Origin of the sequence: Streptomyces sp. NPDC002055 (assembly GCF_040296705.1) — a bacterium.
In the GTDB taxonomy this organism is placed as follows: Bacteria; Actinomycetota; Actinomycetes; order Streptomycetales; family Streptomycetaceae; genus Streptomyces.
Genome location: NZ_JBEOXS010000028.1, coordinates 1 through 56,132, shown reverse-complemented (window position 1 = coordinate 56,132; position 56,132 = coordinate 1). Strand labels below are relative to the sequence as shown.

Here is a 56,132-nt window from a genome sequence, read left to right as displayed (position 1 = left end):
CAGCTGGGAGACGAGGCCGCACTCGGCGCACAGTCCGACGCCGTAGGAGGCGTTCTCGACGTTGCAGCCGGTCACGGTGCGCCCGTCGTCGACGCGGGCCGCGGCGCCCACCGCGAAGCCCGAGTAGGGGGCGTAGGCCCGGGACATCGCGTCCCGGGCCTGCTCCCGCAGGGCCTCCCAGTCGGGGGAGTCGGTCACTTGCCCTGCCCCTTCCGGTAGGCCTTGCCGATCGCCTTGGGTGGCCTGAGGCGTTGTGCGGAGAACGACAGGACGAGCAGCGTCGCGACGTACGGGGTGGCGTCCACGATCTCCACCGGCACGGTGTCGGTGAACACGTACCAGACGAAGAGGCCCGCCGCGACGGCGCCGCCTCCTATGGCCTGCTTGAGGCGGCCGGTGCGCAGCCCCCACAGGGCGAGAGCGAGGAGCAGCACGGCGAGGAGCAGCAGCAGGGCGTGCACGGTCTGGCCGCCGCCGCGCAGCTGGAGGCTGTCGGTGAAGCCGAACAGGCCCGCGCCCAGGGCGACTCCGCCCGGCCGCCAGTTACCGAAGATCATCGTGGCGAGACCGATGTAGCCGCGGCCGCCGGTCTGGCCGTCCTGGTAGAAGTGCGTGCCGATGGCGATGAACGCGCCGCCGAGACCGGCCAGACCGCCGGAGACGAGCACCGCGGCGTACTTGTAGGTGTAGACGTTGACGCCGAGCGACTCCGCCGCGACCGGGCTCTCGCCGCAGGACCGCAGCCGCAGGCCGAACGAGGAGCGCCACAGCACGAAGAAGGTGCCGACGAAGAGTCCGACCGCGATCAGGGTCAGCCAGGAGACGTCGGTGACCAGGCCGCGCAGGATGCCGGCGGTGTCGGAGACCAGGAACCAGTCGTGCTTCTCGATGTCGCCGAGCCAGGAGGACAGGCCGGGGATCGAGAACGCCGAGAGGTTGTCCATCGGGGGCGACTGCTTGTCGTTGCCGCCCGCCGCCGCGGCCGCGCTGCCCTCGGCACCGAACCACAGCTTGGCCAGGTACTGGGTGAAGCCCAGCGCGAGGATGTTGACCGCGACACCGGAGATGATCTGGTCCACACCGAAGGTGACGGTCGCGACCGCGTGGATGAGACCGCCGATCAGTCCGAAGCCGATGCCGGCGACCGCCGCCCACCACGGTCCGTACTGCCAGCCGACCCAGCCGGCGCCGAACGAGCCGAGCATCATCATGCCTTCGAGGCCGATGTTGATGATGCCCGCACGCTCGGCCCACAGACCGCCGAGACCGGCGAGGCCGATCGGCACCGCGGCGGCGAGAGCACCGCTGTACTGGCCGGAGGAGGTGAGGTCCGCGGCGCCGGTGACGGCGCGGAGTACGGACAGCGCGATGAGCGCACCGGCGATGATCAGCAGGATCACCGGATAGGAGATCTGCCGGCGTCCGCCCTGCTTCTTGCCGGGCTGCCGGGACGGCGTCGTGGCCGTGGTCGCGCTCATGCGGACACCTCCGCCTCATCGGTCTTGCGGGCCTGGGCGGCGAGTTCGGCGCCCACCTTGCGCTGCTGGCTCTTGAGCCCGTACCGGCGCACGAGCTCGTAGGCGATGACGACGCACAGGACGATGACGCCCTGGACCACGCCGACGATCTCCTGGGCGTACCCCTCGAATTCGAGCTGGCTGCCGGTGCGCTCCAGGAAGCCCCAGAGCAGCGCGCCGAGCGCCATGCCGATCGGGTGGTTGCGGCCCAGCAGCGCGATGGCGATGCCGGTGAAGCCGATGCCGGCGGGGAAGTCGGTGCCGTAGTTGTACGAGACGCCGAGCAGGGTCGGCATGCCGACGAGGCCGGCGGCGGCGCCGGACAGCAGCATGCTGACGACGACCATGCGCTTGACGCTCACACCGCTCGCCTCGGCGGCGGACTCCGACTGTCCGACCGTGCGCAGGTCGAAGCCGAAGCGGGTGCGGCTGAGCAGGAACCAGTAGAGGGCTCCGGCGAGCGCCGCGACGACGATGAAGCCCTCGACCGGCTTGGGGGTCGTCGGGAAGGTGAAGAAGTGGCTGGACTCCGGGATGAAGGGGGTGTGGATGATGTTCCCCTCCTTCTCCGCGAGCCGTCCCTCGGCGAGGAAGTAACCGATGACCGACGCCGCGATGGCGTTGAGCATGATGGTGCTGATGACCTCGCTGACCCCGCGGGTCGTCTTCAGCACACCGGCGATACCGGCCCACACGGCGCCGACCAGCATCGCGACGATGATGATCAGCGGGATCTGGAGGAAGCCGGGGAGGGTGAGGGCGCCGCCGACGACCGCGGCGAAGAACGCCGCGATGCGGTACTGCCCGTCGACCCCGATGTTGAAGAGGTTCATCCGGAAGCCGATGGCCACGGCCAGCGCGGACAGGTAGTACGGGACCGCCTTGTTGATGATCCAGACCTGACTGTCGCTCTTCGAGCCGTAGTCGAGCATGATCCGGAAGGCGTTGAAGGGGTCGTCGCCCGCGGCGACGATCACCAGCGAGGTGACGATCAGCGCGGCGACGATGGCGAGGAGCGGCGCGGCGACCGCCAGGATCACCCGGTCCTTGTCGAACTTGATCATCGGTTGTCGCCTCCCTCGTCGTCCTGGTGGTCCTCGTGGTGCTCGAGGTGGCCGCGGGCTGCGCCGGTCATGGCCGAACCCAACTCCTCCGGGGTGATGGTGGCGGGGTCGGCGTCGGCGACCAGGCGGCCGCGGTACATCACCCGCAGGGTGTCGGAGAGCCCGATGAGCTCGTCCAGGTCGGCGGAGATCAGCAGTACCGCCAGGCCCTCGTGGCGCGCCTCGCGGATCTGGTCCCAGATCTGCGCCTGCGCGCCGACGTCCACACCGCGCGTCGGATGCGCGGCGATCAGCAGCTTCGGGGTGTGGCTCATCTCGCGGCCGACGATCAGCTTCTGCTGGTTGCCGCCGGAGAGCGAGGCCGCGGTGACCTCGATGCCGGGGGTCCGCACGTCGTACTCGGTGACGATCCGCTCGGTGTCCTTGCGGGCGGCCTTGATGTCGATCAGCGCGCCCTTGGCGTTGGGCGGCTCGGTGACATGGCCGAGGATGCGGTTCTCCCACAGCGGCGCTTCCAGGAGCAGGCCGTGGCGGTGGCGGTCCTCGGGGATGTAGCCGATGCCGTCCTCGCGGCGGCGGCGCGTGGGCAGGTGCGAGATGTCGGTGCCGTCGAGGGTGACGACGCCGCCGTCCGGGTCGCGCATGCCCATGATCGCTTCAACGAGCTCGGCCTGGCCGTTGCCCTCCACACCGGCGATGCCCAGGACTTCGCCCTTGTGGATGGTGAAGGTGATGCCGTCGAGCACCGCGCGGACCGCGCCGTCGGTGTCGGTGGCCGACAGGTGCAGCCCGTTCACGTCGAGCATCGGGACGTCGGTGACGGTCGACTCGCGGGTCTCGGGGGACGGGAGTTCGGTGCCCACCATGAGCTCGGCGAGCTGCTTCGGCGTCACATCGGCCGGGTGCACCGAGGCGACGGTGGTGCCGCGGCGGATGACCGTGATGTCGTCGGCGACCGACAGCACCTCGCCCAGCTTGTGCGAGATGAAGATGACCGTGAGGCCCTCGGCCTTGAGTTCGCGGAGGTTGTCGAAGAGCGCGTCGACCTCCTGCGGCACGAGCACGGCGGTCGGCTCGTCGAGGATGAGCGTACGGGCGCCGCGGTAGAGGACCTTGAGGATCTCCACGCGCTGGCGGTCGGCGACGCCGAGGTCCTCCATGAGGACGTCGGGACGGGCGTTCAGCCCGTACGCGTCGGAGATCTCCATGACCTTCGCCCGGGCCTTGGCCCCGATGCCGTGGAGCTTCTCGGCGCCCAGGACGATGTTCTCCAGGACGGTGAGGTTGTCGGCGAGCATGAAGTGCTGGTGCACCATGCCGATGCCGCGGGCGATGGCGTCGGCCGGACTGTGGAAGGTCACCGTCTCGCCGTCGAGGGTGATGGTGCCCTCGTCCGGCTTCTGCATGCCGTAGAGGATCTTCATCAGGGTCGACTTGCCGGCACCGTTCTCGCCGACGAGCGCGTGCACGGTGCCGCGCCGGACGGTGATGTCGATGTCGTGGTTGGCGACAACTCCCGGGAATCGCTTGGTGATTCCCCGGAGTTCTACGGCAGGGGCACTGTCTGCCTTGGGGCTGCTGGTGGACGCTTTGATGGCGCACTCTCCTCGGCGGAAAGGAGCGGTGTGTGGGAGGGCGGGAAGGCGACGCTATCGCGGGAGGCGGGGCGTCGGCGCTGCTGAGGGGCGCTACGCGCGTAGTTTCCCCACGAGGGCGCGGGCCCGGCGAGAGCAGTCACTCCCGCCGAGCCCGCGGGGTCGGCGGAGCCGACCGGAGGTCACTTCTTGGGCGAGTCCTCGACCTTGATGTCGCCGTCGATGATCTTCTTCTTCGCGGCGTCGATCTTCGGCTTGATGTCGTCGATGAACCCGCCGGAGGTGGCGAGCCGGACACCGTCCTTGTCGAGCGGGTAGGCGTGGGTGCCGGTCAGCGGCTTCCCGTCCTTGACGCTCTTGACCACGTCGTAGACGCCGACGTCGACGTTCTTGACGACCGAGGTCAGGATCGCGTCCTTGTACTTCGCCAGACCCGGCTGCTGGTACTGGTCGGAGTCGACACCGATCGCCCAGGCGCCCTTCTTGCCGGAGACCGCCTCGATCGAGCCCGCGCCGGACTGACCGGCCGCGGAGTAGACCACGTCGATGCCGCGGTCCAGCATCCCCTTGGCCTTCTCCTTGGCGGCGGCGGGGTCGTTGAAGCCCTTGTCGTTGTTGGCGTACAGGTACTCCGAGCTGATCTTGACCTTCTTGTCGGTCTCCCGGATGCCCTGCTCGAAGCCCGCCTGGAACTTCTGGATCAGCGCGTTGTTCACACCGCCGATGAAACCGACCTTGCCGGTCTTGGTCTTCAGCGCCGCGGCGACACCGGCGAGGTACGAACCCTCGTGCTCGGAGAAGACGATGCTGTCGACGTTCTTGCCCGGGGACACCGAGTCGACGACCGCGAAGGTGGTGTCGGGGAAGTCCTTGGCCACCTTGGAGATGGACTTGCCGTAGGTGAAACCGACGCCGACGACCGGGTTGTAGCCCGCCTCGGCGAGGGAGGTCAGCCGCTGCTCGCGGTCGGCCTCGGTCTCGTTGTTCTTGGCCGTCAGCATCTTGTGGCCGACGCCCAGCTCCTTCTTGGCCTTGTCGGCACCGCGCGCGGCGGCCTCGTTGAACGAGTGGTCGTCACGGCCGCCGACGTCGAAGGCGAGCCCGACGCCCTTGTTCTTGCCACCGGACTCGGTGGACGACTCCCCACAGGCGGTGGCGGTGAATGCGAGCGCGGCGGTGGCGACACTCGCAGCTGCGATCTTGATTACCCGGCGCAAGAGGACTTCCCCTTCGGCTGAAAGCGCCTCTTCCGGCGCTGGTTTCGCCGCATCGTAACGCGCGTAGATGCCCGATAAAACCCTCTCCGGAAGCCCGTTATCGGATCGAGGCGAACGGCGGTTGACCAGGTACTTACGGGGATCGACGGGGTGCTTACGGTCGGTGTCCGTCGAGCAACGCAGCGGCGGTGAAGAGCTCCACTCCCACCGTGATCGCGCCTTCGTCGACGTCGAAATCCCCGCAGTGCAGATCCCGCCGGGTGGTGTCCCCCAGCGGCCGGACGCCGAGCCTGGCCAGCGAGCCGGGCACCCGCTCCAGGTACCAGGAGAAGTCCTCGCCGCCGAGGCTCTGCTCGGTGTCCTCGATGGCGTACGGGCCGCGCCGGACGGTCATGGCGTCGCGCAGCAGCTCGGTGATGCCGGGTTCGTTGACCACCGGGGGAACCCCGCGGACGTAGTTGACCTGCGACTTCGCCCGGTGCAGCGTCGCGACCTCGTCGATCGCGGCGTGCACGACGTCGGGCGCGGAGCGCCAGGCGGCGAGGTCCAGGCAGCGGACGGTTCCGGACAGCTCGGCGTGCTGCGGAATGACGTTGCAGGCGTGGCCGGACTCGATGCGCCCCCAGGTGACGGCGAGACCGGACCGGGCGTCGACCCGGCGGGCCACCAGGGCGGGCACGTCGGTGGCGACCTTGGCGGCGGCCAGCACCAGGTCGGTGGTGAGGTGCGGGCGGGCGGTGTGACCGCCGGGGCCGTCGAGCGCGACCTCCAGCCGGTCGCAGGCGGAGGTGATCGGGCCGGGACGGATCCCGATCCGGCCGACGTCGACCTTGGGGTCGCAGTGCACCGCGAGGATCCGGCCCACGCCGTCCAGCACGCCGGAGTCGATGGCGTCGGCGGCGCCGCCGGGCAGCACCTCCTCGGCCGGCTGGAAGATCAGCCGGACCGGATGCGGCAGCAGACCGGCCCGGTCCAGCTCGGCGAGGACCAGCCCGGCGCCCAGCACGACGGTGGTGTGCACGTCGTGGCCGCAGGCGTGGGCCCGGTCGGGCACGGTCGAGCGGTACGGAACGGTCTTGGTGTCCGGGATGGGCAGGCCGTCGATGTCCGCCCGGAGCGCCAGCATCGGACGCGGCGGCTGCGGCCGCCCTCCCACGGCGGGGCGTCCGCCCTCCGTGGTGCCGATGTCGGTGCCGGTGGCGGTGCGGATGTCGGTGCCGGTGTCGGTGCCGATGTCGCAGATGAGCCCGGTGCCGACCGAGAGGACGCGGGGTTTCAGACCCGCCTTCTCCAGCCGCGCCTTGATCGCGGCGGTGGTGCGGAACTCCTGATTGCCCAGCTCGGGGTGCATGTGGAGGTCACGCCGGAAGGCGATGAGCTCGGTGCGCAGTGCGTCGGGGAGCACCCCGGGCAGTTCGGAGTCTGCGGGCAGGTCGGCATCGGTGTCGGCGGACATCAGTTGGTTCACCCTTTGAAGGGTACGTCCGTACACCGGGCAACTGCCCTTCGATCAACAAAAGTTCAGCCCGATAGGCGAAGGAAAACCGCCCGTGATCGGCATGAGCACGCACCTGGACGGGTATCAGTCGGGGCTGAGCATTCGGCGGTCCGGTTCGGAGCCGTACGGACCGTGCCCGGCCCCGCCGACCGCAGGCCGACCGCCCGCCGCCGTACCGCGCAGGGCGCCGAGCCGTGCCGCTCAGGGCGCCGAAGCGGGCAGCGAATCGAGTCGGTGCACGTCACGGGCGGTGCCGGTGACTCCGGAGAGGAACCCCTGGGCCCGGGGGGACGCGGTGTCCGTGAGCCAGGCCGGGTCGATGTCGAAGACGGCCACCTTCACCTCGGTTCCGGCCAGGGCCAGCGGCAGGGTGTGCACCACGGTCGACGGGAAGCTCAGGATCGTCCGGCCGATGGGCCCGCGCCGGGCGATCAGCTCCAGCGGCAGATCGGGCCGGACGATCTCCAGACCGGTCTCCTCGGAGAGCCGGCGCAGCTTCTCCGCGCTCTCCCGCCGGTGCGCGAAGTACCGGGTGGCCCCGTGGGCGCGGGCCAGGGCGCCGACCGCCTCGATGTAGCGGTCGAGATCGACCACCCCGGTCTCCGCCAGGGAGGTCCCGACCAGGTCGGATCCCCGGGTGAGCTGCGGCGGGCCGAAGCGGGCCCGGGTCCAGGCGAACGCGTTCCCGGTCACGGTGACGCCGTCCGGGGGCTCGACCGGCATCGAGCTGAACACCTCGACACGGTGGCCGCGCCGGGGCGTGAGCCGGCGCCGGGCCGCCGCGGCGACCGGCGCGAAGACGGCCTCGCGGGCCCCGCCGCGGCGCCCGCTGCGGTGCCAGCGCACCAGCCGTTCGCCGCGCGCCAGCTGGGCCACGAACTCCATGGTCGCGGTGCCGTCGTCCACCACGACGAGGTCCCGGGCGCGGGCGAGGGTGAGCAGCAGCTGTACGTACCGGGAGAACGGGTCGCCGATGACGATCCGCTCGGCCCGGCGCAGCGCGGGGGCCAGCGCGCCGATGGTCTGGAACGGCGCTCCGGCTCCGCCCCGGGCCTCCTCCCAGCGCACCGTGAGCCCCTCGTCCCGGGCGAGCTCGGCCATCCGGCGCAGCTGGCCGCGGGTCATGGGGTCGGTCGGGGAGAGCACGACGACGGTGATGCCGCCGCTGCCGGGCGGTGCGGAGGCCGGGCGCGCGAACGGGGCAGTGTCATCCGGGTTCGGGGTGTCCGGGTTCGGGGTCCCCGGGGTGGGCCGGCCGCCGTCCGGCACGGGATGTGCGGCGCCGTCGGGCGCGGCGGGTCCGGGTTCGGCGGCGGACCCCGGGGCTGGGACAGGTCCGGGTTCGGCGGCGGACCCTGGGACAGGTCCAGGTTCGGCGGCAGGCCCCGGGACTGCGACCGGCCCGGGCACAGAGGCCGCCCCGGAAGCAGGGGCAGGGCCCCGGCCGTCGGCCGCGGCCGGCCCCGGCGGGTGCTGCCCGGCCGCCCGGCGGCGGTCGGCGTACACCCACTCCAGCACGTTCAGGAGCTGGACCGGGCTCTCCACGAAGGCGAGGGTCTCCCCCGCCGCGGGCCGCCGCCCGGCCCGGGCTCCGGCCGCGGAACGCCGTCCGGCCGGCGTCCCCGCGACGGTTCCCGCCCGCGTCTCCGCGACGGTTCCCGCCGTCGTCTCCGCCGGGGTCCCCGCCGTCGTCCCCGTCATCGTTCCCGCCGGGGTCCCCGCGGCGGGAATGCCCTTGGGCGTCCCCGCGTCCGGGGCCCCCGGGGGCATCCGGCCATCCGCCGGCCGGCCATCCGCCGACGGGCGGTCCGCCGGGGAGCGGTCCGCCGGGGGGCGGTCCCCCCGGTCCGGGCCCCGGAAGCGGCCCCCCGTGGCCGGCGTGCGCCGGCCCGGGGCCGCTTCCGGGGGCGGGCCCAGCGGCCCGTCAGGTGTACTCACCGAGCTCCACCTCGTGTTCTTGCGCGCCGGCTTCTCGCGCGGCGGCGCGGTTCCGGCCGGTTCAGACGGCGACCGGCTCGCGGTCGGCGCCCTCGGCGATGACACCGGGCACCCGGCGCAGCTTCTTCATCGGGCCGAGCTCGCTCTCGTAGACCTTCTTGACGCCGTCGCCGAGCGACTCCTCGACGACCCGGATGTCCCGGACGAGGCGCTGCAGGCCCTGCGGCTCCACGGAGGCGGCCTGGTCGGAGCCCCACATGGCGCGGTCGAGGGTGATGTGGCGCTCGACGAAGGAGGCGCCGAGGGCGACGGCGGCGAGGGTGGTCTGCAGACCGGTCTCGTGGCCGGAGTAGCCGATCGGCACGTTCGGGTACTCCTCCTTCAGCGTGTTGATCACGTTGAGGTTGAGCTCCTCGGCCTTGGCCGGGTAGGTGCTGGTGGCGTGGCAGAGCAGGATGTTGTCGCTGCCCAGGACCTCGACCGCGTGCCGGATCTGCTTCGGGGTGGACATGCCGGTCGACAGGATGATCGTGCGGCCGGTGGCGCGCAGCGCGCGCAGCAGCTCGTCGTCGGTCAGCGAGGCCGAGGCGACCTTGTGCGCCGGGACGTCGAACTTCTCCAGGAAGGCGACGGCCTCGGTGTCCCACGGGGAGGCGAACCAGGCGATGCCGCGCTTCTTGCAGTGCTCGTCGATCTGCCGGTACTCGTCCTCGCCGAACTCCACGCGGTGCCGGTAGTCGATGTAGGTCATCCGGCCCCAGGGGGTGTCGCGCTCGATGTCCCACTGGTCGCGCGGGGTGCAGATCTCCGGGGTGCGCTTCTGGAACTTGACCGCGTCGCAGCCGGCGTCGGCGGCCGCGTCGATGAGCTTGAAGGCGTTCTCCAGGTCACCGTTGTGGTTGATGCCGATCTCGCCCGTGACGTACACGGGGTTGCCGGGGCCCGCGGTCTTGGTGCCGAGGGTGCGCAGACGGGGGGTGGTGCTCATGTGAGTCAGTTCCTTCTTCTAGAGGGAGGGGCCGAGGATCCACGAGGCGATCTCGCGGATCGCGCCGTTTCCTCCGGGGGTGGAGGTGACCGCGCGTGCGGCGCCGCGCACGATGTCGTGCGCACCGGCGACCGCGACGGGCCAGCCGACGAGGCCGAAACACGGCAGGTCGTTCACGTCGTTGCCGACGTAGAGCACCCGCTCCGGCGCGATGCCCTGCTCCTCACACCACTGCTTGAGTGCGAGGTCCTTCCGGTCGATGCCGTGGAGCACGGGGACCCGCAGCTTGCGGGCCCGTGCGGCGACGACCGGGTTCTGCTCCGTGGACAGGATCAGCAGGCCGAGACCGGAGCGGCGCAGTGCCGCGATCCCGAGCCCGTCGCCGCGGTGCACGGCGACCATTTCCCGTCCGTCGGAGTCGACGAGCACCCTGTCGTCGGTCTGGGTGCCGTCGAAGTCGAGTACCACCGCGTCGATGTCGTCGCGGGTGGGGAGTGCGCCGGGGCGCGGGGCGTCCATCAGGGGCGCGAGCGCGCGGGCGCGGGCCAGGTCGTGCGGGTCGTCGACCTCCAGCACGCGGGCCGGGTCGGTGCGCACCAGGGAGGTGCGGCCGAAGAAGCGGTGCCCCGCCTCGCGGAAGCCCTCGGCGTCCATGGCGTACGCGGCGCCGGTCTCCAGCAGGTCCTGCGGCCGGTCCTGGCGGCGCGGCCGGTAGGACTTGTCGTGGTTGACGCCGGTGGCGTCACCGGCGGCGGCCTCCGCCGGGCCGGCCGTCCCGTCGCCCTCGCGCCAGACGAAGCCGTGGAAGGCGGCGACGGTCAGTGCGCTGTCGGCGCCGTCCTCGGCGACCGCGGCGGCCACCCCGTCGATGTCCTCCCGGGCGAGGAAGGGGCTGGTGCACTGGACGAGCAGCACGGTCCCGACCGCGCGGCCGTGCAGGGCCTCGTGCGCGTCCATCGCGTGCAGCACGGCGGCCTCGCTGGTGGCGGTGTCGCCCGCGATGACGGCCGGGCGCTGCACCACGTCGGCGCCCGCGCCCCGGGCGGCCGCGGCGATGCCCGCGTCGTCGGTGGAGACCACGACGTCGGTGACGATCCGGCTCGCCAGGCACTCACGGACGGCCCGCACCACCAGGGGCACGCCCCCGACGGCCGCGAGGTTCTTCGCGGGCACGCCCTTCGACCCGCCTCGCGCGGGAATGACGGCCAGCACGGTGGGAGGCATCACGGCTCCTTCGGGGAGTTCGGCGGGCTGCGTCCCGGCAGCCCGGATCGGCGTCGGCGCGGGGCTGCCCGGCCGCGGCGCGGGGGTGGACCGCGGCGGCGCGGTGACCGTGGCGGACGAGGCGGCGGCGGGCGAGGCGTCGGCGGTCCGTGCGGAGCGCGTCACCGGCCCCGCGGCGGCACGCGACGGCACGGCCGCCCCGGGTATGGCGCTCACAGCTGCCCCCAGCGGCGGATCGCGGGCGCCACGCGCTGGACGCCCTGCCGGTAGGCGGTGCGGGCCGCGTCGCGGGCGAAGCCGCGGGTGGCGCGGCGCAGGGCGCTCTCCTCGCGCGGTTCGGCGCTCGCCCCGGGCAGCGGTTCACCCGTGGGGTCCAGGGCGTGCCGGGCGAGGATGCCGGGGAGGTAGCCGGGCGCCGTGGCGCCCGTGTAGTAGGGGCGGATCGGCGGGAGCCCGTCCGCGGCGACCAGTTCGGCCAGCCGGTTCCGGGCGGCGTCGAAGGCCGTCTCGTACGGGCCGTCGGCGGCGACGCCCTGCCGGCCGAGCCAGCCGGCGTCCGCCTCGGGGGTCCGCCCGGCGTCCAGTTCGTCCCAGGAGAGCAGGCAGCCGGACCCGAGGAAGTGGTGGTTGCCCAGCGCCTCGCGCACGCCCAGGTCGGTGAGGACGGCCGTCGGGATGTGCCGGTGCAGCGCCTCCAGCGCGGCGGTGGAGCTGACCGTGACCAGCAGGTCGGTGCGGTCCAGCACCTCCCCCATGTGTCCGTAGACCAGGCGGCAGTTGTCGGGGAGGCCGCCGGGCAGCCGGGCGGCGAGCTTCTGGTAGGGCAGTTCCTCGATGTGCGTGGTGTGCTCGCCGGGCTTGCTGCGCAGCTTGACCAGCACCTCCCGGCCGGGGTGCAGCCGGGCGTGGGCGGCGGCGCGGCGCAGCAGGTAGGTGCGGTCGGCGCGGTTCTCCGGGACGGAGGGCTGGGCGGCGAAGACCACCGTGAAGGGGTGGTCGCCGCGGTCCCGCTCGTCGTGGCGGGCGCCGCCGAGGAAGGGGAGCGCGGTCTCGACGACGCTGTCCGTACCGGCGTTCACCCCCCGGTAGACGGCGCGGAAGCGCTCGGCGTCGTGGCGGGAGTTGGCGAGCACGAGGTCGGCGCCGTGCCGCAGCAGCAGCCCGTCGGCCAGCTTCTCGTAGACGACGCCGACGTAGCCGGTGACGACCACGGGGCGCTTGCGGCGGATCCCGTCCGGGCCGGCCGCGGCGGTCGCCGTCGCGCGGGCCAGCCCGTGCAGCATCGCCTGGACGGCCCCGCCCACACAGGCGAGGACGACGACGTCGTACGCTGAATCCGCGACGGTCCGCAGGAATTCGACGCCGGTGACCTCGCGCAGCGAGTCGGCCCGTACGCCCACTTCGTCGAGCTGACGGGGGGTCGGGGTGGCGCGTCCGCGCAGGAGGTACCCGTCGAGGCGGATGTCCGATACGAGGCGGTTTGCGGTGAGTGCGCCCCATTTCCATCGAGTATCGGAATCGGCGAGCACGGCAACCCGCTGGCGGTGACTGGTTACTGGCACGTCGATGACGCTAGGAAGGCATTTCGAGTCGCGGCCCAACGCAGCCGCAACAAAGGGTTAACAGCACATCGCCGAATGGCGAATCGGCCCGTGACGGAAGCCGGTTAACCGATCCGCCATATTTCGTTCACCCGTGAGTTCACCGTAGGTCAAGACTACGGTCGGGGAGCCGCCTACCGTCACCCGGGTGGTTAAGCTCTCCGTCATCGTGCCGTTCTACAACGTGCAGACATACGCGCCCGACACCCTGAGAAGTCTCCGCGCGAACGCCCGGGAGGACTTCGAATTCATTCTCGTCGACGACTGTTCGTCGGACGGGACCCCGGAGATCCTCGACCGGGCCGCGCGGGACCTGCCGGGTGCCGTCGTGGTGCGGCACGAGCAGAACGGCGGTCTCGCCACCGCGCGCAACACCGGCCTCGACGCCGCGCGCGGTGAGTACCTGACGTTCCTCGACGGGGACGACTGGCTCGCGCCCGGGTACTACGAGCAGCTGCTCGCCGCCATGGAGGACCTGGGCTGCGACTTCGTCCGCACCGACCACGTCCAGTGCACGGCCAGGGCACGCAGCATCCACCGCGTCCCGCACGGACGGCGCGGCGTCGTCATGTCGCCGCGCGAGGCGATCCTGCCCGCCGACCGCAGCACCTCCGTCGACTACGCCTACGCCTGGGCCGGCATGTACCACCGGCGGCTCGCCGACGAGGGGCTGCTGCACTTCCGCGACGGGCTGCGCACCGCCGAGGACCGGCCGTGGATCTGGCGGCTGCACCGCGAGGCGCGGTCGTTCGCGGTCCTCGGCCTGCTCGGCGTCTTCTACCGCCGCGGGGTCGCCTCCTCCCTGACCCAGATCGGCGATGTCCGCCAGCTCGACTTCATTCGCGCATTCGACCAGGTGATCGATGAGACGGCGAAGGATCCGAACGCCGACGCATTGCTCCCGAAAGCCGTGCGCACGTATTGCGCCATCATTTCCCACCACCTCGCCGGTATCGAAAGGTTCGAGCCTGCGGTGGCGCGTAAATTGCGGGCGATGAGCGCCGCCGCATTGAAGCGCATGCCGCAGGACGTTCTGCAGGAGGCCATCGACTCCATGGACGTTCAGCGCGCTTCGCGGCTGCGGCGGGTACGCCGCCGGCCCGTCACCACGGAGGTGGCCGCCTGATGCCCGCCCTCGCACGGAGCCGCCGGAAGACGCAGATCTTCTTCGCCTCCACCCTCTACGGCGCCGCGACACTGGCCGCCGCCCTCGACGCGGACTGCTTCGGGCCCGCCGACCGCCGGCTGCTGCTGATCAGCAACAACGCCACGACGCCCGAGACGACGCCGTCCGTGGACACCATGCCCGGCTTCGAACGGCTCCGCGGCCGCTTCGACCGGGTGCTCTCCTGGAACGAGACGATCAGCCCGTTCCACCCCGGCGGCTGGTCCCCGCGCCAGGACGACGTCCCGCTCTGGGAGCGCCATCTGCGGCTGCTCTGGGGGCTCGGCGACGACGAGGTCGAACTCGCCGTCGAATCCATCCAGGTCAACCCGTCGCTGGCGCTGACCCAGCTCTTCCCGGGAGCCCCGGTCGACGTCTACGCCGACGGGCTGATGAGCTACGGCCCGACCCGCAACAAGCTCGACCCGCTGGTCGGCACCCGGATCCGGCGGCTGCTCCACCTGGATCTCGTGCCGGGCCTGCGCCCACTGCTGCTCACCGAGTTCGGCGTCGAGCCGGAGGTCGTCCCCACCGACGTCTTCACCGCCGTCCTCGCCGAACTGGCCGAGGACCAGGCCGGCGGCGAGGCCCTGCCGGAGCCGACGGCCCCCGCGCTGCTCCTCGGCCAGTACCTGTCGGCGCTGGACATCCTCACCCCCGAGGAGGAGGAGCAGCTGCATGTGACGATGCTGCGCGGCGCCGCCGAACTGGGCCACCACAACATCGTGTTCAAGCCGCACCCCACCGCTCCCGCGCGCTGGTCGCGCGTGCTGGAGAAGGAGGCCGGCGAGCTGGGCGTCCGGCTGACCGTGCTCGACACCCCGGTACTCGCCGAGGTGCTGTACCAGCGGATGCGGCCCGCGCTCGTCGTCGGCTGCTTCTCCACCGCGCTGCTCACCGCGAGCGCGTTCTACGGCCTCCCGGTGGCCCGCGCCGGCACCGACCTGCTGCTGGAGCGGCTCAGCCCGTACCAGAACAGCAACCGCGTCCCGGTCACCGTCGTCGACGCGCTGCTGCCGGAGATCACCGACGCGGCCGCCGTCACCGGCTGGACCTCCCCCTCCCGCGAGGAGGTCGCGGACCGCCTCACCGGGCTGGTCGCCGCGGTCGGCTACGCCATGCAGTCGCAGATCTACCCCGGCCTGCGGGCCGAGGCGGAGCGCTTCCTGGCCACCCGGCTCGACACCCGCACCTGGCGCTACTTCAAGCGCCGCCGGCTGACCTCGCTGGCGCTGCCCGGGGCGATCCCGTCCCAGCTCGCCTTCCTGCCGCGGAACGCCGCGGTCCGCAGGGTCGCGCGCCGGGCCCGCGCCGTGCAGCGGCGCCTGGTGAAGAAGAAAGCCGCGTTCGGATGACGGCTCCGGCCGGCACCACGCTCCCGAAGCCCTCACCGGGAGCGCCCGCGCCGCGGGAACGGCCCGCGGCGCGCACCATATCCGGCGGGCCCCGGGGCGCGCGGCTGCGCGCCCTCGACGGCCTGCGGCTGATAGCCGCCCTGATGGTCGCCTGCTACCACTTCGGCGGCCGGGACGGCGAGATCGGCGAGGCCTGGGGCAGCTCCCCCGCCGTCCAGTTCCCCACCGCCTCCCAGCTGTTCGCCTACGGCTGCCTGGGCGTCCAGATCTTCTTCGTCATCAGCGGCTTCGTGATCTGCATGAGCGGCTGGGGCCGGCCGCTGCGCGCCTTCTTCGCCTCCCGGGTCTCCCGCCTCTTCCCCGCCTACTGGGCGGCGATCATCCTGGTCACGGCGGTGTTCGCGCTGCCCTGGGTGACCTATGAGGCGGTGTCGCCGAGCGACGCCCTGACCAATCTGACGATGCTGCAGATGCCGCTGGGCGTCGACCGGGTGCTCGGCGTGTGCTGGACCCTCTGGGCGGAGCTGCGCTTCTACGCCCTGTTCGCGCTCTGCGTCATCCTGCCCGGCGCCAACCGGCAGCGCATCGTGCTGTTCTGCGCGGTGTGGACGCTGGCGGCGGCGGTGGGCGAGGCCGCGAACGAGCCGCTGCTCGACCTGGTGCTGATGCCCGAGTACGCGCCGTTCTTCATCGGCGGCATCGGCCTGTACCTGCTCCACCTCGACCGGCGTGACATGACCGCGTGGGGAATCGTTTCGGCAAGCTGGCTGATCGGCCAGCACTACGCCGTCGACCGCCTGTGGCACCCGGCGGACCCGGAGTTCTTCTCCTACCGCCCCTCGCTGGGCATCGTCGCCGTGGTCACCCTGGGCTTCGTCGCGGTCGGCGCGGTGGCCCTGGGGCACCTCCGCTGGGCGAACTGGCCCTGGCTGACCGTGGCCGGCGCGCTGACCTACCCGTTCTACCTGGTGCACGAGCACCTGGGCTGGGTGACGGTGCACGTACTGCACCGGACGCTCGGGCTGCCCGCGTACGCCACCCTGCCGCTGACCATCGCCGCGATGCTGGTGACGGCCTGGCTGCTGTACCGGTGGGTGGAGACTCCGCTCACCCCGCGGATCAAACGGGCACTGGCGCCGCCGCGACGGGGAGCGTGAACCACACGCCCTTGCCCTGGGCGCCGCCCAGCCCCATCGGCGCGCCGAGCGCCGTGCCCCAGCGGCCGTGGGTGAGGACGTCCACCAGGTGCAGCCCGCGCCCGCACTCCCCGTCGGCCGTAGCGGGGCGCCGGGTGACCGGCTCGGCCGTCCCGTCGTACACCGTGACCCGGACGTCGGCCGCCTCGATCGCCAGCCAGAGCAGCGAACCGAGGCCGCGGGCGTGCAGATAGGCGTTGGTCACCAGCTCGGACGTGCAGAGCATCGCCGTGTCGACGAGATGGTCCAGCCGCTCCGAGCGGAGCACCGTGGCCACGAAGTCCCGGGCGACCAGCGGGGAGGTGCACAGCGGCGGGCAGTAGAGGGTGTACGAGTGGGGTACGTCCGCGACGGCGGTGCGCATGGGCAAACGCCTCTCGTGAAGGTGCGACTGCGGCAAGCGGAACGCAGACGCTACCCCAAGTGAGCATGGCACGACAGAGAGTAAGGAAACATCTCACCCGGTCCGCCCCAGCGCACGGGAGCGATCACGGGGAGCACGCGGGGAGTCCGGCTCCCGGGGTGGGGTGGCGGCGGGCGGGCCGGGCGCGGCTCCCACCGAAGCGGCGCCGTTCGACCTGCACGCCGGAGCCTGCGCCGATCCCGCCCCGGAGCGGTCGGCGGCGGCGAAGGCGGTAACGCCCTCGGGTCGTGACGGCCGCCCGTAAACTCCGTTATACGTGCGACGAGTTCGGCCCCCTGAGCCGGGACCACCGCGTGGCGGAGCCGGGGGAGGAGATCGCCGCTCTGAACACGCCGTGACGAGAGGGGTAGGCATGTCGCAGACCGATGGTGCACGACTGTTCCGGGAATCCTGGATCGCAGGTGTCCGGCAGCACTTCCCCGGCGAGCCGAAGGCCGGGTACGTGACTCCGTGGGACGACACCCCGCAGTGGGAGCGAGAGGCGGCGGGCTCCGTCTACGAGCAGGTGCGCCAGTTCGTCGAGATCAGCGGGGGCACCACGGCCCGGCTGTCCCGCGAACAGAAGAGCCGCTTCGTCGCGACGTGCTGGACCGCCCAGATGTTCAAGCACTTCGACGACCCGAAGCCCGGCTACGTGGCGGACTGGCCGGACCTGCCGTCCTGGCAGCAGGAGACCGACGCGGACATCTTCGAAGCGATCGAGAAGGCGTTGAGCTGACCACGTGGCAAGCTGCTGACCACGCAGCAAGCCTTTGAGGCCTGAGGGCTCACTGCCGGCGCCGGCCCCGGGCCACGACCCCTCGGCGCCGGCCCCGCCCCGTCCGTCAGGCCCGCCCGTCAGGCCCCGTCCGCCACGCCCCGCCCGTCACGCCCCCGGCGGGGCCGCCTCCAGCCCCGTCCGTTCGATTCCCGCGAGGACGATCCGCAGGCCCGCCTCGAAGCGCTCCTCGTAGCCGGAGAAGAGGTCCGTCCCGGCCGCGGCGGCCAGCGGGAAGTCCGCGCCGATGCCCTCGGCGCGCTCGACCGGGTCGTAGCGCGGGTCACGCTCACCCGGCTCCGGATAGACCGCCTGCTCCTCGATCACGAAGCCGATGGTGAAGGCGTACGCCGTGAAGTACGCCTGCACCGCGTCGGCCGGGGTGAACCCGGCCTCGACCAGGGCCTGGAGATGCTCCTCGAGGTACGGGGCGTGGTCCCGGCCGGTGAAGCGGGTGCCGCTGAAGACCTTGGCGCCGTCGCGATACCCGAGCAGCCCGCGGCGCAATCCCCGGCAGGACTGCGCGAGGTGCTCCCGCCAGTCACGGACCGCGGGCCGGCCCTCCGGAGGGCCCACCATCCGCCGGAACATCTCGGTGGCCATCTCGTCGAGCAGTTCCTGCTTGTTCTTGAAGTGCCAGTACAGGGCCGGCGCCTGCACGTTCAGCTCGGTGGCGATACGGCGCAGCGTCAGGCCGTTGAGCCCCAGCTCGTTCAGCAGCCGCAGCGCGGTGTCCACCACCTGCGTCCGGTCCAGTCGCGTCGTCGCCATTCGGCCATTCTCCCAGTGAGCTCGCCCCGCCCTTGACAATTTAACACCGTTAAGTCAATCCTCTGGGGCATGGAACTTAACAACGTTAAGCACGCGGACGTCCTGATCGCCGGAGCCGGGCCGACCGGCCTCGCGCTCGCCTGTGACCTGGCGCGGCGGGGGATCCGGGCCCGGATCGTCGAGCGGGCCGCGGCGCTGTTCCCGGGCTCGCGGGGGAAGGGGCTGCAGCCCCGCACGCTGGAGGTCCTGGACGATCTCGGCGTCATCGACGCGGCGTACGCGGCGGGTGGTCCGCTGCCGCCGATGGTGACGTGGACGGACGGGCAGCGGGGGGACGAGTGGGACATGATCCCGCGGGGCGAGCCGACGCCCACCGCGCCCTACGGCGAGGCGCTGATGCTGCCGCAGTGGCGCACCCAGGAGATCCTGTACACCCGGCTGCGGGAGCTCGGCGGGGAGGTCCACTTCTCCACCGCGCTCACCGGCTTCACCCAGGACGCCGACGGCGTCACCGCCACCCTCACCCGCGCGGACGGCTCGGTGGAGAATACCCGCGCCGCCTACCTCGTCGCGGCCGACGGCGGGCGCAGCACCGTCCGCAAGGCCCTGGGCATCGGCATGACCGGTGAGACCGTCGATCCGGAACCCATGCTGGTGGCCGACGTCCGGGCGGACGGCATCGACCGGCTCAACTGGCACGTCTGGCCGCACTCGCCCGCCGGGATGCTCACGATGTGCCCGCTCGCGGGGACCGACACGTTCCAGATCTACGCCCGGTACACGGACGGCTCCGCGCCGGATCTGTCACCGGAGGGCATCCGGGCGGTGGTCGCCGAGCGCACCCATCTCACGGTCAGGAACATCCACGAGGTGGTGTGGGCCTCGGACTTCCGGGCCCGCGCCGCTATGGCGGACCGCTTCCGGTCCGGCCGGGTCTTCCTCGCCGGCGACGCCGCCCATATCCACTCCCCCGCGGGCGCCCAGGGGCTCAACACCAGCGTGCAGGACGCCTACAACCTCGGCTGGAAACTGGGCCTCGTCCTGCAGGGGCTCGCCGGGCCGGAACTGCTCGACACCTACGAGGAGGAGCGGATCCCGATCGCCGCCGGGGTGCTCGGCATCAGCACGAACCTCCACCGGGCCATGCTGTCCGCGCCTCGCGACGCGATGCCCCGACGCGATGCCGGGACCCAGCAGTTGGGGCTGGGCTACCGGGGCGACTCACTGGCGGTCGAGCGGCGGAGCGCCCTGCCGGAGGGCGCCCTGCGGGCCGGCGACCGGGCCCCGGACGCCCCGCTGCCGGACGGTTCACGCCTCTTCGACCTCTTCCGCGGACCCCACTTCACCCTGCTCGCCTTCGGCTCGGCCGAACTCCCGCCGGTCGACGGGGAGACGATCCACGCCCACCGGGTGCCGGCCGACGCTCCGGTCGCTCACGAGGCCTACGCCGAGCACGGCCTCTTCCTCGTCCGGCCCGACGGCTACGTGGCCCTGGCCACGCACGACCCGTCCGACCTCGCCGCTCACCCGGCCTGGCCGGGGACACCGTCCTCCCGGGGCGCGTCCCGCTCGGCGTCCCAGGGCACCCAGGGCAGCGCCTCCCGCCAGCCGGCGCGTCCGAAGGCCCAGGCCTGAAGGACCGGGGCGACGATGTCGCAGCCGCCGAGGCCGAACGGCTCGGTCACCACGGCCCGGTGGTGCGTCTCGGGGCCGCCCGAGCGGTACTCGACGAGGCAGCTCATGTCCTCGTTGAGGTGGACCTGCAGGTAGTGGTCCCCGGGGCCGGGGGCGTCGAGCCGGTCGACGACCACGAAGCAGTGACGCGGATTCATATCGGCGAGCAGGTCGTGGAGTCGGTCCTCGGACGGGTCGTCCCAGGTCGTCCCGCACCACTCGTGGGCGCGCAGCCTCGGCTTCGTCATGCGGCGACGGTAGCGGGGCGGCGGACGTCACGGCGCCGCGGCCCCTTCGGATGGGGCCACGGCGCCGGAGGCCGGTGCCCGAGGCGGTCGCGAACCGGTGCCCGAGGCGGTCGCGGGCCGGCTGCGGGGCCGGATCCGAGCGTCCGGACCCGGTCCCCGCCCGCTCCCGCTCCCGCGGGACCGGAGCTAGGGCAGGACCAGCGAGAGCAGCAGGATGAAGCCGATGCCGACCACCGAGATGATGGTCTCCATCACCGACCAGGTCTTGAACGTCTGGCCGACGCTCATCCCGAAGTACTCCTTCACCAGCCAGAAGCCGGCGTCGTTCACATGACTGAAGAAGAGGGAGCCCGCCCCGATCGCCAGGACCAGCAGGGCCACCTGCGGGGTGCTCATATCGGCCGCGAGCGGGCCGACCAGCCCGGCGGCGGAGATGGTGGCCACCGTCGCCGACCCCGTCGCCAGCCGGATGCCGACCGCGATCAGCCAGGCGAGCAGCAGCGCGGAGACCGACCAGTCCCGGGAGAGCTCCAGGATCATCTGCCCGACGCCGCAGTCGATCAGCGTCTGCTTGAAGCCGCCGCCGGCACCGACGATCAGCAGGATCCCGGCGATCGGCACCAGCGACTTCTCCACCGTCACGGCCAGCCGGTCCTTGCCGAAGCCGGCCGCCCGGCCGAGCGTGAACATCCCGACGACCACGGCCGCGAGCAGGGCGATCAGCGGGGAGCCGAGGACGTCGGTGACCCGCTGGACGTGGTCCTCGGGGTCGTCGACGACGATGTCCACCAGTGCCTTGACCAGCATCAGGGCGACCGGGAGCAGCACGGTCGCGACCGTGGCGGGAAAGCTCGGGCGGCGCTCCAGGGTCTCCGAGGGGCGCTCCGGAACCAGGCCCTCGGGCGGGGTGACGTCCACCCAGCGGGCGGCGTACCGGGAGAACACCGGGCCGGCGATGACCACGGTCGGCACGGCGACCAGCACCCCGAGCGCGAGGGTGACGCCGAGGTCGGCACCGACGGCGTCGATGGCGGCGAGCGGGCCGGGGTGCGGCGGCACGAGGCCGTGCATCACGGACAGGCCGGCCAGCGCCGGGATGCCGATGCGCATCAGGGAGTAGTGGCCGCGCTTGGCGACGAGCAGGACCACCGGGATCAGCAGCACGATGCCGACCTCGAAGAAGAGCGGCAGCCCGATGATCCCCGCGATCAGTGCCATCGCCCACGGCATGGAGCGTTCGCCCGCCCGGGCCAGGATGGTGTCGACGATCTGGTCCGCCCCGCCGGAGTCGGCGAGCAGCTTGCCGAGGATCGCGCCGAGGGCGATGAGCACCCCGACACCCGCGACGGTGTCGCCGAGGCCCGTGGTGAAGCTTTCGGTCACCTTGTCGAGGGGGGCCGCCGCGACGGCGCCGAGGGCCAGGGAGCCGATGGTCAGGGCGAGGAAGGCGTGCACCTTCCAGCGGGTGATGAGCAGGACGATGACGGCGATGCCGACGAGGACGGCGAGGCCCAGCTGCGCATGGCCCGCCGAGGTGATCGGCTCGACGGGGTCCGCTGCCGCCAGTATCTCCGCGCTGAGACGACCGGTCACGGCGATTCCTTTACGGGTGGGTGACGGGGGTGGGGGCCGGACACCGCGCCAGGGCGGCAACCGCCTGTGCGGTGACGGACGCCGGATCCGCGGTGACGGGGACGGCGGTTCCGCACTCGTCCGCCTGGAGCGGCTCCAGGGCGGCGAACTGCGAATCGAGCAGAGCACCGGGCATGAAGTGGTCCCGGCGCCCGTCCAGGCGCTCGGCGATCAGCGAGCGCTCGCCCGTGAGATGGAGGAAGCAGAGGCCGGGGGCGGCGGCCCGCAGCCGGTCGCGGTAGGCGCGCTTGAGGGCGGAGCAGCTGACCACACCGCCGAGGCCGGCGCGGCTCCGGGCCCAGGCGCCGATGGCGTCGAGCCAGGGCGCGCGGTCGGCGTCGTCGAGCGGGGTGCCGCCGGACATCTTGGCGATGTTGGCGGGCGGGTGGAAGCCGTCCGCCTCGGCGTACGGCACACCGAGCTCGGCGGCCAGGGCCTGGCCGACAGTGGATTTGCCCGTACCGGACACACCCATGACGACCACGACGTGGGGGGCGTTCATCTGCGAAAACCTCGCTGTCCTCTGCGACCTCGACGCGCCCCACACTCAAACTCATAGGTACGACGTATTCAAGAGTTCGTGCGCTAAAAGTCATACTTAATTGAGGTCACGGTCCGGCGCGTAGGCTGACTTCCGCACAGGGGGCGGCCGGAGAGACGGGAAGACCATGGAGAGCCAGGGCCGGGAACGGGGACTGCACGCACGGCTGTTGGCGTCCCTCGGTCCCGCGATCACGGCGGGCGAGTACCCGGCGGGGACCGTCCTGCGCACCGACGAGCTGGAGGAGCGCTTCGACGTCTCCCGCACCGTGGTCCGCGAGGCGGTCCGGGTCCTGGAGTCGATGCACCTGGTGCAGTCGCGGCGCCGGGTCGGGGTCACCGTCCTCCCGGCGGACCAGTGGAACGTCTACGACCCGCAGGTCATCCGGTGGCGGCTGGCCGGCGCCGACCGGGCGCGCCAGCTGCGGTCGCTGACGGTGCTGCGCTCGGCGGTCGAACCGGTCGCCGCCGGGCTGGCCGCCGAGCTCGCCACCCCCGAGCAGTGCGCCGAGCTCACCCGGCACGCCCTGGGCATGGTGGCGACCTCACGCGGGCAGCAGCTGGACGCCTATCTGGTGCACGACGTGGCGTTCCACCGGGTCGTGCTGCAGTCCTCGGGCAACGAGATGTTCGCCCGGCTCGGCGATGTGGTGGCGGAGGTGCTGGCCGGCCGCACCGAGCACCAGGTGATGTTCACCGACCCCGACCCGGCCGCGGTCACCCTGCACGTCCAGGTGGCGGAGGCGGTACGGGCGCGGGACGCGGCCCGTGCCGAGCGGCTCACCCGGGAGATCACCGCCGGCGCGATGGCCGAGCTGGACGTCCTCGCGCCCTGAGCCCCGGCCGCGCCCGCCCGGGGACGACGGCCGCGCGGTCTCAGCCCGCGCTCGACAGCGACAGCTTCGCCGCGAAGCCGAGGAAGAGCGCCCCCGCCGCCGAGGTCGCCCCCGCCGCGAGCCGCTTGCGGCGGCGGAACTGCGCCGCCACCCGGCTGCCGCCGAATATCAGCGCGGTCAGATAGAGGAACGAGCACAGCGTGGCCAGCGTGCCGAGCAGCAGGAACGACAGCGCCGGGTGCGCGTATCCGGGGTCGACGAACTGCACGAAGAAGGAGACGAAGAAGAGGATCGCCTTCGGGTTGAGCAGGCTGATCACCAGGGCCCGGCGGTACGGCCGCTCCACCGCCTCGGTCCCCTCCCCGGCCGCGGCGGCGGCGGAAACAGGCCCGGCGTCCTCGGCGGCCGGGCGCTCGTGCCGGGCGCGCCACATGCTCCACGCGGCCCGCAGCATGCCGATCGCCAGCCAGGTCAGATAGCCGGCGCCCGCGTACTTCACGATGCCGTAGAGCATGGCGTTGGCCTGGAGGAGCGAGGCCACGCCGGCCGCGGAGAGCACCATCAGCACGGCGTCGCCGCAGAAGACCCCGCACGCGGCGCGGTAGCCGGTGCGCACACCGCGCCGTGCCGCGACCGATATCACGTACAGCGAGTTCGGCCCGGGCAACAGGATGATCAGTACGAGTCCGGCGAGATACGTCGGGAGGTCGGTCACGCCCAGCATGGCCCGGAGTCTGGCACAGGCCTCCGACAATTCGCTCAGGCGTCCACATGCCAGAAGCGGCGGACCGCTCCCGGGCCGGGACACCCGCATGGTTCCCGCAGGTCAGAACACGTCCGACGGTTCGTAGGCGCCCCACACCTCCCGCAGTGCGTTGCACACCTCGCCCACCGTGGCGCGCGCCGCCAGCGCCCGCTTCATGGGGTACAGCACGTTGTCCGTCCCCGCCGCCGCGCCCCGCAGCGCGCCGAGCGCGGAGTCCACGGCCGTCCGGTCCCGCTCCGCGCGCAGCTTGGCCAGCCGCTCGGCCTGCTGCGCCTCGATCGCCGGGTCCACCCGCAGCGGCTGGTACGGCTCCTCCGTCGGCGTCCGGAACCGGTTGACCCCCACCACGGTGCGTTCACCGGAGTCCGTCTCCTGCGCGATGCGGTACGCGCTGCGCTCGATCTCGCCCTTCTGGAAGCCGCGTTCGATCGCGGCGACCGCGCCGCCCAGGTCCTCGACCCGTCGCATCAGCTCCACCGCGGCGTCCTCGACCTCGTCGGTCATCCGCTCCACCGCGTACGAACCGGCGAACGGGTCGACGGTGGCGGTGACATCGGTCTCGTGGGCCAGCACCTGCTGGGTGCGCAGCGCGAGCCGGGCCGACTTGTCCGTCGGCAGCGCGATGGCCTCGTCGAAGGAGTTGGTGTGCAGCGACTGGGTGCCGCCGAGCACGGCGGCGAGCCCCTGAATCGCGACCCGCACCAGATTGACCTCCGGCTGCTGGGCGGTGAGCTGCACCCCCGCGGTCTGGGTGTGGAAGCGCAGCATCATCGACTTGGGGTTCCGGGCACCGAACTCCTCCCGCATCACCCGCGCCCAGATCCGGCGCGCGGCGCGGAACTTGGCGACCTCCTCCAGGAGCGTGGTGCGGGAGACGAAGAAGAACGACAGCCGGGGCGCGAAGTCGTCCACCGCCATCCCGGCGGCCAGGGCCGTGCGGACGTACTCGATGCCGTCGGCCAGGGTGAACGCGATCTCCTGCGCGGGCGAGGCCCCGGCCTCCGCCATGTGGTAGCCGGAGATCGAAATGGTGTTCCACCTCGGCATCTCCCGCCGGCAGTACTGGAAGATGTCCGCGGTCAGCCGCAGCGAGGGCACCGGCGGAAAGATGTAGGTGCCCCGGGCGATGTACTCCTTGAGCACGTCGTTCTGGACGGTGCCGGTCAGCCCGCCGGCCGCGATGCCCTGTTCCTCGGCGACGATCCCGTACATCAGCAGCAGCAGCGCGGCCGGTGCGTTGATGGTCATCGAGGTGGAGACCTGGTCCAGCGGGATGCCGTCGAACAGCACCCGCATGTCCTCGGCCGAGTCGATCGCCACCCCGACCTTGCCGACCTCCCCGTGCGCGAGGGGCGCGTCGGAGTCGTGGCCCATCTGGGTCGGCAGGTCGAACGCCACGGACAGGCCCGTCGTGCCGTGGGCGATCAGATCCCGGTAGCGGGCGTTGGACTCGGTGGCGGTGCCGAAGCCCGCGTACTGCCGCATCGTCCAGGGCCGGCCCGTGTACATCGACGGGTAGACCCCGCGGGTGAAGGGGTACTCCCCCGGCTCGCCCAGCTTCTCCGCCGCGTCCCACCCGGCCAGGGACGCCGGGCCGTACACCGGCTCGATGGGAAGTCCGCTCTCGGTGGTCCGGGGGCTGCCCGACTCTGGCGCCATTGCTGTGCCTTCCCTGTCGCCACGCACCGGTGGCCCGTGTCCGCGGCGCCGGGCCGCGGGGCGGAGCGCGCCCCGCGCCGGCCCGGCTGCGGGACCTTTCATCCAGGGATGTACCCCGGGTTCGCCCACCGGCAGCCCGGGAAGAGTCAAACGGGGAAAGATCCGGATGAGGGGGGATCTTGGTGGCCTGGAACTCGTCGGTGTGCAGGGGCCTGGTCTGCGGAGGTGTGCGCGGGGCGGTCGCGGCGGCCGCGGCCGTCGTTCTGGCGGCCGGCGCGGCCACCGGCTGCACCTCGAGAACCCCCGTCGCCGGCGACGGCAAGGCCCCGGCCCGCACGGCGCCGGCCACCGCCTCCCGCAGCGGACCGCCCTCCCACCGCGGTCCCGGAACGGCGACCGGCAGCACCCGGCCCGCGCCGAAGCAGCCGTCCCGGCCGTCCGCCGCACCCCGGCCGGCGGCACCGGCACCCGTGATGGCCCTCGGCAGCCGGAGCGCCCGGGTACGGGAACTCCAGGCCCGGCTCCGGGAGCTGGGGCTCTTCGGCCGGGCTCCGACCGGCTACTACGGCTCGGTCACCACGGCGTCGGTCCGGTCCTTCCAGGCCCGGCGGCACCGGGCCGTCACCGGCGCGGTGGACCCCGGCACCTGGGCCGCGCTGCGCGCGCTGACCCGGCAGCCGTCGCGCGCCGCGCTGTATCCGCCCACGAGCCGCCCCCTGCCGCGGACCGATCCGCGCTGCCGCACCGGGCGGGTGCTGTGCATCAGCAAGAGCAGCAACACCCTGGCGTGGATGGCGGACGGCCGGGTGCTCGCGGCGATGGACGTGCGGTTCGGCTCGCAGTACACCCCGACCCGCGAGGGCGTCTTCGCCGTCACCTTCAAGAGCCGCCACCATGTCTCGACGATCTACCGCACCCCGATGCCGTACGCGATGTTCTTCAGCGGCGGCCAGGCGGTGCACTACTCGGCGGACTTCGCGGCCCGCGGCTACGCCGGGGCGTCGCACGGCTGTGTGAACGTCCGGGACCGGGCCGGGATCGCCGCGGTCTTCGCCGGGGTACGGCCCGGGGACAAGGTGGTCGTCCACCGCTAGCCGTCCACCGCTAGCCCTCCACGGCTGAACGGACATGTCCGGGGACGGGGCTGCGGGGAGGCGCTCGCCGCCGTGGTTCCGGGGCGTTGCCGGAAGGCTGCCGGGGGATGCTGCCGGGCGCGCGGCGGGAAGCCGGGGGCGAGGAGGTCGGAAAGAGAGGGCGCGGGCGGGGCCGGGGGAACGTGCCCCGCCCGCGCCGATGCGTGGAGCCGTAGGTACGGGGGGAACCCCGGCTCTTCACGCGGCCGATGACCAGTCGGCTCACTTCATACTGCGCCGGGTCTTCGAAAAGTGTCACACCCTTGGTTGAACAGTGGACTGAAGCGGCGCCGAATCCGTCACGCCCGGGCTCCACGGCGCGACCGGACAGCGCGCCGAAGCGCGCCGGGGCGCACCCGCGCACGCGAGGGACCGCCCTGGCCGCACCGAGCCGCCAACCAGGAACGGGCCAGGTCAGGCCGGTGATCCGGCCCTCCGCCCGGCGAAGACGACGGGCTCTCGGAGGGGCGCCCGCGCAGCCGGGGTCCGGTGAGGGGGCCCGCGGCCCCGGTCCGGTGAAAGCGCCCGAGCAGCCCGGTCCGGTGAAGGCGCCCGCGGCCCCGGTCCGGTGAAAGCGCCCGAGCAGCCCGGTCCGTGAGGGTGCCCGCGCAGCCCCGGTCCGGTGAAGGCGCCCGCGAGGCAGAGCCGGTGAAGCCCCCGCAACAGCAGGGGCACGGATGCCGGAGGGCTCGGGCAGCACCGTGGACGCCGGAGGCCCAGGCACCGTGTCCCGCACGGCGAGCCTCCCGAGGAGGGACGCCCCCGCGCCCCCGCGCCCCCGCGCCCCCGGGAGATCACTCCGGAAACGGAAGCGACCGCCGGAGGGCTGCCGGGACGACCCCGGGCCGTGGCGCGGCGAAAGACCCCGAGACCCGGGGCCTTCCGGTGAAGTCCTCAGGTCCGGGGCCCCGTGGCGAAAGCACCCTGGGCGCGGGGAAAGCCCCCTGGCTGCGGCGAAAGACCCCCTGCGCCCGGAGGCCAGAGGGCAAAGGCCTCAGGGAGCCGTGGTCCCGGTGGCCGGGACCGTCGAGGTGTCCCCGGCCGTGGGGCTGTACGCGCTGGGCTTGCCCTCGCCGTGCCCCGGACCGTTGCCGCCGCGGTCGGCGTCACCGCTGTCGTCGGTGCCGCCGTCACCGTGGCCGTCGCCGCCGGGCTTGGAGTCCGAGCCCGTTCCGCCGTCGACGGAGCCGCCGGCCGACAGCCGGTCACAGTAGCGGTCGACCGCCTGCGAACCGCCGGCCGCCCGCTCCAGGGCCAGCCGGGTCCGGGCGTCGAGCCCACCGGTCTCGTACTTCTGGCACAGCGCCAGGAAGAACTTCAGCTTCTCCCGGTCCCGGCCGTCGCCCTGGCCCGGCACCTCGGGCTTGTCGTCCCGGCCGGTGCCGCCGCTGTCCGACGGGCGGCCGTGGCCACCGGCGGAGGGGGCGACGGTGCCGGGGTCCCGGCGGTCGGCGTCGCTGTCGCGCTCTCCGGTGGGCCGTCCCGTGGGAGACCGGTCCGGAGTCCGGTCCGTGCCGCCGTCGTGGGACGGCGGAGGCGAGTCGGGGCCGGAGGTCGCGCCCGCGGACACGCTCTGTGCCGGCAGCGGTTCCCCGCTCCCGCCGCCGAACGGCGCGGGCAGGACTCCCGCTCCCGCGGCGACGGCGACGCCGCCCAGCGCGCACCCGGCCAGAGCCACTGCCAGGCCCGCACGCAGCGGCCGGCCGAAGCGGGACGGCCGGCCACGCCGGGGCGGCTTGGGTCTTCCCAGCCGGACGGACGGCGGGGCGCCCATCGGGGCTTCCCCGCGCGTAGACATCGTGGACACGACATCGGCGCGTTCTTCCCGGGCCTTCCGGAAGGCGGCCAGCGCGGCGGCCTCACCGGGAAGTTCCTCGTGGAACGCGCCTCCGGGGCCGGTTCCGGTTCCGGGCAGGCGGACGTCCGCCGCGTCGGCCAGGGCAGCGGCGAGCCGCTCGGCCTGGGCGCGCGCGAGGGGGTCGTCGGCTCCGACCGCGGCGTCGGCTGAAGCGCCGCGCAGCAACCGCTCCGCAGCGTCCTCGTCCAGCCAGCTGTACCGGTCGTCGGCCATCACATGTCCTTCTGCGTCCGTGGACCGGAATCCGTCACACCGGCGGACGGCCGAGCGCCCGGCCGCGGGGCCCGCTGCGGGGGCACGCCCTCCAGTCCGCCCGGCTCCGTACCGCCCTCCGCCGCGGCTGCCGAAGCCGCTTCGATTCCTGTGTCACCTGCGGTGTCGCCCCCGAACCCGGCGGGGGCCGAGGCGCCGAGGATCTCGGCGAGCCGCTTCAGTCCGCGGTGTGCCGCGGTGCGCACCGCGCCCGGCCGCTTGCCGAGCACTCCGGCCGCGCTCTTCGCGTCGAGTCCGACGACGACCCGCAGCACCACGGCCTCGGCCTGGTCCTGCGGGAGGTGGGAGATGAGCCGGAGCGTGCTGCCGGTCCCGAGGGCCTCCAGCGCCTCGTTCGCGGTGTCCGCCTCACCCGGCTTGTCCGTGAGTTCGGTTTCGTCGCCGCCGACGGCCGGTCTGCGGCCGCGCATCCGTATGTGGTCCAGCGCCCGGTTCCGGGCTATCCGCGCCGCCCAGCCGCGGAAGCGGTCCGCGTCGCCGCTGAACCGCTCCAGGTCGCGGGCTATCTGCAGCCACGCCTCGGACGCGACGTCCTCCGCGTCCGGGTCGGCGACCAGCGTGCGCACATAGCCGAGCAGCCGCGGGTGCACCGCCCGGTAGACGGTCCGGAACGCATTCTCGTCCCCGTCCTGCGCCGCGTGCACCGCGGCGGTCAGTTCCGCGTCGTCCCCCGGCACGCCCTCATCCTGCTTCACTCTCACTTGACTCTCCGACCTGGGGGACCTCACGGTGCGTCTCCCTCGCCGGTATCAGTGGCCGCCGGACCCGGGAACCATGACCCGGTTCCTCCGCGCCGCGGAGGACATCATGTCCGGGTTCCGGTACGGGCCGTCGGCCGGGGGGACGATCGCCGCACCGGCGGGCAGGCCCGCGGCCACCGGCAGGGCGCGCCACAGGTGCGCGGGCCGCGCGGGCCCGGCCTGGCCGTCGACGCACGGATTCATCTGTGGAGCACCCCCGGAGTACGGCCCTCCCTGGGCCGGGCAAACGATCACGGCAGTCACGCCGTCCGGCGCGACCAGCACGCTACGGCCTGTTCCGCTTCCGCGTCCACGTCCGCCGGGCGAGCGGGGACCGGCCGGAGGGTGGCCGGGGGGTGGTGTGACAGAAAACCGCCGTCCGGCGCTGAGGGGAGTACGGGCCTCTCACAGGCCCTCTTTGACGACGGCCGGGGTCTCTCCTGTGGGGGGTGGCGACCCCGGCCGTCCTTTGTTTCCCCACCGACACGCCGTCCGGATGCCGGGCGAATGCGTCCATGCCTCGGACGAACCGGGGCCGCGGGCCCTCCGCCTGCCATGATGCGGGGCCGCCGGGTGACGGGTTCTCCCGCCGCCGGGCGTTCCGGAACGGCGAACGGCGCCCCGAACCCGCACGGATTCGAGGCGCCGAGGCGATGCCCGACCGCTCCGCCCGGAGCCGTCGAGGCGATGCCCGGACCACTCCACCCGGAGCCGGCCCCGGCGGCAGGGCTCAGTTCTCCGCGTCCACCCGGTCCGCCAGCTTCGTGAAGGCCGGCCAGCTGAGCTGCGGCTTCCCCGGGTCCCACAGCTTCTGCGAGACCGCGTTGAGCGGCAGCCGGATCCCGCGCGCCACCTGCTCCTCGGTCTGGGTGCCGGCGAGGTCGCACCAGACGGCGAAGCGCCCGCCCGGCACCTGCTGCGGGCCGGTCTTCTGCGAGGTCACCGGCTTGGTGCCGCGCAGCACCGCCGGAGTCCACTGCTCGTAGATCCGCTCGCCGGTCGGATAGGTGAAGTCGTTGGGCTCGCCGAGCACGTAGTAGAGGTACTCGTCATTGAGGTTGGCCACGGTGCGGCCCTCGCTCAGGTACGACGCCGGCACCCGCTCCCCGGCCTCCTTGCCGGTCCAGTACTCGACCTCGATGTTCTTGTCGGCCTTCACCACGCCGCCGGTGAAGAAGCCGTCGTTCCAGGCCTTGGCCTTCTTGCCGCCCTCCCGCACCACGGCGGCACGGTCGTTGAGCCAGGCGGTGGCCAGGTCCTGGATGCGCCCGTCCGGCCCGTACTTCTCCCGGGCCTGCGCGGCGAGTGAGGGGTAGGAGGCCGAGGGGTCCTCGGCCATCAGCGCGCTGTACTCGTCGGCGCCGATGTGGAAGTACGGCCCGGGGAAGGTCTTGGAGTACTCCCGCAGCAGGTCGTCGATGAGCCGGGCGGACGCCGGCTTGCCGATGTCGATGGCGCCCTCGGCGGGCTCGCCATTGACATTGACCAGCTGGAGCGAGGGGTGGGCGCGCAGCACCGCACCGAGGTGGCCGGGCGAGTCGATCTCCGGGATGACGGTGATGTGCAGCTTCTTCGCCACGTCCAGGATGTGCCGCAGCTGGGCCAGGGTGAGGTGCTCGCGGGAGACGACCTCGGGATGCGAGGTGCTCTGGATCCTGAAGCCCTGATCGTCGGAGAAGTGGAGGGCGAGCTGGTTGAGCTTCAGGTCGGCCATCTCGTGCAGCCGGTCCTCGATCCACTCCGGGGTGAAGTGCTTACGGGCGATGTCGAGGTTGAGGCCGCGCTGCGGCCGGTCGGGGCGGTCGTCGATGACACCCTCGGGGACCTCGCCGCCCGAGCGGAGCGTCTGGAGGACGGTGCGGGTGCCGTAGAAGACCCCGGCGTCCGCGGCTCCGGTGATCACGACCCGGCCGTCCCGCGTGGTGATCCGGTAGGCCTCGGCGCCGCCGCCGCGGCCCTTGTCCAGCGTCAGCTCGATGTCGCCCTTCCGCGGGGAGCCGGTGGCGTAGTCGGCTTTCAGCTCGCCCGCGAGCATCCGGGCCTCGTCGGCGAGCGGGCCCTTCGGGTCCGCGACGACCCGGGTGTCCTTCGCCGGTTTCCAGCCCGGGCCGTTCCCCGGGTCGAACGCGCGCACGGCCGGCACCGTACGCGGCGGGTCCGGCGGCGGATAGGACTTGGTGGGACTCGGCGAGCGGTGCGACGCGCTCGCCTGCTCACCGCCGCCGCCCCCGTTGCCGGAACAGCCCCCGAGGAGCGCCACCGCGAGGGCGGCGGCTCCCAGGGCGGCCGGTGTTCCCAGCCGTCGTGTCGGCCTGGTCGACCCTGTCGGATGCACCATCGGAGTAAAACCTCCCAATAACGACAAAGGTACGGCTCCTCGCACGCTTCCCTGTTCTTCACTCGCGCGCGACCGCTCCCGTCCGGGTGAAATTGCCCTATGCATCGGACAGGCGGTGACATGCACCGATACGGTTGACGCTCACCCGTACCTCCTGTCCCACTTTTCTCCCCTGCCCCGGCGCGCCGGAGATCGCCAGAGGAGGCCACGCTGTCCAGCGACACTCCGGCCGTCCCGCCGCGGGAGTCCATCACATCCATGATCGGGAGCACACCCCTGACCGGAAGCTCAGCCCCGACCGGAAGCTCGTCCCTGAACGGAAGCTCGCCCCTGAACGGCAGCACGTCCCGGAACGGAAGTCCGGCCCCGACCGGAAGCCCAGCCCTGGCCGGAGACCCACCTCCGGGCGGGAGCGAGCGGACCGGCCCGGTCCGGGAGCCCGCCGCCTCCGCCCTGGAGCGGTTCAACGCCGCACCCCGGGGCGCCGCCGAGGCCGCGCTGCTCGGCTGCTGCCGCAGCCGCCGCTGGGCTCGCCGGCTCGCCGACCACCGCCCCTACCCCGATGTCGACGCCCTGCTCGCCGCGGCCGACGAGGCGGGCTACGACCTCACTCCGGCCGATCTCGCGGAGGCGCTGGACGGGGAGTCCGCCGCGGGCGGGCTGCCGGGGCTCGGGGCCCCGCTCCCGCCGGGGCCGGGCAGCCAGGCGGCGCACACCGCGCTGCGGGCGGCGCACGCCGCGTACGAGAGCCGCTTCGGGCATCTCTTCGTGATCTGCACGGACGGGCTCCGGCCGGACGAGGTGCTCGGTCACGTCCTGGCGGAGATCCGGCGACGACTGGGTCACGAACCGGAGGAGGAGCGCACCGTCGCCGCCGACGAACTGCGGCGCACGGCCCGGGGGCGGCTGGGGCGACTTGTAGCGGATCATCCGGAAAAACCCTGGTCCGGGACGGCTCGATAGCCCGTACGTGCCTCTTTGATCACACCTTCGGGCCCCCGGGCGAGTGAACCGACAAGGCGTCGCTACGATGGCCAGGGCCGGTGGACCGTACCCGGCCGGGCCCGACCGACAGTGCTCCTCTTAACTGTCAGAAGCTGGCGGCAGGCCCCAATCCCCGCTCCCGGAGGGTTTTCCGTGCCGGCTGGAACGCTGTACCGCGGCCGGGAAGGCATGTGGTCATGGGTGGCTCATCGCGTCACCGGTGTCCTCATCTTCTTCTTCCTGTTCGTCCACGTTCTCGACACCGCTCTCGTCCGCGTCTCCCCGCAGACGTACGACGACACCATTGCGCTGTACAAGACGCCCCTTGTCGCCTTGATGGAATACGGCCTCGTCGCCGCCATCCTCTTCCACGCACTCAACGGCCTGCGGGTCATCGCTGTGGACTTCTGGGCCAAGGGCCCGAGGTACCAGAAGCAGCTGCTGTGGACGGTCATGGGCGTCTGGGTCGTGCTGATGGCCGGGGCGGTCTACCCCGTCCTCAACCACGCCGCGCGCGAAGTGTTCGGGAGCTGACATACATGAGCACCACTGAGACCTCTCCGAAGGATTCGGTCGAGCCGACCGACTCCGGCTACAGCCCGGAGAACCCGGCTCCGGTCATCGAGCCGCCGCGGGCCCGCACCGGCCGCACGCCGAAGTCGACCCGCACCAACTTCGAGCTGTACGGCTGGCTGTTCATGCGGCTGTCCGGCATCGTTCTCGTCGTTCTGGTCATCGGCCACCTGCTGATCCAGCTGGTCCTGGACGGCGGCGTGAGCAAGATCGGCTTCGCGTTCGTCGCCGGCCGCTGGGCCTCGCCGTTCTGGCAGATCTGGGATCTGACCATGCTCTGGCTCGCCATGCTGCACGGTGCCAACGGTCTGCGGACGATCATCAACGACTACGCCGAGCGGGACAACACGCGCCTCTGGCTGAAGATGTTGCTCTACACCGCCACGGTGTTCACCGTCCTTCTGGGCACGCTGGTGATCTTCACCTTCGACCCGAACATCCAGTAGAGCCGGGGCTGACGCACGACATGAAGATTCACAAGTACGACACCGTCATCGTCGGCGCCGGCGGCGCCGGGATGCGCGCGGCCATCGAGTCGACGAAGCGCAGCCGCACCGCCGTCCTGACGAAGCTGTACCCGACCCGCTCCCACACCGGCGCCGCACAGGGCGGCATGGCCGCCGCCCTCGCGAACGTCGAGGAGGACAACTGGGAGTGGCACACCTTCGACACGATCAAGGGCGGCGACTACCTGGTCGACCAGGACGCCGCCGAGATCCTGGCGAAGGAGGCCATCGACTCGGTCCTCGACCTGGAGAAGATGGGCCTGCCGTTCAACCGGACGCCGGACGGCACCATCGACCAGCGCCGGTTCGGCGGCCACAGCCGGAACCACGGCGAGGCCCCGGTCCGCCGGTCCTGCTACGCCTCGGACCGCACCGGCCACATGATCCTCCAGACGCTGTACCAGAACTGCGTCAAGGAGGGCGTGGAGTTCTACAACGAGTTCTACGTCCTGGACCTGCTGCTCCGTGAGGTCGACGGGGTCACGAAGTCCGCGGGCGTCGTCGCGTACGAGCTGGCCACCGGTGAGATCCACGTCTTCCAGGCGAAGGCCGTGATCTTCGCCTCCGGCGGCACCGGCAAGTTCTTCAAGGTGACCTCCAACGCGCACACCCTGACCGGTGACGGCCAGGCCGCCGCGTACCGGCGCGGGCTGCCGCTGGAGGACATGGAGTTCTTCCAGTTCCACCCGACCGGCATCTGGCGCATGGGCATCCTCCTCACCGAGGGTGCGCGCGGTGAGGGCGGCATCCTCCGCAACAAGGACGGCGAGCGCTTCATGGAGAAGTACGCGCCCGTCATGAAGGACCTCGCCTCGCGTGACGTCGTCTCGCGCTCCATCTACACGGAGATCCGCGAGGGCCGCGGCTGCGGTCCCGAGGGCGACCACGTCTTCCTCGACCTGACCCACCTGCCGCCGGAGCAGCTGGACGCCAAGCTGCCGGACATCACCGAGTTCGCGCGGACGTACCTCGGCATCGAGCCCTACACGGACCCGATCCCGATCCAGCCGACCGCGCACTACGCGATGGGCGGCATCCCGACCAACGTCGAGGGCGAGGTGCTGGCCGACAACGACACCGTCGTGCCGGGCCTGTACGCCGCGGGCGAGGTCGCGTGCGTGTCGGTGCACGGCGCCAACCGGCTGGGCACCAACTCGCTGCTCGACATCAACGTCTTCGGACGCCGGGCCGGCATCGCCGCCGCCGAGTACGCCGCCAAGGCCGACTTCGTCGAGCTGCCGGAGAACCCGGCCGAGCTCGTCGAGGCCCAGGTCGAGCGGCTGCGGACGTCCACCGGCGGCGAGCGGGTCACCGAGATCCGCAAGGCGCTGCAGGACACCATGGACGCCAACGTCATGGTGTTCCGCACCGAGCAGACGATCAAGACCGCCGTCGAGAAGATCGGCGAGCTGCGGGAGCGCTACCTGAACGTGGCGATCCAGGACAAGGGCAAGCGGTTCAACACCGACCTGCTGGAGGCCGTCGAGCTGGGCAACCTCCTCGACCTGGCCGAGGTCATGGCCGTCTCCGCCCTCGCCCGGAAGGAGTCCCGCGGCGGTCACTACCGCGAGGACTACCCGAACCGCGACGACGTCAACTTCATGCGGCACACCATGGCGTACCGCGAGGTGGGCGACGACGGCGCCGAGTCCATCCGCCTCGACTACAAGCCGGTCGTGCAGACCCGCTACCAGCCGATGGAGCGTAAGTACTGATGAGCACCCCGACGCTCGAGAAGCAGGACGCGGCCCCTCAGGACGCCTCCGACGCTTCGCCCTACATCACGGTCACCTTCAGGATCCGCCGGTTCAACCCGGAGGTCGCGGCCGAGCCGTTCTGGGAGGACTTCCAGCTCGAGATCGACCCGAAGGAGCGTGTGCTCGACGGCCTCCACAAGATCAAGTGGGAGCAGGACGGCACGCTGACCTTCCGGCGCTCCTGCGCGCACGGCATCTGCGGCTCCGACGCGATGCGCATCAACGGCCGCAACCGGCTGGCGTGCAAGACGCTGATCAAGGACATCAACCCGGAGAAGCCGATCACGGTCGAGGCCATCAAGGGCCTCACGGTCCTCAAGGACCTCGTGGTCGACATGGAGCCGTTCTTCCAGGCGTACCGGGACGTCATGCCGTTCCTGGTCACCACGGGGAACGAGCCGACGCGCGAGCGCCGGCAGTCCGCCGAGGACCGCGAGCGCTTCGACGACACCACCAAGTGCATCCTGTGCGCCGCGTGCACGACCTCGTGCCCGGTGTTCTGGAACGACGGCCAGTACTTCGGCCCGGCGGCGATCGTCAACGCGCACCGCTTCATCTTCGACTCGCGTGACGAGGCCGGGGAGCAGCGGCTGGAGATCCTCAACGACAAGGACGGCGTCTGGCGCTGCCGGACCACCTTCAACTGCACCGACGCGTGCCCGCGTGGCATCGAGGTCACGAAGGCGATCCAGGAAGTGAAGCGGGCGCTGATCACGCGTCGCTTCTGATTCCGCGCCGCTTCGGCGGCACAGCAGGACAGCGGAAGGGCCCGCTCCATGATGGAGCGGGCCCTTCCGCTGTTCTGGGGGGCGGGTTTTGTGGCACCGGCGGGTGCGGGGGCCTGCGGGTTTCGTGGCCTGCGGGTTTCGTGGCCTGCGGGTTTCGTGGCCTGCGGGTTCGTTCCGCGCCCTGGCCGGCCGGCTGCCCGGTGCCGCGCCGTGTCAGGACCCGTACGGGTGCGCCGTGCGGGCGTCCCGCAAGGCATGGGCCCACCAGGCGATTTGATCGAGCATCGCCGCGGCGGCTCCGTCGGGGCCCTCCTCGTCCAGCGGCATGCCGTCCGCGCCGAACCGGTCCCACACGTTGTGGAAGCTCACCGTCTCGCGGACGGTGGTGGCATGCAGCTCGGCGAAGACCTGGCGCAGCTGCTCGACGGCGCGCAGGCCACCGGAGATGCCGCCGTACGAGACGAAGCCGACCGGTTTGGCCCGCCACTCCGCGCCGTGCCCGTCGAGGGCGTGCTTCAGCGCGGCGGGAAAGCTGTGGTTGTACTCGGGGGTGACGACGACGAAGGCATCGGCGGCGGCCAGCCGCGGGGAGAGCGCGACGGGGGCGGCCGCTGGCTCCTCGGAGGCGCGCGGGTCTTCGGCGGGGCGCCGATCTTCGGTGGTGCGCGGGTCTTCGGCGGGGCGGCGGTCTTCGGTGGTGCGCAGGTCTTCGGCGGGGCGGCGGTCTTCAGCGGGGCGGCGGCCGGTCGTGGCGGACCCCTGGGAACCCTCCGCGTGCGGGCTCTCCGCCAGGTCGATGACGTCCACCGTCATGTCACTGCGCGACTCGGCCCGGCGGGCGAACCAGTGGGCGACGGTCGGTCCGAAGCGGCCCTCACGCACGCTCCCGATGATCACGGCGAGCTGCAACGGGGTCTCGGGCATGATGTTCTCCCTGGATCGGCGGACCGCACCGTGCGGCCCGTCACCGGAAGCCTCCGGCCTCAACAATGGTTGAGGTCAAGCCGTCGACCGCCTGGTGGGGAAAGGTGCGGCTCCACGGATGAGGGTCGGAACGGCGCCGTGGGCGGAAGGCGAGGGACGACGCCGTGGGCGGAGCGTCGGGGACGGCGCTGTGGACGGAGGATCAGGGGGTGCGTCGATGATGTGGGAAGCGCCGATGAGGGATCACAGGGACGGCAGCCCTCCCGCGGCCGGAGCAGGAGCCCGGGAGGGAGCCGCTTCGGCGGCACCGGAGAGCGCCGGGGCGGGAGAGCCAGGTGGCGCCGGGGCGGGAGAGCCAGGTGGCGCCGGGGCGGGAGAGCCGGGTGGCGCCGGGGCGGGCCGCACGCTGGCGTTCGCCGAGGTCGACGCGCTCGCCGCGCAGGCGCACGCGGGGCAGACGGACCGGATCGGCGTGCCCTACATCGAGCACGTACGCGCCGTCGCGCACGGCCTCGCCCCGGTCGGTGAGCGGCTGGCCCAGGCCGGGCTGCTGCACGACGTCGTCGAGGACACGGCGTGGACGGCCGAGGGGCTGCTGGCCGCAGGCGTGGCCGCCGACGTGGTGTCGCTGGTCGACGCGGTGACCAAGCGGCCGGGCGTGCCCTACGCCGCCATGGTGCGCGCGCTCGCCGCCGATCCGGACTCCGCCCTGCTCAAGATCGCCGACAACGCCCACAACTCCCGCGCGGACCGGCAGGCGGCACTGCCTCCGGCGGACCGCGCCCGGCTCACGGCCAAGTACCGGGAGGCGCGGGAGGTGCTGTGGCCCGCGGTCGACCGGCGGCTGCTGGAGACCGTGGTGCGCCGGATCAATCCGTCCCTGCTGGACGAAGCGGGCTAGAGGGGCGGACGCGGTGCCCCTGGCCTCCCGGCCGACCGCGCAGGCGTCAGGCCTGCCGGGAGGCCAGGGTGACGACGGTGATGTCGGACTCGGCCCCGACCCGGACCGGCGGGCCCCACGCGCCCGCGCCGCGGGTGACGTAGAGCTGGGTGTCGCCGTACCGTTCCAGCCCCGCGACGGTGGGGTTGGCCAGGGCGGCGAGGTAGTTGCCGGGCCAGAGCTGGCCGCCGTGGGTGTGGCCGGACAGCTGGAGGTCGACACCGTGCCGCACGGCGTCGTGGATCACCACCGGCTGGTGCGCGAGGAGGACGGAGGCGCGCGCGGTGTCCCGGTCGCCGAGGGCCTTCCCGTAGTCCGGGCCCTCCTGCGCGGGGTCCTGGTTCTCGGCCGAGATGTCGTTGACCCCGGCGAGGTCGAACCCGGGCAGCTCCACCCGGGCGTTCTCCAGGGGGTGCACCCCGAGCTCGCGGACGTGGTCGACCCAGGCGGCCGCGCCGGAGAAGTACTCGTGGTTGCCGGTGACGAAGTAGGAGCCGTGCCGGGAGCGGAGGCCGGCGAGCGGCTCGGCGGCGGGCCCGAGGTCCGCGACGCTTCCGTCGACCAGGTCACCGACGATCGCGACCAGATCGGGCTGGGTGCGGTTGATCGCGTCCACGATCCGCCGGGTGTGCGCCTTCCCCAGGATCGGGCCGAGGTGGATGTCGCTGACGACGGCGATGCGGTAGCCGTGGGCGGCGCGGGGCAGCTTGGCGAGGGGGACGGTGACCCGCTTGAGCGCCGGTCCGTCGAGGACGTCGTTGAGCCCGTACCCGACGGTGCCCACCGCCGCCGCGGAGGCCGCGGCGGCGACGGTCCGCGCGACGAACAGCCTCCGGCTGAGCGGCGCCCCGGACGGGCCGGCACCGGTGGACGGCTCGTCGGAAGCGGAAGCGGAACCGGAAGCGGACGTCGAGCCGGAGTCGGAGTCGGGGCCGGCGGCGGGGCCGGAGACGGACTCCGAGTCAGAGGCGGCCGCGGGGACGTCCGAGGCGGTCCCGGAAGCGTCGGAGGCGGTCCCGACGGAAGCGGGTGTCCCGGCGGAAGCGGGTGTCCCGGCGGAAGCGGGTGTCCCGGCGGAAGCGGGTGTCCCGGCGGAAGCGGCCGCCCCGGCGGAAGCCGGCGCCCCGGCGGAAGCGGCCGTCCCGGTGGCCGCGGCTCCGGCCGCGCCCGCCGCTGCGGATGCGGCTCCGGGCGTCGCCCCGGCAGCGACCGGGGCGTCCGCGGGGGCGTCGGCAGCCGGTTCCGGCCGGTCCGGGGCCTCGGGGGCGGCGGCCGGTCCGGCCGCGCCCCGGTCCCGCGGAGCCCCCGCCGCGGTCGCGCGGGCGGCGAGCCCCCGGCGCAGCAGTGGCCGCACCGCCTCCCCCACCAGAAGAGCCAGTGTGAGATAGAGCACCAGCGCGAGCCATAGATAGCCGGGCCAGGCGAGCGCCTGCTCCACCGCGAACGGCACTCCGGCCCGGCCGCCGACGAGCGCGCCGACCGTGGTCAGCGGCAGCAGCACCGCCGCGGCCGTCCCGGCCCGCCGCCCCCGGCCGCCGGGGACGGTCGTGTCCTTCACGAGGCGGCGCCACAGATACCAGTGCACGCCGCCCAGCAGTCCGAGCACGACCGCGGCGACGAGGACGACGACCAGGATCATCCGGTGGCCCTACCCGGCCGACCCGGAGGACGTCACGGACCCGGACGCGGGATCCGGAGCCCCCGCGGCGTCACCGGAGGCCGGCCCGGAAACGGAACCGGCACCGGAACTGGAAGCGGAAGCGGAGGCGGTACCGCCCGCGGCCGATCCGGCATCCCTGCGCAGGGCCCGTACCCCGCGCAGCCCGATCACGCCGACCGCCGTCCCCAGCAGGAACGACGTCACCGCGAGCAGCAGGTGCACCCAGAAGTACGCGGTCGGCTCACCCGCGTCGTCGAACGCGAGGCCACTGCCGTCCTTCCAGAGGTTCTTGACGAATGTGATCCAGATGAACCAGCTCCACACCCCGAAGGCGAGCAGGAACCAGGACACGGGGCGGCTCAGCTTCATGCGTTCCAGTATCACCGGGCGCCCGGAGCGGGGGCCGGTGGGGTGTCTTGGAGCGCGGGTCACACACCGCGGTGTCTCGATGGACACGATCGCCATATATGTTCACCATCGTGCCTGCTTTCCGTACTGCCGCATCCGGCTTCCCGTCCCGACTGCCGTGCCGCGGCGCCGCGTTGACCCTCGCGGTGGCCGCCCTGCTGCCCGCCCTCTCCGCCTCTCCCGCGTCCGCGGCCCCGGCGGACGACAGCCGGAAGGAGAAGGCCCGGCCGCCGGCGAACATGTCGACGGTCGGCGGCGAGCTGCTGGGCCGGCCGGACACCCAGGTACGGCTGAAGGCCGGTGCCCCGAAGCTGCCGGAGAAGAAGCTGTCGGGCCACTCCTGGCTGGTGGCCGACGCGGAGTCCGGCGATGTGCTGGCCGCGCACAACGCGCACTGGCGGCTGCCGCCCGCCAGCACCCTGAAGATGCTCTTCGCCGACACCGTGCTGCCGGGCCTGCCCAAGGACCGGAAGCACACGGTCCAGCCGTCCGACCTGGCCGGCATGGGCGAGGGCAGCAGCCTGGTCGGGGTCAAGGAGCACCAGACGTACACCGTGCACGACCTCTGGCTCGGTGTCTTCCTGCGCTCCGGCAACGACGCGGTCCACGTGCTCTCCGCGATGAACGGCGGCAAGGAGAAGACCGTCCGCGACATGCAGCGGCACGCGACCGAGCTGAACGCCCGGGACACCCAGGTGGTGACCCCGGACGGCTACGACGAGAAGGGCCAGGTCAGCAGCGCGTACGACCTGACGCTCTTCGCCCGCTCCGGGCTGCAGAAGGCGGACTTCCGCGAGTACTGCTCGACGGCCACCGCGCAGTTCCCCGGCGAGCAGAAGAAGACCAGGAAGGGCAAGAAGAAGAAGCGCGAGAGCTTCGCGATCCAGAACACCAACCGGCTGCTCACCGGCGACTTCGGCCTCGACCCGTACAAGGGGATCGCCGGGGTCAAGAACGGCTACACCTCGAACGCGGGGTCGACCTTCACCGGCGTGGCGCAGCGCGGCGACCGGGTGCTGCTGGTGACCGTCATGAACCCCGCCACCCAGGAGCACGACGAGGTCTACAAGGAGACCGCGCGGCTCTTCGACTGGGGCTTCAAGGCCGCCGGGAAGGTCCGGCCGGTCGGCACGCTCGTCCCGCCGAAGAGCGCGGAGGACGAGCAGCCCGCGGCCGGGCACGGCGAGGACCGCCGGGAGCGGACGAACGCCTCGGTCGCCGGCCCGTCCCACAGCGGCGTGTGGACCGTCGCGGGGATCACGGGTGGGGTGCTGGTGGCTCTGGCCGGGGGCGCGCTGCTGGTGCACCGCCGGTGGCCGCTGCCGGATCTGGTGCGCCGCCGGTCCCGGGGCTGACGCCGGGAGCGTCCGCGGGGCCGGGCTCCGGTTCCGGCTCCGCGATCTCCATGTTGCCGCGCTGCGTCGCCGTCCAGGCGGCGCAGTACAGCAGCAGTTTGGCCATGAAGTTGATCCACAGCATCAGGGCGATCGGTACGCCGAACGCGCCGTACATGCTCTTCGCGGCGACGCCCTGCAGATAGCCGCTCAGCAGCAGCTTGAGCAGTTCGAAGCCGATCGCTCCGATCAGCCCCGCGACGACGACCGCCCGCCGTCCGGGGCTCACCTGCGGCAGCCGGGTCAGCAGATAGGCGAGCAGCAGGAAGTCGGCCAGGATCGAGATCGCCACGCCGGCGAGGAAGAGCAGGACGCGTCCGGCGCCGCCCTCGGGGATCCCGATCCGGTCGGCGAGCCAGCCCACGGCGCTGCTGGCGAAGGCCGAGCCGCCCATGGCGACCAGCCCGACCCCGCCGAGGCCCACCAGGACCGCGCCGTCCTTGAGCTTGAGCAGGATCGGATTGCCGGGGTCCTCCTCCTTCTCCCACACGGCGCGCAGGCATTCGCGCATCGAGCCGACCCAGCTCACACCGGTGACGAGCAGCAGGGCGCCGGCGATGACCCCGATGGTTCCGGCGTTGGCGACGAGCCCGTCGAGATCGAGCTGATCGGAGATGCCGGGGACCTGGTCGGCGGCCTTGTCCTTGAGCTCCTGGAGCTGGTGGTCGGTGAGCAGCGCGGCGCCGATGGCGGCACCGACGGTGATCAGCGGAAAGAGCGCGACGAAACTGGTGAACGTGATGGCGGCGGCCAGCCGCGTCCAGTGCACGGTGTCCAACCGCTCGTACGCCCGCCACGCGTGAGTACGCATCAGCCGTTCCATCGCGGGCCCGATCACGGGCAGCCGGGTCAACCACTCCATGGTGGGCGTCTACCCTCCCTCGGCCCGGGCGCTCCTCATTCGGCCCGCGCGTTCCTCGTGTGGCCTGCATCGTCGGTGCGGTGTGGGCGGTCGGTGCGGTGGGTGCGGTGTGGGGCGTCGGTGCCGTTCGGGCGGTCGGTGCCGTGCGGGCCGGGGTTCCCGTGCGGGCCGGTGTTCCCGTGTGGGCCGGTGTTCCCGTGCGGCGCGCGACGGGGCCGGGGCACCGGCCTGCGCGTCTGACCCATCCCGGATCACCCTTTTCGGTGAGTAGTGTGACATGTATTGACATTTTGTCCAGAACGGGCGCTACGGTCACCGGCATGTCCGCCGTCACCGCCTGGCACGCCGACGGAGGCCGCTCCGCTCCCCCGCAGCGTGCGGGCGGGGTCGTCCTCGACATGACCGGTCTCGACCGGATTCACTCGATCAACACCGAACGGGGCGAGGTCGTCTGCGACGCGGGGGTGAGTCTGCACCGGCTGATGGCGGTGGTGCTGCCGCTGGGCTGGTTCGTACCGGTGGTCCCGGCGGGCCGCGGCGGGACGGTGGGCGGCGCGGTCGGCGCGGACGTCCACGGCCGCAACCAGTACGCGGACGGCAGCTTCACCCGCCACGTACGGTCCCTGGAGCTGCTGACCGCCGACGGCTCGATCCGCATCCTCACCCCGCGGGACACCCCGGAGGAGTTCCGGGCCACCGCGGGCGGCCTGGGCCTCACCGGCGCCGTGCTCTCGGCGACCATCCGGCTGCTGCCCGTCGAGACCTCGCTGATCTCGGCGGCCGGGGAACGGGCGAGGGACCTCGACGACCTGCTGGTCCGGCTGACGGAGGCGGACCCCCGGCACCGCTACTCCGCCGCCTGGATCGATCTGCTGGCGCGCGGCGCGGCGACGGGGCGCGGAGTGGTGACCTGCGGCGCCCACGCGCCGCTGGACGCGCTCCCCCGGCGCGCCCTCCGGGCACCGCTCGCCCTCCGGCCGGGCCGGTTCCGGTGGCCGCCCCCGGCGCTCCCCCGCTCCTGGCTCGACGGGCGGCTCGGGCGGACGGTGACCGGCCTGAGCAACGAGCTGTGGTGCCGGGTGGTGCCGCGCGACCGGACCGGCGCCCTCCGGAGGATCCCGGGTTTCTTCCACCCGCTGTACGGCGCCCCGCCCTGGTACCGGCTCCCGACGCGCGGCGCCACGGTGCGGTACGGGTTCGTGGTGGGCCACGACCGGGACGACGCGCTGCGCCGGATCGTCCGGCGGATCTCGCGGCGCGGCTGCTCCTCCGCGGTGGGAGTGCTCCAGCGCCTGGGGCCGGGAGGGGCGGGGCTGCTGTCCTTCCCGGCGGAGGGGTGGGCCATGGCCCTGGAGTTCCCCGCCGATCTGCCGGGCCTGGAGCAGCTGCTCGACACGCTCGACGAGGAGGTGGCGGACGCCGGGGGCCGGGTCCGGCTCGCGGCGGACTCCCGGCTGCGGCCGGAGCTGCTGGCCGCGATGTACCCGGCACTCGACGCGTTCCGCGCGGCCCGCGCACGGCTGGACCCGGACGGGGTGTTCACCTCGGACCTCGCGCGGCGGCTGGGGCTCTGAGCCGTCCGGGCCGTCTGAGCCGGACTCTCCGGGCCGGTGGGGCGGAGGACAGCCGGAGCGCGGGCAGGCTCTCGCTCACGCTGTCGTCGCGGCGTGCGGAGGGGGGGGCGTACGGAGGGGTCAGGGGCGCAGGGAGTGGGTGGCCGATGCCTCGGCCGGTGACGTCTGCGCGGGCACACCCGGACCGTCCCCGAACAGGTACTCGTGCATCATGCGCCAGTGGCCGTCCTCGCCCTGCTCGTAGAGCGCGAAGCCGGACACCGTCCAGGCGGCGGCGTAGTCCGCGAGCTCCTCGTACGCCCGGTCCATCGCCTCCTCCTCGATGCCGTGGGCGACCGTGACATGCGGGTGGTACGGGAACTGCAGCTCGCGGCGGACCGGACCGGAGCGGATCTCTTCCTGGAGATCGCTGCACTCCGGAATGCCCTCGGCCAGCTTGACGTAGACGACCGGGGAGAGCGGGCGGAAGGTGCCGGTGCCGTTCAGCCGCATCGGGAAGGTGCGCCCGGCTGCGGCGACCTCGGCCAGGTGCCGGCGGAAGGCCGGGAGGTCGGCGGGGTCGACCTCGGTGGGCGGGAGGAGGGTGACGTGCGTGGGGATGCCGTGGGCGGCGGGGTCGCCGAAGCCCGCGCGCCGCTCCTGGAGCAGGCTGCCGTAGGGCTCCGGGACCGCGATCGAAACGCCGAGCGTAACGGTCCCCACGTCGTTCTCCTCTGCTTCCGCCGCTGCTGACCAGTGCTGATGCTGCCGCTGTCGTGTTCCGGTGCTGTCGTGTTCCGGTGCTACCGCTGCCGTGTTCTGGTGCTACCGCCGTCGTGCCACTGCCGCCTGTCCTGCCCCTGCCGGTCCGCCGCCGTGGCGCTCAGGGCCAGTGTGGCGGTTCGGCCGGGCCGCCGCGAGCGTCCTCGGTCCTCCGTCCCGGGGCCCAGGGACTCTTGCCACCCGGCCCCCGGCGTGCTCGACGGCGCCCGGCTCAGTGCTTGGCCGGGAGGAATCCGACCCGGTCGTAGGCCTGGGCCAGGGTCTCCGCGGCGACCGCACGGGCCTTCTCGGCGCCCTTGGCCAGGATGGAGTCCAGCGTCTCGGGGTCGTCCAGATATTCCTGGGTGCGGGCCCGGAACGGGGTCACCCACTCGACCATCACCTCGGCCAGGTCCGTCTTGAGCGCACCGTAGCCCTTGCCCACGTACTTCTGCTCGAGTTCGGCGATTCCTGTGCCCGTGAGGGTGGAGTAAATGGTCAGGAGGTTGCTCACCCCCGGCTTGTGCTCCTCGTCGAAGCGGATCTCGGTGCCCGTGTCGGTGACCGCGCTCTTGATCTTCTTGGCGGAGACCTTGGGCTCGTCGAGGAGGTTGATGATGCCCTTCGGCGTGGACGCCGACTTGCTCATCTTGATCGTCGGGTCCTGGAGGTCGTAGATCTTGGCGGTCTCCCGGACGATGTACGGCTCCGGGACGGTGAACGTCTCGCCGAACCGGCCGTTGAAGCGCTCGGCCAGGTCGCGGGTCAGCTCGATGTGCTGCCGCTGGTCCTCGCCCACGGGGACGGCGTTGGCCTGGTAGAGCAGGATGTCCGCGATCTGCAGGATCGGGTACGTGAACAGACCGACGGTGGCCCGGTCGGATCCCTGCTTGGCGGACTTGTCCTTGAACTGCGTCATCCGGGAGGCCTCGCCGAAGCCGGTGAGGCAGTTCATCACCCAGCCGAGCTGTGCGTGCTCGGGGACGTGGCTCTGGACGAACAACGTGCAGCGGTCCGGGTCGAGTCCGGCGCCGAGCAGCTGGGCGACGGCGAGCCGGGTGTTGGCGCGCAGCTCCGCCGGGTCCTGCGGGACGGTGATCGCGTGCAGGTCCACGACCATGTAGAACGCGTCGTGGCTCTCTTGCAGCGCCGCCCACTGGCGGACCGCGCCGAGGTAGTTCCCGAGGTGGAACGAGCCTGCGGTGGGCTGGATACCGGAGAGCACACGGGGACGTTCAATGGCCATGCCGCCCATTCTCTCAGGTGCGGAACCGATCCTCGGTCTCCGGTGTAGGAAAGGTGTGAGGACGCGGAAGGGGAGCCGCATCGGTTCCGACGAGGGCACCGTGATCGCGCGCGTGCGCGCCGGGGAGTGCGAGGCGTACGCCGATCTGGTGCGCGCCCACACCGTGATCGCGCACCGTACTGCGGTCCTGCTGGGAGCGGGAGCGGATGCGGAGGACGTGGTCCAGACCGCCTTTCTGAAGGCCTACCAGTCGCTGGAGCGCTTCCGGGAGGGGGCGTCGTTCCGGCCGTGGCTGTTGCGGATTGTCGCCAATGAGACGAGAAACACAGTGCGGTCGGCGCGGCGGCACCGGACGGCGGTGCTGCGGGAAGCGGCGCTGGCCGAGGCGGAGCCCCTGATACCGGAGTCGGCGGATCCGGCAGCGGCGGCCGTGGCGGGTGAGCGCCGGTCGCGGCTGCTGACCGCCCTGGACGAACTGAGCGAGGAGCACCGCCGGGTGGTGACCCACCGCTATCTGCTGGATCTGGGCGAGGCGGAGACGGCGGAGGCTCTCGGCTGGCCGCGCGGGACGGTGAAGTCCCGGCTGAACCGGGCGCTGCGGAGGCTGGAGCAGTTGCTCGGGGCGGAGACGGCCGCCAGTGATGTGACTGGTGCCAGTGGCATGACTGGTGACGGTGGTGTGACTGGTGCCAGTGGTGTGACTGGTGACGGTGCGGGCGCCGGGCCGACGGGAACCGGAGCGGGGCAAGGCGTAGCGATGGGGCGCGCGGGATCCGCTGCGCGGGCGGCAGGCGCCACCGTGGCGGGACGTGCCCGGCACCGGGCGCGGCGGGGAGCAGGCCGCGGCGCAGGGCCCGCCCCTGGAGGCTCCCGGCCCGGGAGTTCCCGGCCCGGTGCCGAGATCAAGCAGGAGGGCGGCAGGAGGGAACGGGCAACCCAGCGGGGCCCGTTGGGATCCCGGAGGACGCGAGCGGTTTGACGTGCTCCCTGGCCTGAAGTCCAGGGATTCCGGCCGGGGTCGGTTGACCCTTCCGGGGGCTTCCTGCTTCACCGCGCTGTGCGGGCACATGTACCCGTCTTACCGGCGCTCCACAGGCGTTTGACGTCTCCACCCGTCCGGTGGCGACGATACGGCGTCCTTCGGTCAGGACGTTGCAAGCTGCGTTGTGATCACGCTCGTGCACGGCGCCACACCGGCCGCACGTCCACTCCCGGATGTGCAGGGGCTTGGGGCCGTCCCGGAATCCGCACGTTGAGCAGAGCTGGGAGGAGGGGAAGGCCCGGTCCACTTTGGCGAAGGTGCGGCCGTGTTTGGCGGCCTTGTATTCCAGCATGCCGACGAAGGCAGCCCATCCCGCGTCGTGCACGGACTTGGCCAGCCGGGTACGCCCGAGAGCGGACACCGCAAGGTCTTCCACATACACCGCTTGGTTCTCGCGAATGATCTGTGTGGATGCCTTGTGGTGGAAGTCCCGGCGCCGGTCGGTCACCCGTGCGTGCTGGCGTGCGACCTTGATCCGGGCCTTGGCCCGGTTCCTCGACCCCTTCGCCTTGCGGGACAGCTCCCGCTGAAGCCGTCTGAGCTTCTTCTCCGCCCGGCGCAGGAAGCGCGGGGCAGAGATCTTCGTCCCGTCGGAGAGGACGGCGAAGGTGGACAAGCCGAGGTCGATACCGGTGTCGGTCTGCGACTCGGGGAGGGGGGCCGGTTCGGTGTCGACGACGAAGCTGAGGAAGTACCGGCCGGAGCTGTCCAGGGTGACGGTCAGGGAGGTGGGTGCGGCCGGAAGCCGCCGCGACCACCTGACTTTCAGGTTGCCGACCTTGGCCACATACACGGTGCCGTTGGCTTGGAGGGAGAAGGCGTTGGTGTTCAGGCGGATCGACTGCCGACGGTCCTTCTTCGACTTGTACCGAGGCGGCCCGACCCTCCGGCCCTGCCGCTTGCCCTTGAGACTGTCGAAGAAGTTCTTGTAGGCGGTATCCAGGTCCCGCAGGGACTGTTGCAGGACGACCGCCGACACCTCCGCCAGCCAGGCACGCTCCTCGGCGCGTTTGGCCTGGGTGATGCGACGCCGGGACAGCTCGCCCGACGTCACATACGGCAGCCCCGCCGCATGCGCCTCCCTGCGGTCGCGCAGGCAGTCGTTCCACACCACACGCGCGCACCCGAACGCCTTCGCCAAAGCGCGGCGCTGAGAGGCATCCGGGTAGGCCCGGTAGTTATAGCGGAGCTGCATGACCGCGACGCTACTACGACTTGGTCTCATAGATCAGGTGAATGATTACACGCGTGTCAGGCATGTGGTTTCGGCGATGCACGTTCACTTGGTCTTTATGACCAAGTTCCGGCGCGGAGTGTTCGACGATGAGATGCTGGCGCGCTGCGAAGAGATCATGCGGAAGGTGTGTGAGGACTTCGAGGCGGAGCTGACGGAGTTCAACGGCGAACGCGATCACGTCCACCTCCTGATCAACTACCCGCCCAAAGTCGCCGTCTCGAAGCTGGTCAACAGCCTCAAAGGCGTCTCCGCCCGCCGGATACGGCAAGAGTTCACCGGACGGGTCAACCGCGCGATCATGCACGGTCACCTGTGGTCACCCTCGTACCTCGCCGCATCGTGCGGCGGAGCACCACTGGCGACCATCCGCCAGTACATCGAACAGCAACAACGCCACCTCTGACCTGCACGTCAGAGCAGCCTTGACATGCATTCATCCCCGGCGTGAACCCGGTAACAGAGGTGCAAGAGCGGGGCGGAGAGGCCGCACCGCCCGTCGATCAGGAGGACTCATGCACCACACGAGGCACATCAGCGCGTTCACCGGCGTCGGTGTCGGCCCGGAGCTGCTCCTCGGCGCTGATCAGTGCGACGAGTTCCGGACCCTCGGCCGCGAGGGCGGGGTGCGGGAGACCTCGGTCCGGGAGCGGGGCGTGCGGGAGCGGGGCGTGCGGGAGCGGGGCGTGCGGGAGTGCGGGACGGGCGGGAGTGCGGGACGGGCGACGGACGCGGTCATGGATTCCTCCGGGTCGCTCCGCGCAGGTCGGTCACGGCCCCGGGGTGCCCAGGCGGGCGGCACCGCACGGCGATGGCCGCGCACGGCTCCCTCGTGGTCGCTTCCACGTTCGCCGGTCGCCGCGTGCCCGCACAGTCCATGGTCGGTCCCAGCCCGGTCCACAAGTTCCGGAGGGTTTCTTCGCAAACCGCCCGAGCGACGATAGAAATGAGCACCAACCGGCCCCGACACCGAAACGGAGCACCCCCGTGACGACTACGGAACGCAGCATTGCCGCCGCCGAGGCCCACAGCGCGCACAACTACCATCCGCTGCCGATCGTCGTCGCCTCCGCCGAGGGAGCGTGGATGACCGATGTCGAGGGCCGGCGCTACCTCGACATGCTCGCCGGGTACTCGGCGCTCAACTTCGGGCACGGGAACCGGCGGCTGATCGACGCCGCGAAGGCGCAGCTGGAGCGGGTCACCCTCACCTCCCGCGCCTTCCACCACGACCGGTTCGCCGACTTCTGCACCCAGCTCGCCGAGCTGTGCGGCATGGAGATGGTGCTCCCGATGAACACCGGCGCCGAAGCCGTGGAGACGGCGGTGAAGACGGCGCGCAAGTGGGGCTACCGCGTCAAGGGCGTTCCGGACAACCAGGCCAAGATCGTCGTGGCCCGGAACAACTTCCACGGCCGGACGACCACGGTGGTCAGCTTCTCCACCGACCCGGAGGCACGCGCCGACTTCGGGCCGTACACCCCCGGGTTCGAGATCGTTCCGTACGGGGACCTGACCGCGCTCGAAGCGGCGCTCACCGACAACACCGTCGCGGTGCTGCTGGAGCCCATCCAGGGCGAAGCCGGGGTGCTGGTGCCGCCGCCGGGCTACCTGGCGGGCGTCCGGGAGCTGACCCGGGCCCGGGACGTGCTGTTCATCGCGGACGAGATCCAGTCCGGCCTCGGGCGCACCGGGCGGACGTTCGCCTGCGAGCACGAGGGCGTGGTCCCGGACATGTATGTGCTGGGCAAGGCCCTCGGCGGGGGCGTCGTCCCGGTCTCCGCGGTCGTCTCGTCCTCGGCCGTGCTGGGGGTGCACCGCCCGGGCGAGCACGGCTCCACCTTCGGCGGGAATCCGCTGGCGTGCGCGGTCGCCCTGGAGGTGATCGCCATGCTGCGCACCGGCGAGTACCAGCAGCGGGCCACCGAGCTGGGCGACCATCTGCACGCCGAGCTGGGGCTGCTGGTGGGAGGCGGCGCGGTGGAAGCGGTGCGCGGCCGCGGCCTGTGGGCCGGTGTGGACATCGCCCCCGCACACGGCACGGGCCGGCAGATCTCGGAGAAGCTGATGGACCTCGGCGTGCTGGTCAAGGACACCCACGGCAGCACGATCCGGATCGCCCCGCCGCTGGTGATCACCAAGGAGGACCTCGACTGGGGTCTCGAGCAGCTCCGGAGCGTGCTCCGGGGCTGACCGGAGGCACGCGGCGCCGCGCGGGTCCCCGGAACCACGGCGGGGCGGGGATCCGCGTCGGCGACGGGCACCGGCCGGTGGGTGCTCTCCGCACCTGCGGAGGGATCCGCGGAGGTCTCGCGCCTGCGCACGAGTCGGCGGGATCGCCGATGACGGGTGCCCGGCGTCGTGCCGAACAACCCGTCATGGGGATCCCCGCGCACACGGGGATCCCGCGGACGTCACGAGCCGGGCCGCGCCGGGCCAGGCCCGGCCCTGCCTGGCCTGGCCCTGCCTGGCCTGGCCCTGCCTGGCCTGGCCCTGCCTGGCCTGGCCCTGCCTGGCCTGGCCCTGCCTGGCCTGGCCCTGCCTGGCCTGGCCCTGCCTGGCCTGGCAGGGCCTCGCCTGGCCTCAGAGGATGACGTGCGGCAGGAAGCGGGCGTACTCGTCCGTGATCAGGCCCGACGACTCACGGATGCCGAGTCCCGCCGCCTCGTCCTCGACGACCCATGCGCCGAGCACCACCCGGTTGCCGTCGAAGTCGGGCAGCGGGGCCAGTTCCTGGTAGCAGCAGGCCTCGTCGCGGGGCGTCGCGGGGGCGCCGGGTTCGTGCACGGTGATGCCCGCACCCTCGCGCCCCAGCAGCGGCTTGGCCACGTACCCGGAGGTGGCCGCCAGTTCGCGGGGGCCGTCCAGGTAGGCGGGCAGCAGGTTCGGGTGCCCCGGGTTGAGCTCCCACGCCACGGCGAGCAGCGCCTTGTTCGAGAGCAGCATCTTCCAGGCCGGTTCGATCCAGAGCGTGCTGCCGGTGCTTCCGCCGTTGTCGAGGGTGTCCACCACGTTGCGCCCGAAGCCGTCCGTGGTCAGCCACTCCCACGGATAGAGCTTGAAGCAACTGCGGATGAACCGGAGCCGCTTGTCGACGAACCGTCCGGAGAGCCGGTCCCAGCCGATGTCCTCCATGGAGATCGCCTCGGTCTCCAGCCCGGCCTGCTCGGCGGTCTCGCGGAGGTAGGCGACCGTCATCAGGTCCTCGCCGAGCTCGTCCCCCGCGGAGTGCGCGAAGTGGACGGGTGCGCCGAGCGGCAGCAGGGCCGCCTGCCGCTTCCAGGCGTCCACCAGCCGTTCGTGCAGCGAATTCCACTGGTCGGCGCCGGGGAACCGGTCCTCCATCCAGAACCACTGCGCGCTGGCCGCCTCCACCAGGGAGGTCGGGGTGTCGGCGTTGTACTCCAGCAGCTTCGCCGGGCCGCTGCCGTCGTAGTGCAGGTCGAACCGCCCGTAGATGCTGGGCTGTTCGGACCGGCGGCGCCAGGACTCGGCGACCTTCTCGGCCACCCGGGCATCGGTGATGCCCAGGTCGGCGAAACGCTTCTGCTCGACGATGTGCTCCGCGGCCGCCAGGCACATCCCGTGCAGTTCCTCGACGACCTCCTCCAGGTTCTCGACCTCGGGAAGGGAGAACGCGTAGTAGGCGCTCTCGTCCCAGTAGGGGCGCAGCGAGTCGTCCGGGTAGCGGGTCAGCGGATAGATGACCCCCTGCTCCTCGACCGCGGCCTGCCAGTCGGGGCGGGGCGTGATGGTGTGGCGTCGCATGGGCGGTGCTCAGCCGCCGCTGCTGCCGTGGCCGGAGCCATGGCCGAAGCCTCCGCGTTCCACCGAGGAACCGCCCTTGGAGCCGCCGGACGAACCGCCGGACGAGCTGTGGGACCGGTCGAAGTGGCCGTCCTCGGCCCAGCCGTTCTCGACGTCGGCGTCGTAGTACCAGGCGGCGTCGCGCCGGGACCGGGACTTGGCGGACGTCGTGCCGGAGCACTGCTTGGTGTCGACGACCCGGTATCCCTTGTCGTACTCGTAACTGTCGCGGTCCACGCACCGCTTGTCGGGCTCGGAGCCGCAGGCGGTGAGCACTGCCGCGAGGGCGCCCATGCTGCCCAGGATCACCGTGCCGGACCGTACTCGGCGTCGTGCGTCTGCCATGTCGTTCATCCCCGTCGTGTTCATGCCGATCGAACAGGGGTCAGCGTAGGGGCTGGGTCGCCGCGGGCCGCGGCCGGGTGGCCCGGCCTCCCGTCCGGCGCCGCTCCCCCGGCTCGTCTCCCCTGCACCGGCTCCTCCACCCCGTCCCCTCCGCCCCGGAGTCAGGCCCGGCCCAGGCCACGGCCCGCGCCACCGCCGAGAGCCACCCACGGAATCCACCCACGGGAGCCGCCACCGGCACCACCCCGAGGACCGGGCGCCCGCACCCTTCAGGGCAGCACCCGGCAGAGCGCCTCGACCGCGGCGCCGAACGCGTGGTCGGCCGGGGCTCCGTAGCCGACGACCAGACCGTCGGGGCCCTCCTCGGTGGTGTCGTAGCGGTAGCGGTGCAGCCCCTCGAGGGCCAGCCCCTGCCACGCCGCGGCCCGGACCACGGAGTCCTCGGTGCCCGGCGGGAGTTCGAGTACCGCGTGCAGGCCCGCGGCGACGCCGGTGACCGCGATGTGCGGGGCGCGCTCCGCGACGGCCGCGACGAGCTGGTCGCGGCGCCGCCGGTAGCGCAGCCGCATGCCGCGCAGATGGCGGTCGTAGGCCCCGCCGGTGATGAACTCGGCGAGGGTGAGCTGGTCCAGGGTGCCGGTCATCTGCTCCGCGGGGTTCTTGGCCGCCAGCACCTCCCCCACCAGGTGCTGCGGCAGCACCATCCAGGCCAGCCGCAGCCCGGGAGCCAGGCTCTTGCTCGCCGTGCCCAGGTAGACCACCCGCTCCGGGTCCAGCCCCTGGAGGGCTCCCACCGGCTGGCGGTCGTAGCGGAACTCGCCGTCGTAGTCGTCCTCCAGGATCAGCCCGCCGGTGCGCCGCGCCCAGTCGACGACGCCGGCCCGGCGGTCCGGCGACAGCGGCCGGCCCGTGGGGAAGTGGTGTGCCGGAGTGAGCAGCACCGCGCCCGCCTCGGGGACGGACTCCAGCTGCCCGACCCTGGTCCCGTGCTCGTCCTTGGGCAGCGGCACGGTGCGCAGCCCGGCGCTGGTGATCAGATCCCAGTGGAAGTCCAGACCGTAGGAGTCGACCGCGACCGTGGTCAGGCCCAGCGCCGCCAGCGCCCGGCCGACCAGCATCAGCCCCTGGACGAAGCCGGAGCAGATGACGATCCGGTCCGGGGCGGCCCGCACACCGCGGGCCCGCCCCAGATAGTCGGCGAGGGCCCGGCGCAGTTCGGGGCGCCCGGCCGGGTCGCCGTAGCCGAACGCCTCGCCCGGTGCGGTGGACAGCGCCCGGCGTGCCGCGGAGAGCCAGGCGGAGCGCGGGAAGGCCGAGACGTCGGGCGAGCCGGGCATCAGGCTGTGCACCGGCCGCGGCGGCGCGCCGCGCAGTCCCGGGCGGGAGGCACCGCCACTCGGCGCGGCCCCGGAGCGCTCGGCGCCACCGGGCCTCCCCGTCCCGCCACCAGGAGTCCCGCGACCGGGAATCCCGCCACCAGGAGCCCCGCCACCGGGAATTCCGGCACCGCCACCGGGCCGCCCCACCGGTTCGGCCCGCCGGGCGACCCGGGTGCCGGATCCCTGGCGGGCGGTGAGCCAGCCCTCGGCGACGAGTTCGCCGTAGGCGTCCGCCACGGTGTTCCGCGCCAGCCCGAGGTCGGCGGCGAGGGACCGGGACGACGGCAGGCGGGTGCCGGGCGTCAGCCGGCCGGAGCGGACCGCGTCCCGCAGGGCGCCGATCAGCGCGTTGCGCACTCCGGAGGTCCCGCGCGGCGGCAGGTCCAAATGCAGGTCCGCCCCGAAAGTGGCCCATGTTTCCCCCATGAGAATGGACCATACTCCTAGGCCACTGTCCCCATAGCGTGATCCCCATGACAACGGACACCACGGCCCCCACGACCGCCACCACCGCCACCGGCACCCACGGCCCGCGGATGAACCTCGCCGACGTCGCCCCCGAGGTCTACCAGGCCATGGTGGCGCTCGAACGGGCCTCCAAGCAGGGCATCGACCCGACCCTCGCCGAGCTGGTGAAGATCCGCGCCTCGCAGCTCAACCACTGTGCGTTCTGCCTGGACATGCACACCAAGGACGCCCGCGCCGCCGGTGAGCGCGAGGACCGGATCTTCCTCCTCAGCGCCTGGGAGGAGGCGACCGGCTACTACACCGAGAAGGAGCGGGCAGCCCTGGCACTGACCGAGGCGGTCACGGTCCTCACCGACGGCTTCGTGCCGGACGCGGTGTACGCGCGGGCGGCCGAACAGTTCGAGGAGGCCGAACTCGCCCGGCTCATCAGCATGATCATCACCATCAACGCCTGGAACCGGATCGCCGTGACGACCCGCGCCCAGCCGGGCGCCTACCGGCCCGGGATGTACGCGTGACGACCCCGGCCGCACGCTTGCGGGCACTGCACCACGGGCGGACGCCGGACGATCCGCTCGTCCTGCCCGGCCCCTGGGACGCGGTGAGCGCCCGCGCCTTCGAGGAGGCGGGGTTCCCGGCCCTGGCGACCCCGAGCGCGGGGGTCTCGGCGACTCTGGGGTACGAGGACGGCGGCGGCACCCCGCCCGACGAGATGTTCGCCGCGGTCGCCCGGATCGTCCGGTCCGTCGACGTCCCGGTCTCCGCGGACATCGAGACCGGCTACGGGCTCCCGCCGGCGGAGATCGTGGAACGGCTGCTGGAGGCCGGGGCCGCGGGCTGCAACCTGGAGGACTCCGCACCGGACGGCACGGGGCTGGAGGACGCCTGCCGGCAGGCGGACCGGCTGGCAGCGGTGCGGGAGGCCGCGGGCGACGCCCTGGTGATCAACGCCCGGGTCGACACCTTCCTGCGGGGCGACCGCGGCCCGGACGAAGCGATCGCACGCGGGCGGCTGTACGCGGCGGCCGGCGCGGACTGCGTGTACCCGATCCTCGCGCCGCCCCGGCTGCTGCCGGAGCTCGCCGCGGGGATCGGCTGCCCGCTCAACGCCCTCGCGGTACCCGACGGCCCGTCACCGCGCGAGCTGGGCGAACTCGGCGCCACCCGGGTCACCTTCGGCGGCGGCCTGCACGCCCGGGCGGCCGCCGCCGTACGGGACCTCGCACGGTCACTGCGCACGGACCAGCTCTCACGTACGACGGCCCCGGAGGGGCCGACCGCGGACAAGACGTAACAGCACCGGGTCAAACCCGGCGACGACCAAGAGACTGTTCCCGGCTCAACGGCGAAGAGCGTCAGCCGCGGACAAGACGTGGCGGTGGCGGCCGCGGGGACGGCGACGGCCGAAAGGCTGTTCCTGGCTCAGCGGCGAAAGGAGTCAGCCGCCGACGAGACGTGAGGGTGACGGGGCCGCAGGGGTGGGGGGTTCCGGAAGCTGCCGTGTATTTGTGGCCCCCAGGGCCGTAAATATACGTTCCGGAACCCCCCACCCC

The 56,132-nt window shown here is 72.4% G+C and carries 49 protein-coding genes, 2 pseudogenes and 1 riboswitch (1 of these 52 running past the window's edge); of the genes and pseudogenes, 20 read left to right on the top strand and 31 right to left on the bottom strand.

Annotation, left to right across the window (positions count from 1 at the left end; genetic code table 11):
- The 10 genes from ABT112_RS19055 to ABT112_RS19010 form a co-directional block, all read right to left on the bottom strand.
- Positions 1-198, bottom strand: the 5' portion of a protein-coding gene (locus ABT112_RS19055) for a cytidine deaminase (protein WP_351511021.1). Its footprint begins 228 nt before the window's first position; the window shows 198 of its 426 coding nt (coding positions 1-198); its start codon is at positions 196-198; its stop codon lies off the left edge, out of view.
- Complete coding sequence (locus ABT112_RS19050) at positions 195-1,478, bottom strand: ABC transporter permease (protein ID WP_351511020.1); 1,284 nt, start codon at positions 1,476-1,478, stop codon at positions 195-197. The genes ABT112_RS19055 and ABT112_RS19050 overlap by 4 nt, the downstream gene beginning before the upstream one ends.
- Positions 1,475-2,581 (bottom strand): ABC transporter permease, encoded by a 1,107-nt coding sequence (locus tag ABT112_RS19045; RefSeq protein ID WP_351511018.1) that lies wholly within the window; start codon positions 2,579-2,581, stop codon positions 1,475-1,477. The genes ABT112_RS19050 and ABT112_RS19045 overlap by 4 nt, the downstream gene beginning before the upstream one ends.
- On the bottom strand, positions 2,578-4,176 hold the full coding sequence (locus ABT112_RS19040; protein ID WP_351511109.1) for an ABC transporter ATP-binding protein: 1,599 nt from the start codon (positions 4,174-4,176) through the stop codon (positions 2,578-2,580). The genes ABT112_RS19045 and ABT112_RS19040 overlap by 4 nt, the downstream gene beginning before the upstream one ends.
- A gap of 182 nt (positions 4,177-4,358) precedes the next feature.
- Positions 4,359-5,393, bottom strand: a complete 1,035-nt coding sequence (locus ABT112_RS19035) for a BMP family lipoprotein (RefSeq protein ID WP_351511016.1) — start codon at positions 5,391-5,393, stop codon at positions 4,359-4,361.
- Positions 5,394-5,547: 154 nt separating this feature from the next.
- Positions 5,548-6,849 carry an amidohydrolase gene (locus tag ABT112_RS19030; protein ID WP_351511107.1) on the bottom strand — a complete coding sequence of 434 codons (1,302 nt, stop codon included), beginning with the start codon at positions 6,847-6,849 and terminating at the stop codon, positions 5,548-5,550.
- A 243-nt stretch (positions 6,850-7,092) separates the two neighbouring features.
- Positions 7,093-8,436: a hypothetical protein gene (locus ABT112_RS19025; RefSeq protein WP_502975392.1), complete on the bottom strand. Its 1,344-nt coding sequence runs from the start codon at positions 8,434-8,436 to the stop codon at positions 7,093-7,095.
- Positions 8,437-8,890: 454 nt separating this feature from the next.
- Complete coding sequence (locus ABT112_RS19020; protein WP_351511014.1) at positions 8,891-9,817, bottom strand: N-acetylneuraminate synthase family protein; 927 nt, start codon at positions 9,815-9,817, stop codon at positions 8,891-8,893.
- Between the two features lie 18 nt (positions 9,818-9,835).
- Positions 9,836-11,041, bottom strand: coding sequence for a cytidylyltransferase domain-containing protein (locus tag ABT112_RS19015; protein ID WP_351511104.1), 1,206 nt, complete (start codon positions 11,039-11,041; stop codon positions 9,836-9,838).
- Between the two features lie 212 nt (positions 11,042-11,253).
- Positions 11,254-12,570 carry a DUF6716 putative glycosyltransferase gene (locus ABT112_RS19010; protein WP_502975391.1) on the bottom strand — a complete coding sequence of 439 codons (1,317 nt, stop codon included), beginning with the start codon at positions 12,568-12,570 and terminating at the stop codon, positions 11,254-11,256.
- Positions 12,571-12,790: 220 nt separating this feature from the next.
- Between ABT112_RS19010 and ABT112_RS19005 the strand changes: the two genes are divergently transcribed.
- The 3 genes from ABT112_RS19005 to ABT112_RS18995 are packed head-to-tail and all read left to right on the top strand — an operon-like array spanning position 12,791 to position 16,319.
- Positions 12,791-13,768, top strand: a complete 978-nt coding sequence (locus tag ABT112_RS19005) for a glycosyltransferase family 2 protein (RefSeq protein WP_351511010.1) — start codon at positions 12,791-12,793, stop codon at positions 13,766-13,768.
- Positions 13,768-15,162, top strand: a complete 1,395-nt coding sequence (locus tag ABT112_RS19000) for a polysialyltransferase family glycosyltransferase (RefSeq protein ID WP_351511008.1) — start codon at positions 13,768-13,770, stop codon at positions 15,160-15,162. Before ABT112_RS19005 ends, ABT112_RS19000 begins: the two co-directional genes overlap by 1 nt.
- Positions 15,159-16,319, top strand: a complete 1,161-nt coding sequence (locus tag ABT112_RS18995; protein WP_351511006.1) for an acyltransferase family protein — start codon at positions 15,159-15,161, stop codon at positions 16,317-16,319. Before ABT112_RS19000 ends, ABT112_RS18995 begins: the two co-directional genes overlap by 4 nt.
- On the opposite strand, the gene ABT112_RS18990 is transcribed toward ABT112_RS18995, so the two are convergent.
- On the bottom strand, positions 16,282-16,722 hold the full coding sequence (locus ABT112_RS18990; RefSeq protein ID WP_351511004.1) for an ATP-binding protein: 441 nt from the start codon (positions 16,720-16,722) through the stop codon (positions 16,282-16,284). The two genes, ABT112_RS18995 and ABT112_RS18990, sit on opposite strands and share 38 nt — an antisense overlap.
- 412 nt (positions 16,723-17,134) lie before the next feature.
- Here ABT112_RS18990 and ABT112_RS18985 point away from each other — a divergent pair, with 412 nt between their 5' ends.
- A complete protein-coding gene (locus ABT112_RS18985; protein ID WP_351511002.1) occupies positions 17,135-17,500 on the top strand; it encodes a hypothetical protein in 366 nt (121 codons plus the stop codon).
- Positions 17,501-17,647: 147 nt separating this feature from the next.
- Here ABT112_RS18985 and ABT112_RS18980 read toward each other — a convergent pair whose 3' ends face one another.
- Entirely contained in the window at positions 17,648-18,310 is a 663-nt protein-coding gene (locus ABT112_RS18980) for a TetR/AcrR family transcriptional regulator C-terminal domain-containing protein (protein ID WP_351511000.1), read from the bottom strand.
- A 69-nt stretch (positions 18,311-18,379) separates the two neighbouring features.
- Between ABT112_RS18980 and ABT112_RS18975 the strand changes: the two genes are divergently transcribed.
- Positions 18,380-19,945 (top strand): FAD-dependent oxidoreductase, encoded by a 1,566-nt coding sequence (locus ABT112_RS18975; protein WP_351510998.1) that lies wholly within the window; start codon positions 18,380-18,382, stop codon positions 19,943-19,945.
- Here ABT112_RS18975 and ABT112_RS18970 read toward each other — a convergent pair.
- From ABT112_RS18970 to ABT112_RS18960, 3 genes are all read right to left on the bottom strand, one after another.
- Positions 19,834-20,232, bottom strand: coding sequence for a hypothetical protein (locus ABT112_RS18970; RefSeq protein ID WP_351510996.1), 399 nt, complete (start codon positions 20,230-20,232; stop codon positions 19,834-19,836). The genes ABT112_RS18975 and ABT112_RS18970 overlap by 112 nt on opposite strands.
- A gap of 186 nt (positions 20,233-20,418) precedes the next feature.
- On the bottom strand, positions 20,419-21,825 hold the full coding sequence (locus ABT112_RS18965; protein ID WP_351510994.1) for a GntP family permease: 1,407 nt from the start codon (positions 21,823-21,825) through the stop codon (positions 20,419-20,421).
- 10 nt (positions 21,826-21,835) lie between these two features.
- Positions 21,836-22,366, bottom strand: coding sequence for a gluconokinase (locus ABT112_RS18960; protein WP_351510992.1), 531 nt, complete (start codon positions 22,364-22,366; stop codon positions 21,836-21,838).
- Positions 22,367-22,532: 166 nt separating this feature from the next.
- Between ABT112_RS18960 and ABT112_RS18955 the strand changes: the two genes are divergently transcribed.
- Positions 22,533-23,240, top strand: a complete 708-nt coding sequence (locus ABT112_RS18955; protein ID WP_351510990.1) for a FadR/GntR family transcriptional regulator — start codon at positions 22,533-22,535, stop codon at positions 23,238-23,240.
- Between the two features lie 40 nt (positions 23,241-23,280).
- Here ABT112_RS18955 and leuE read toward each other — a convergent pair whose 3' ends face one another.
- Both leuE and ABT112_RS18945 read right to left on the bottom strand, forming a co-directional pair.
- Positions 23,281-23,964 carry a leucine efflux protein LeuE gene (gene leuE / locus ABT112_RS18950; protein ID WP_351510988.1) on the bottom strand — a complete coding sequence of 228 codons (684 nt, stop codon included), beginning with the start codon at positions 23,962-23,964 and terminating at the stop codon, positions 23,281-23,283.
- 102 nt (positions 23,965-24,066) lie between these two features.
- A complete protein-coding gene (locus tag ABT112_RS18945; RefSeq protein WP_351510986.1) occupies positions 24,067-25,665 on the bottom strand; it encodes an acyl-CoA mutase large subunit family protein in 1,599 nt (532 codons plus the stop codon).
- A 182-nt stretch (positions 25,666-25,847) separates the two neighbouring features.
- On the opposite strand from ABT112_RS18945, the gene ABT112_RS18940 reads away from it, so the two are divergent.
- Entirely contained in the window at positions 25,848-26,759 is a 912-nt protein-coding gene (locus ABT112_RS18940) for a L,D-transpeptidase family protein (RefSeq protein WP_351510984.1), read from the top strand.
- 1,033 nt (positions 26,760-27,792) lie between these two features.
- Here the strand turns inward: ABT112_RS18940 and ABT112_RS18935 are convergent.
- From ABT112_RS18935 to ABT112_RS18920, 4 genes are all read right to left on the bottom strand, one after another.
- Complete coding sequence (locus ABT112_RS18935; protein WP_351510982.1) at positions 27,793-28,869, bottom strand: hypothetical protein; 1,077 nt, start codon at positions 28,867-28,869, stop codon at positions 27,793-27,795.
- Positions 28,869-29,606, bottom strand: a complete 738-nt coding sequence (locus ABT112_RS18930) for an RNA polymerase sigma factor (protein ID WP_351511102.1) — start codon at positions 29,604-29,606, stop codon at positions 28,869-28,871. Before ABT112_RS18930 ends, ABT112_RS18935 begins: the two co-directional genes overlap by 1 nt.
- A 72-nt stretch (positions 29,607-29,678) precedes the next feature.
- Positions 29,679-29,873 carry a hypothetical protein gene (locus tag ABT112_RS18925; RefSeq protein WP_351510980.1) on the bottom strand — a complete coding sequence of 65 codons (195 nt, stop codon included), beginning with the start codon at positions 29,871-29,873 and terminating at the stop codon, positions 29,679-29,681.
- Between the two features lie 526 nt (positions 29,874-30,399).
- Positions 30,400-32,007, bottom strand: coding sequence for a beta-N-acetylhexosaminidase (locus ABT112_RS18920; protein WP_351510978.1), 1,608 nt, complete (start codon positions 32,005-32,007; stop codon positions 30,400-30,402).
- A gap of 258 nt (positions 32,008-32,265) precedes the next feature.
- On the opposite strand from ABT112_RS18920, the gene ABT112_RS18915 reads away from it, so the two are divergent.
- The 5 genes from ABT112_RS18915 (at position 32,266) to ABT112_RS18895 (ending at position 36,555) form a co-directional block, all read left to right on the top strand.
- Entirely contained in the window at positions 32,266-32,970 is a 705-nt protein-coding gene (locus ABT112_RS18915) for a 2-oxo-4-hydroxy-4-carboxy-5-ureidoimidazoline decarboxylase (RefSeq protein WP_351510976.1), read from the top strand.
- 174 nt (positions 32,971-33,144) lie between these two features.
- A complete protein-coding gene (gene sdhC / locus ABT112_RS18910) occupies positions 33,145-33,525 on the top strand; it encodes a succinate dehydrogenase, cytochrome b556 subunit (RefSeq protein ID WP_351510974.1) in 381 nt (126 codons plus the stop codon).
- A 5-nt stretch (positions 33,526-33,530) separates the two neighbouring features.
- The gene (locus ABT112_RS18905; protein ID WP_351510972.1) at positions 33,531-34,010 is read left to right on the top strand and encodes a succinate dehydrogenase hydrophobic membrane anchor subunit; all 480 of its coding nucleotides are present in this window, start codon (positions 33,531-33,533) and stop codon (positions 34,008-34,010) included.
- A gap of 20 nt (positions 34,011-34,030) precedes the next feature.
- Positions 34,031-35,785 carry a succinate dehydrogenase flavoprotein subunit gene (sdhA, locus tag ABT112_RS18900; RefSeq protein WP_351510970.1) on the top strand — a complete coding sequence of 585 codons (1,755 nt, stop codon included), beginning with the start codon at positions 34,031-34,033 and terminating at the stop codon, positions 35,783-35,785.
- Positions 35,785-36,555: a succinate dehydrogenase iron-sulfur subunit gene (locus tag ABT112_RS18895; RefSeq protein WP_351510968.1), complete on the top strand. Its 771-nt coding sequence runs from the start codon at positions 35,785-35,787 to the stop codon at positions 36,553-36,555. Before sdhA ends, ABT112_RS18895 begins: the two co-directional genes overlap by 1 nt.
- A gap of 213 nt (positions 36,556-36,768) precedes the next feature.
- Here the strand turns inward: ABT112_RS18895 and ABT112_RS18890 are convergent, their stop codons facing one another.
- Positions 36,769-37,479, bottom strand: a complete 711-nt coding sequence (locus ABT112_RS18890; protein ID WP_502975389.1) for an NADPH-dependent FMN reductase — start codon at positions 37,477-37,479, stop codon at positions 36,769-36,771.
- Positions 37,480-37,714: 235 nt separating this feature from the next.
- Here ABT112_RS18890 and ABT112_RS18885 point away from each other — a divergent pair, with 235 nt between their 5' ends.
- Positions 37,715-38,380, top strand: coding sequence for an HD domain-containing protein (locus tag ABT112_RS18885; RefSeq protein WP_502975388.1), 666 nt, complete (start codon positions 37,715-37,717; stop codon positions 38,378-38,380).
- A 46-nt stretch (positions 38,381-38,426) separates the two neighbouring features.
- On the opposite strand, the gene ABT112_RS18880 is transcribed toward ABT112_RS18885, so the two are convergent.
- Together ABT112_RS18880 and ABT112_RS18875 are read right to left on the bottom strand one after the other, a co-directional pair.
- Entirely contained in the window at positions 38,427-40,058 is a 1,632-nt protein-coding gene (locus ABT112_RS18880) for a metallophosphoesterase (protein WP_351510966.1), read from the bottom strand.
- A gap of 159 nt (positions 40,059-40,217) precedes the next feature.
- A pseudogene (locus tag ABT112_RS18875) lies at positions 40,218-40,448 on the bottom strand (SCO4848 family membrane protein); the annotation flags it as partial.
- A gap of 98 nt (positions 40,449-40,546) precedes the next feature.
- On the opposite strand from ABT112_RS18875, the gene ABT112_RS18870 reads away from it, so the two are divergent.
- A complete protein-coding gene (locus tag ABT112_RS18870) occupies positions 40,547-41,842 on the top strand; it encodes a D-alanyl-D-alanine carboxypeptidase family protein (RefSeq protein WP_351510964.1) in 1,296 nt (431 codons plus the stop codon).
- Here ABT112_RS18870 and ABT112_RS18865 read toward each other — a convergent pair.
- The gene (locus ABT112_RS18865; RefSeq protein ID WP_351510962.1) at positions 41,745-42,743 is read right to left on the bottom strand and encodes a YihY/virulence factor BrkB family protein; all 999 of its coding nucleotides are present in this window, start codon (positions 42,741-42,743) and stop codon (positions 41,745-41,747) included. The two genes, ABT112_RS18870 and ABT112_RS18865, sit on opposite strands and share 98 nt — an antisense overlap.
- Positions 42,744-43,063: 320 nt before the next feature.
- Between ABT112_RS18865 and ABT112_RS18860 the strand changes: the two genes are divergently transcribed.
- On the top strand, positions 43,064-44,317 hold the full coding sequence (locus ABT112_RS18860) for an FAD-binding protein (protein WP_351510960.1): 1,254 nt from the start codon (positions 43,064-43,066) through the stop codon (positions 44,315-44,317).
- A 120-nt stretch (positions 44,318-44,437) separates the two neighbouring features.
- Here the strand turns inward: ABT112_RS18860 and ABT112_RS18855 are convergent, their stop codons facing one another.
- A complete protein-coding gene (locus tag ABT112_RS18855; RefSeq protein ID WP_351510958.1) occupies positions 44,438-45,019 on the bottom strand; it encodes a 2'-5' RNA ligase family protein in 582 nt (193 codons plus the stop codon).
- A 271-nt stretch (positions 45,020-45,290) separates the two neighbouring features.
- Positions 45,291-46,304, bottom strand: a complete 1,014-nt coding sequence (gene trpS / locus ABT112_RS18850) for a tryptophan--tRNA ligase (RefSeq protein WP_351510956.1) — start codon at positions 46,302-46,304, stop codon at positions 45,291-45,293.
- On the opposite strand from trpS, the pseudogene ABT112_RS18845 reads away from it, so the two are divergent.
- Positions 46,303-46,923: pseudogene (locus tag ABT112_RS18845) on the top strand (RNA polymerase sigma factor); the annotation flags it as partial. The gene trpS and the pseudogene ABT112_RS18845 overlap by 2 nt on opposite strands.
- A 283-nt stretch (positions 46,924-47,206) precedes the next feature.
- Here ABT112_RS18845 and ABT112_RS18840 read toward each other — a convergent pair.
- Positions 47,207-48,541, bottom strand: coding sequence for an RNA-guided endonuclease InsQ/TnpB family protein (locus ABT112_RS18840; protein WP_351510954.1), 1,335 nt, complete (start codon positions 48,539-48,541; stop codon positions 47,207-47,209).
- Between ABT112_RS18840 and tnpA the strand changes: the two genes are divergently transcribed.
- Together tnpA and rocD are read left to right on the top strand one after the other, a co-directional pair.
- A complete protein-coding gene (gene tnpA / locus ABT112_RS18835; protein ID WP_502975387.1) occupies positions 48,540-48,986 on the top strand; it encodes an IS200/IS605 family transposase in 447 nt (148 codons plus the stop codon). The genes ABT112_RS18840 and tnpA overlap by 2 nt on opposite strands.
- 372 nt (positions 48,987-49,358) lie before the next feature.
- Positions 49,359-49,449, bottom strand: a riboswitch (ZMP/ZTP riboswitch).
- 118 nt (positions 49,450-49,567) lie between these two features.
- The gene (gene rocD, locus ABT112_RS18830) at positions 49,568-50,773 is read left to right on the top strand and encodes an ornithine--oxo-acid transaminase (RefSeq protein ID WP_351510952.1); all 1,206 of its coding nucleotides are present in this window, start codon (positions 49,568-49,570) and stop codon (positions 50,771-50,773) included.
- 390 nt (positions 50,774-51,163) lie between these two features.
- On the opposite strand, the gene ABT112_RS18825 is transcribed toward rocD, so the two are convergent.
- The 3 genes from ABT112_RS18825 to pdxR form a co-directional block, all read right to left on the bottom strand.
- Positions 51,164-52,348 carry a glutathionylspermidine synthase family protein gene (locus ABT112_RS18825; RefSeq protein WP_351510950.1) on the bottom strand — a complete coding sequence of 395 codons (1,185 nt, stop codon included), beginning with the start codon at positions 52,346-52,348 and terminating at the stop codon, positions 51,164-51,166.
- 9 nt (positions 52,349-52,357) lie between these two features.
- The gene (locus tag ABT112_RS18820; RefSeq protein ID WP_351510948.1) at positions 52,358-52,732 is read right to left on the bottom strand and encodes a hypothetical protein; all 375 of its coding nucleotides are present in this window, start codon (positions 52,730-52,732) and stop codon (positions 52,358-52,360) included.
- Positions 52,733-53,001: 269 nt separating this feature from the next.
- Positions 53,002-54,537 (bottom strand): MocR-like pyridoxine biosynthesis transcription factor PdxR, encoded by a 1,536-nt coding sequence (pdxR, locus tag ABT112_RS18815; protein WP_351510946.1) that lies wholly within the window; start codon positions 54,535-54,537, stop codon positions 53,002-53,004.
- A 47-nt stretch (positions 54,538-54,584) separates the two neighbouring features.
- Here pdxR and ABT112_RS18810 point away from each other — a divergent pair, with 47 nt between their 5' ends.
- The gene (locus ABT112_RS18810) at positions 54,585-55,097 is read left to right on the top strand and encodes a carboxymuconolactone decarboxylase family protein (protein ID WP_351510944.1); all 513 of its coding nucleotides are present in this window, start codon (positions 54,585-54,587) and stop codon (positions 55,095-55,097) included.
- The gene (locus ABT112_RS18805; RefSeq protein WP_351510942.1) at positions 55,094-55,873 is read left to right on the top strand and encodes an isocitrate lyase/PEP mutase family protein; all 780 of its coding nucleotides are present in this window, start codon (positions 55,094-55,096) and stop codon (positions 55,871-55,873) included. The genes ABT112_RS18810 and ABT112_RS18805 overlap by 4 nt, the downstream gene beginning before the upstream one ends.
- Positions 55,874-56,132: the final 259 nt, after the last annotated feature.

Bases quoted from the DNA above. Each gene is read 5' to 3' on its own strand.
- ABT112_RS19050 (WP_351511020.1), bottom strand. From the start codon at position 1,478: ATGAGCGCGACCACGGCCACGACGCCGTCCCGGCAGCCCGGCAAGAAG.
- ABT112_RS19045 (WP_351511018.1), bottom strand. From the start codon at position 2,581: ATGATCAAGTTCGACAAGGACCGGGTGATCCTGGCGGTCGCCGCGCCG.
- ABT112_RS19030 (WP_351511107.1), bottom strand. From the start codon at position 6,849: ATGTCCGCCGACACCGATGCCGACCTGCCCGCAGACTCCGAACTGCCC.
- ABT112_RS19020 (WP_351511014.1), bottom strand. From the start codon at position 9,817: ATGAGCACCACCCCCCGTCTGCGCACCCTCGGCACCAAGACCGCGGGC.
- ABT112_RS19015 (WP_351511104.1), bottom strand. From the start codon at position 11,041: ATGCCTCCCACCGTGCTGGCCGTCATTCCCGCGCGAGGCGGGTCGAAG.
- ABT112_RS19000 (WP_351511008.1), top strand. From the start codon at position 13,768: ATGCCCGCCCTCGCACGGAGCCGCCGGAAGACGCAGATCTTCTTCGCC.
- ABT112_RS18995 (WP_351511006.1), top strand. From the start codon at position 15,159: ATGACGGCTCCGGCCGGCACCACGCTCCCGAAGCCCTCACCGGGAGCG.
- ABT112_RS18990 (WP_351511004.1), bottom strand. From the start codon at position 16,722: ATGCGCACCGCCGTCGCGGACGTACCCCACTCGTACACCCTCTACTGC.
- ABT112_RS18985 (WP_351511002.1), top strand. From the start codon at position 17,135: ATGTCGCAGACCGATGGTGCACGACTGTTCCGGGAATCCTGGATCGCA.
- ABT112_RS18980 (WP_351511000.1), bottom strand. From the start codon at position 18,310: ATGGCGACGACGCGACTGGACCGGACGCAGGTGGTGGACACCGCGCTG.
- ABT112_RS18975 (WP_351510998.1), top strand. From the start codon at position 18,380: ATGGAACTTAACAACGTTAAGCACGCGGACGTCCTGATCGCCGGAGCC.
- ABT112_RS18970 (WP_351510996.1), bottom strand. From the start codon at position 20,232: ATGACGAAGCCGAGGCTGCGCGCCCACGAGTGGTGCGGGACGACCTGG.
- ABT112_RS18960 (WP_351510992.1), bottom strand. From the start codon at position 22,366: ATGAACGCCCCCCACGTCGTGGTCGTCATGGGTGTGTCCGGTACGGGC.
- ABT112_RS18955 (WP_351510990.1), top strand. From the start codon at position 22,533: ATGGAGAGCCAGGGCCGGGAACGGGGACTGCACGCACGGCTGTTGGCG.
- leuE (WP_351510988.1), bottom strand. From the start codon at position 23,964: ATGCTGGGCGTGACCGACCTCCCGACGTATCTCGCCGGACTCGTACTG.
- ABT112_RS18945 (WP_351510986.1), bottom strand. From the start codon at position 25,665: ATGGCGCCAGAGTCGGGCAGCCCCCGGACCACCGAGAGCGGACTTCCC.
- ABT112_RS18935 (WP_351510982.1), bottom strand. From the start codon at position 28,869: ATGGCCGACGACCGGTACAGCTGGCTGGACGAGGACGCTGCGGAGCGG.
- ABT112_RS18925 (WP_351510980.1), bottom strand. From the start codon at position 29,873: ATGAATCCGTGCGTCGACGGCCAGGCCGGGCCCGCGCGGCCCGCGCAC.
- ABT112_RS18920 (WP_351510978.1), bottom strand. From the start codon at position 32,007: ATGGTGCATCCGACAGGGTCGACCAGGCCGACACGACGGCTGGGAACA.
- ABT112_RS18915 (WP_351510976.1), top strand. From the start codon at position 32,266: ATGATCGGGAGCACACCCCTGACCGGAAGCTCAGCCCCGACCGGAAGC.
- ABT112_RS18905 (WP_351510972.1), top strand. From the start codon at position 33,531: ATGAGCACCACTGAGACCTCTCCGAAGGATTCGGTCGAGCCGACCGAC.
- sdhA (WP_351510970.1), top strand. From the start codon at position 34,031: ATGAAGATTCACAAGTACGACACCGTCATCGTCGGCGCCGGCGGCGCC.
- ABT112_RS18895 (WP_351510968.1), top strand. From the start codon at position 35,785: ATGAGCACCCCGACGCTCGAGAAGCAGGACGCGGCCCCTCAGGACGCC.
- ABT112_RS18890 (WP_502975389.1), bottom strand. From the start codon at position 37,479: ATGCCCGAGACCCCGTTGCAGCTCGCCGTGATCATCGGGAGCGTGCGT.
- ABT112_RS18885 (WP_502975388.1), top strand. From the start codon at position 37,715: ATGAGGGATCACAGGGACGGCAGCCCTCCCGCGGCCGGAGCAGGAGCC.
- ABT112_RS18880 (WP_351510966.1), bottom strand. From the start codon at position 40,058: ATGATCCTGGTCGTCGTCCTCGTCGCCGCGGTCGTGCTCGGACTGCTG.
- ABT112_RS18870 (WP_351510964.1), top strand. From the start codon at position 40,547: ATGTTCACCATCGTGCCTGCTTTCCGTACTGCCGCATCCGGCTTCCCG.
- ABT112_RS18865 (WP_351510962.1), bottom strand. From the start codon at position 42,743: ATGGAGTGGTTGACCCGGCTGCCCGTGATCGGGCCCGCGATGGAACGG.
- ABT112_RS18860 (WP_351510960.1), top strand. From the start codon at position 43,064: ATGTCCGCCGTCACCGCCTGGCACGCCGACGGAGGCCGCTCCGCTCCC.
- trpS (WP_351510956.1), bottom strand. From the start codon at position 46,304: ATGGCCATTGAACGTCCCCGTGTGCTCTCCGGTATCCAGCCCACCGCA.
- tnpA (WP_502975387.1), top strand. From the start codon at position 48,540: ATGACCGCGACGCTACTACGACTTGGTCTCATAGATCAGGTGAATGAT.
- ABT112_RS18840 (WP_351510954.1), bottom strand. From the start codon at position 48,541: ATGCAGCTCCGCTATAACTACCGGGCCTACCCGGATGCCTCTCAGCGC.
- ABT112_RS18825 (WP_351510950.1), bottom strand. From the start codon at position 52,348: ATGCGACGCCACACCATCACGCCCCGCCCCGACTGGCAGGCCGCGGTC.
- ABT112_RS18820 (WP_351510948.1), bottom strand. From the start codon at position 52,732: ATGGCAGACGCACGACGCCGAGTACGGTCCGGCACGGTGATCCTGGGC.
- pdxR (WP_351510946.1), bottom strand. From the start codon at position 54,537: ATGGGGGAAACATGGGCCACTTTCGGGGCGGACCTGCATTTGGACCTG.
- ABT112_RS18810 (WP_351510944.1), top strand. From the start codon at position 54,585: ATGACAACGGACACCACGGCCCCCACGACCGCCACCACCGCCACCGGC.